At 68.8% G+C, this 56,425-nt stretch carries 50 protein-coding genes, 5 pseudogenes and 1 riboswitch (1 of these 56 running past the window's edge); of the genes and pseudogenes, 27 read left to right on the top strand and 28 right to left on the bottom strand.

All coding sequences use genetic code 11. The annotated features are described in order from the left end of the window. Positions 1–2, top strand: partial view of a PPE family protein gene (locus G6N56_RS20660; RefSeq protein ID WP_085258749.1) — a 2-nt sliver only. It extends 1,417 nt beyond the left edge of the window; just 2 of its 1,419 coding nucleotides fall inside the window; the start codon falls outside the window, past its left edge; its stop codon straddles the left edge of the window (only 2 of its three bases are visible, at positions 1–2). An 18-nt stretch (positions 3–20) separates the two neighbouring features. Next, positions 21–425, top strand: a complete 405-nt coding sequence (locus G6N56_RS20655; RefSeq protein ID WP_085258750.1) for a hypothetical protein — start codon at positions 21–23, stop codon at positions 423–425. Positions 426–470: 45 nt separating this feature from the next. Here G6N56_RS20655 and G6N56_RS29230 read toward each other — a convergent pair whose 3' ends face one another. The 3 genes from G6N56_RS29230 to G6N56_RS20640 all read right to left on the bottom strand — a co-directional run bounded on the left by G6N56_RS29230 (position 471) and on the right by G6N56_RS20640 (position 3,576). After that, positions 471–686, bottom strand: a complete 216-nt coding sequence (locus G6N56_RS29230; protein ID WP_232069105.1) for a DUF559 domain-containing protein — start codon at positions 684–686, stop codon at positions 471–473. Positions 687–1,180: 494 nt separating this feature from the next. Continuing rightward, the gene (gene groL / locus G6N56_RS20645; RefSeq protein WP_077099793.1) at positions 1,181–2,806 is read right to left on the bottom strand and encodes a chaperonin GroEL; all 1,626 of its coding nucleotides are present in this window, start codon (positions 2,804–2,806) and stop codon (positions 1,181–1,183) included. 203 nt (positions 2,807–3,009) lie between these two features. Beyond that, positions 3,010–3,576, bottom strand: a complete 567-nt coding sequence (locus G6N56_RS20640) for a TetR/AcrR family transcriptional regulator (RefSeq protein WP_085258751.1) — start codon at positions 3,574–3,576, stop codon at positions 3,010–3,012. A 97-nt stretch (positions 3,577–3,673) separates the two neighbouring features. Between G6N56_RS20640 and G6N56_RS20635 the strand changes: the two genes are divergently transcribed. Continuing rightward, entirely contained in the window at positions 3,674–4,588 is a 915-nt protein-coding gene (locus tag G6N56_RS20635) for an SDR family NAD(P)-dependent oxidoreductase (RefSeq protein ID WP_085258752.1), read from the top strand. A gap of 10 nt (positions 4,589–4,598) precedes the next feature. Here G6N56_RS20635 and G6N56_RS20630 read toward each other — a convergent pair whose 3' ends face one another. Continuing rightward, entirely contained in the window at positions 4,599–5,300 is a 702-nt protein-coding gene (locus G6N56_RS20630) for a M24 family metallopeptidase (RefSeq protein WP_085258753.1), read from the bottom strand. Positions 5,301–5,330: 30 nt separating this feature from the next. Here G6N56_RS20630 and G6N56_RS20625 point away from each other — a divergent pair, with 30 nt between their 5' ends. Then, the gene (locus G6N56_RS20625) at positions 5,331–5,837 is read left to right on the top strand and encodes a cupin domain-containing protein (protein ID WP_085258754.1); all 507 of its coding nucleotides are present in this window, start codon (positions 5,331–5,333) and stop codon (positions 5,835–5,837) included. A gap of 209 nt (positions 5,838–6,046) precedes the next feature. Here the strand turns inward: G6N56_RS20625 and G6N56_RS20620 are convergent, their stop codons facing one another. After that, entirely contained in the window at positions 6,047–7,483 is a 1,437-nt protein-coding gene (locus G6N56_RS20620; protein ID WP_085258755.1) for a flavin-containing monooxygenase, read from the bottom strand. Then, positions 7,474–7,947, bottom strand: coding sequence for a VOC family protein (locus G6N56_RS20615; RefSeq protein ID WP_085258756.1), 474 nt, complete (start codon positions 7,945–7,947; stop codon positions 7,474–7,476). Before G6N56_RS20615 ends, G6N56_RS20620 begins: the two co-directional genes overlap by 10 nt. 62 nt (positions 7,948–8,009) lie before the next feature. On the opposite strand from G6N56_RS20615, the gene G6N56_RS20610 reads away from it, so the two are divergent. Further along, positions 8,010–8,948, top strand: a complete 939-nt coding sequence (locus G6N56_RS20610; protein ID WP_085258757.1) for an SDR family NAD(P)-dependent oxidoreductase — start codon at positions 8,010–8,012, stop codon at positions 8,946–8,948. A gap of 18 nt (positions 8,949–8,966) precedes the next feature. Then, positions 8,967–10,172: a molybdopterin molybdotransferase MoeA gene (gene moeA / locus G6N56_RS20605; protein ID WP_085258758.1), complete on the top strand. Its 1,206-nt coding sequence runs from the start codon at positions 8,967–8,969 to the stop codon at positions 10,170–10,172. Here moeA and G6N56_RS20600 read toward each other — a convergent pair. Next, entirely contained in the window at positions 10,165–11,328 is a 1,164-nt protein-coding gene (locus tag G6N56_RS20600) for an MFS transporter (protein WP_085258759.1), read from the bottom strand. The two genes, moeA and G6N56_RS20600, sit on opposite strands and share 8 nt — an antisense overlap. 63 nt (positions 11,329–11,391) lie before the next feature. On the opposite strand from G6N56_RS20600, the gene G6N56_RS20595 reads away from it, so the two are divergent. From G6N56_RS20595 to G6N56_RS20565, 7 genes are all read left to right on the top strand, one after another. Beyond that, on the top strand, positions 11,392–12,114 hold the full coding sequence (locus G6N56_RS20595; RefSeq protein ID WP_085258760.1) for a phosphatidylserine decarboxylase: 723 nt from the start codon (positions 11,392–11,394) through the stop codon (positions 12,112–12,114). Then, a complete protein-coding gene (pssA, locus tag G6N56_RS20590; protein ID WP_085258761.1) occupies positions 12,111–12,974 on the top strand; it encodes a CDP-diacylglycerol--serine O-phosphatidyltransferase in 864 nt (287 codons plus the stop codon). The genes G6N56_RS20595 and pssA overlap by 4 nt, the downstream gene beginning before the upstream one ends. Next, a complete protein-coding gene (locus G6N56_RS20585) occupies positions 12,971–15,154 on the top strand; it encodes an AAA family ATPase (RefSeq protein WP_085258762.1) in 2,184 nt (727 codons plus the stop codon). The genes pssA and G6N56_RS20585 overlap by 4 nt, the downstream gene beginning before the upstream one ends. A gap of 134 nt (positions 15,155–15,288) precedes the next feature. Continuing rightward, positions 15,289–16,719 carry a long-chain-fatty-acid--protein ligase gene (locus G6N56_RS20580; RefSeq protein ID WP_085258763.1) on the top strand — a complete coding sequence of 477 codons (1,431 nt, stop codon included), beginning with the start codon at positions 15,289–15,291 and terminating at the stop codon, positions 16,717–16,719. After that, positions 16,716–18,173 carry an acyl-CoA reductase gene (locus G6N56_RS20575; protein WP_085258764.1) on the top strand — a complete coding sequence of 486 codons (1,458 nt, stop codon included), beginning with the start codon at positions 16,716–16,718 and terminating at the stop codon, positions 18,171–18,173. The genes G6N56_RS20580 and G6N56_RS20575 overlap by 4 nt, the downstream gene beginning before the upstream one ends. Beyond that, on the top strand, positions 18,170–19,099 hold the full coding sequence (locus G6N56_RS20570; RefSeq protein ID WP_085258765.1) for an SDR family NAD(P)-dependent oxidoreductase: 930 nt from the start codon (positions 18,170–18,172) through the stop codon (positions 19,097–19,099). The genes G6N56_RS20575 and G6N56_RS20570 overlap by 4 nt, the downstream gene beginning before the upstream one ends. Before the next feature lie 9 nt (positions 19,100–19,108). Beyond that, complete coding sequence (locus G6N56_RS20565) at positions 19,109–19,729, top strand: TetR/AcrR family transcriptional regulator (protein ID WP_085258766.1); 621 nt, start codon at positions 19,109–19,111, stop codon at positions 19,727–19,729. Here the strand turns inward: G6N56_RS20565 and G6N56_RS20560 are convergent. The 6 genes from G6N56_RS20560 to G6N56_RS20535 are packed head-to-tail and all read right to left on the bottom strand — an operon-like array spanning position 19,671 to position 23,745. Further along, positions 19,671–20,501 carry an enoyl-CoA hydratase-related protein gene (locus G6N56_RS20560; RefSeq protein WP_085258767.1) on the bottom strand — a complete coding sequence of 277 codons (831 nt, stop codon included), beginning with the start codon at positions 20,499–20,501 and terminating at the stop codon, positions 19,671–19,673. The two genes, G6N56_RS20565 and G6N56_RS20560, sit on opposite strands and share 59 nt — an antisense overlap. Next, entirely contained in the window at positions 20,498–21,136 is a 639-nt protein-coding gene (locus G6N56_RS20555; protein WP_085258768.1) for an LON peptidase substrate-binding domain-containing protein, read from the bottom strand. Before G6N56_RS20555 ends, G6N56_RS20560 begins: the two co-directional genes overlap by 4 nt. Then, positions 21,136–22,266, bottom strand: coding sequence for a glutamate--cysteine ligase (locus G6N56_RS20550; RefSeq protein WP_142280877.1), 1,131 nt, complete (start codon positions 22,264–22,266; stop codon positions 21,136–21,138). The genes G6N56_RS20555 and G6N56_RS20550 overlap by 1 nt, the downstream gene beginning before the upstream one ends. Further along, positions 22,256–22,915 (bottom strand): superoxide dismutase[Cu-Zn], encoded by a 660-nt coding sequence (sodC, locus tag G6N56_RS20545; RefSeq protein ID WP_085258770.1) that lies wholly within the window; start codon positions 22,913–22,915, stop codon positions 22,256–22,258. The genes G6N56_RS20550 and sodC overlap by 11 nt, the downstream gene beginning before the upstream one ends. Before the next feature lie 28 nt (positions 22,916–22,943). After that, a complete protein-coding gene (locus G6N56_RS20540; protein ID WP_085258771.1) occupies positions 22,944–23,417 on the bottom strand; it encodes a LytR C-terminal domain-containing protein in 474 nt (157 codons plus the stop codon). 19 nt (positions 23,418–23,436) lie between these two features. Further along, the gene (locus G6N56_RS20535) at positions 23,437–23,745 is read right to left on the bottom strand and encodes a nucleoid-associated protein NapA (protein WP_085258772.1); all 309 of its coding nucleotides are present in this window, start codon (positions 23,743–23,745) and stop codon (positions 23,437–23,439) included. A gap of 148 nt (positions 23,746–23,893) precedes the next feature. Between G6N56_RS20535 and G6N56_RS20530 the strand changes: the two genes are divergently transcribed. The 5 genes and pseudogenes from G6N56_RS20530 to G6N56_RS29650 all read left to right on the top strand — a co-directional run. Beyond that, positions 23,894–24,487 (top strand): peptide deformylase, encoded by a 594-nt coding sequence (locus tag G6N56_RS20530; RefSeq protein WP_085258773.1) that lies wholly within the window; start codon positions 23,894–23,896, stop codon positions 24,485–24,487. After that, a complete protein-coding gene (locus tag G6N56_RS20525) occupies positions 24,487–25,326 on the top strand; it encodes a GNAT family N-acetyltransferase, cg3035/Rv0428c family (protein ID WP_085258774.1) in 840 nt (279 codons plus the stop codon). Before G6N56_RS20530 ends, G6N56_RS20525 begins: the two co-directional genes overlap by 1 nt. 2 nt (positions 25,327–25,328) lie before the next feature. Then, entirely contained in the window at positions 25,329–26,156 is an 828-nt protein-coding gene (locus G6N56_RS20520) for an exodeoxyribonuclease III (protein ID WP_085258775.1), read from the top strand. 121 nt (positions 26,157–26,277) lie between these two features. Beyond that, positions 26,278–26,724, top strand: coding sequence for a hypothetical protein (locus G6N56_RS20515; protein ID WP_085258776.1), 447 nt, complete (start codon positions 26,278–26,280; stop codon positions 26,722–26,724). 643 nt (positions 26,725–27,367) lie between these two features. Continuing rightward, a pseudogene (locus G6N56_RS29650) lies at positions 27,368–30,928 on the top strand (cation-translocating P-type ATPase); the annotation flags it as partial. Here G6N56_RS29650 and G6N56_RS29875 read toward each other — a convergent pair. Then, complete coding sequence (locus G6N56_RS29875; RefSeq protein WP_264020610.1) at positions 30,900–31,193, bottom strand: Rv1535 domain-containing protein; 294 nt, start codon at positions 31,191–31,193, stop codon at positions 30,900–30,902. The pseudogene G6N56_RS29650 and the gene G6N56_RS29875 overlap by 29 nt on opposite strands. Positions 31,194–31,256: 63 nt before the next feature. Between G6N56_RS29875 and G6N56_RS20505 the strand changes: the two genes are divergently transcribed. Next, positions 31,257–31,532 (top strand): hypothetical protein, encoded by a 276-nt coding sequence (locus G6N56_RS20505; protein ID WP_142280884.1) that lies wholly within the window; start codon positions 31,257–31,259, stop codon positions 31,530–31,532. Here the strand turns inward: G6N56_RS20505 and G6N56_RS20500 are convergent. The 3 genes from G6N56_RS20500 to G6N56_RS20490 all read right to left on the bottom strand — a co-directional run bounded on the left by G6N56_RS20500 (position 31,529) and on the right by G6N56_RS20490 (position 36,586). Beyond that, complete coding sequence (locus tag G6N56_RS20500) at positions 31,529–35,392, bottom strand: SpoIIE family protein phosphatase (RefSeq protein WP_085258779.1); 3,864 nt, start codon at positions 35,390–35,392, stop codon at positions 31,529–31,531. The genes G6N56_RS20505 and G6N56_RS20500 overlap by 4 nt on opposite strands. Beyond that, positions 35,389–35,745 carry an STAS domain-containing protein gene (locus tag G6N56_RS20495; RefSeq protein ID WP_085258780.1) on the bottom strand — a complete coding sequence of 119 codons (357 nt, stop codon included), beginning with the start codon at positions 35,743–35,745 and terminating at the stop codon, positions 35,389–35,391. Before G6N56_RS20495 ends, G6N56_RS20500 begins: the two co-directional genes overlap by 4 nt. Positions 35,746–35,875: 130 nt before the next feature. Next, positions 35,876–36,586 (bottom strand): PAS and ANTAR domain-containing protein, encoded by a 711-nt coding sequence (locus G6N56_RS20490; RefSeq protein ID WP_085258781.1) that lies wholly within the window; start codon positions 36,584–36,586, stop codon positions 35,876–35,878. Positions 36,587–36,631: 45 nt separating this feature from the next. Continuing rightward, positions 36,632–36,742, top strand: a riboswitch (TPP riboswitch). Here G6N56_RS20490 and thiC point away from each other — a divergent pair. The 3 genes from thiC (at position 36,733) to G6N56_RS20475 (ending at position 39,829) form a co-directional block, all read left to right on the top strand. Continuing rightward, a complete protein-coding gene (gene thiC, locus G6N56_RS20485) occupies positions 36,733–38,364 on the top strand; it encodes a phosphomethylpyrimidine synthase ThiC (protein WP_085258803.1) in 1,632 nt (543 codons plus the stop codon). (Overlaps the previous riboswitch by 10 nt.) Further along, positions 38,361–39,188 carry a bifunctional hydroxymethylpyrimidine kinase/phosphomethylpyrimidine kinase gene (thiD, locus tag G6N56_RS20480; RefSeq protein WP_085258782.1) on the top strand — a complete coding sequence of 276 codons (828 nt, stop codon included), beginning with the start codon at positions 38,361–38,363 and terminating at the stop codon, positions 39,186–39,188. The genes thiC and thiD overlap by 4 nt, the downstream gene beginning before the upstream one ends. Further along, positions 39,185–39,829: an alpha/beta hydrolase family protein gene (locus G6N56_RS20475; protein WP_408632641.1), complete on the top strand. Its 645-nt coding sequence runs from the start codon at positions 39,185–39,187 to the stop codon at positions 39,827–39,829. The genes thiD and G6N56_RS20475 overlap by 4 nt, the downstream gene beginning before the upstream one ends. Here G6N56_RS20475 and G6N56_RS20470 read toward each other — a convergent pair. The 4 genes and pseudogenes from G6N56_RS20470 to G6N56_RS20455 form a co-directional block, all read right to left on the bottom strand. Beyond that, a complete protein-coding gene (locus G6N56_RS20470) occupies positions 39,817–41,274 on the bottom strand; it encodes a neutral zinc metallopeptidase (protein WP_085258783.1) in 1,458 nt (485 codons plus the stop codon). The genes G6N56_RS20475 and G6N56_RS20470 overlap by 13 nt on opposite strands. A 67-nt stretch (positions 41,275–41,341) precedes the next feature. After that, a pseudogene (locus G6N56_RS20465) lies at positions 41,342–41,734 on the bottom strand (HNH endonuclease signature motif containing protein); the annotation flags it as partial. Positions 41,735–41,745: 11 nt separating this feature from the next. Further along, positions 41,746–44,613, bottom strand: a complete 2,868-nt coding sequence (locus G6N56_RS20460) for an MMPL/RND family transporter (protein WP_163645152.1) — start codon at positions 44,611–44,613, stop codon at positions 41,746–41,748. Next, positions 44,610–45,035, bottom strand: a complete 426-nt coding sequence (locus tag G6N56_RS20455; RefSeq protein WP_042909771.1) for an MmpS family transport accessory protein — start codon at positions 45,033–45,035, stop codon at positions 44,610–44,612. Before G6N56_RS20455 ends, G6N56_RS20460 begins: the two co-directional genes overlap by 4 nt. Positions 45,036–45,363: 328 nt before the next feature. Here G6N56_RS20455 and G6N56_RS20450 point away from each other — a divergent pair, with 328 nt between their 5' ends. Beyond that, complete coding sequence (locus G6N56_RS20450) at positions 45,364–46,179, top strand: helix-turn-helix transcriptional regulator (RefSeq protein WP_051472940.1); 816 nt, start codon at positions 45,364–45,366, stop codon at positions 46,177–46,179. A 2-nt stretch (positions 46,180–46,181) separates the two neighbouring features. Here the strand turns inward: G6N56_RS20450 and G6N56_RS20445 are convergent, their stop codons facing one another. Next, positions 46,182–46,388: a hypothetical protein gene (locus tag G6N56_RS20445; protein WP_042792009.1), complete on the bottom strand. Its 207-nt coding sequence runs from the start codon at positions 46,386–46,388 to the stop codon at positions 46,182–46,184. A gap of 171 nt (positions 46,389–46,559) precedes the next feature. On the opposite strand from G6N56_RS20445, the pseudogene G6N56_RS20440 reads away from it, so the two are divergent. Together G6N56_RS20440 and G6N56_RS20435 are read left to right on the top strand one after the other, a co-directional pair. Beyond that, positions 46,560–47,324, top strand: a pseudogene (locus G6N56_RS20440) (ISL3 family transposase); the annotation flags it as partial. Positions 47,325–47,746: 422 nt separating this feature from the next. After that, positions 47,747–49,031, top strand: a pseudogene (locus G6N56_RS20435) (IS3 family transposase). Between the two features lie 237 nt (positions 49,032–49,268). Here the strand turns inward: G6N56_RS20435 and G6N56_RS20430 are convergent. The 3 genes from G6N56_RS20430 to G6N56_RS20420 form a co-directional block, all read right to left on the bottom strand. Further along, entirely contained in the window at positions 49,269–49,931 is a 663-nt protein-coding gene (locus tag G6N56_RS20430) for a TetR/AcrR family transcriptional regulator (protein ID WP_042792008.1), read from the bottom strand. A 172-nt stretch (positions 49,932–50,103) separates the two neighbouring features. After that, positions 50,104–50,256, bottom strand: coding sequence for a hypothetical protein (locus G6N56_RS20425; protein WP_158089969.1), 153 nt, complete (start codon positions 50,254–50,256; stop codon positions 50,104–50,106). Positions 50,257–50,311: 55 nt separating this feature from the next. After that, positions 50,312–51,616: an MCE family protein gene (locus G6N56_RS20420; protein WP_042792071.1), complete on the bottom strand. Its 1,305-nt coding sequence runs from the start codon at positions 51,614–51,616 to the stop codon at positions 50,312–50,314. A 643-nt stretch (positions 51,617–52,259) separates the two neighbouring features. Between G6N56_RS20420 and G6N56_RS20415 the strand changes: the two genes are divergently transcribed. Next, positions 52,260–52,901 (top strand): TetR/AcrR family transcriptional regulator, encoded by a 642-nt coding sequence (locus G6N56_RS20415; RefSeq protein ID WP_038534967.1) that lies wholly within the window; start codon positions 52,260–52,262, stop codon positions 52,899–52,901. A gap of 47 nt (positions 52,902–52,948) precedes the next feature. Here G6N56_RS20415 and G6N56_RS20410 read toward each other — a convergent pair whose 3' ends face one another. Next, the gene (locus tag G6N56_RS20410) at positions 52,949–53,248 is read right to left on the bottom strand and encodes a hypothetical protein (protein WP_042792006.1); all 300 of its coding nucleotides are present in this window, start codon (positions 53,246–53,248) and stop codon (positions 52,949–52,951) included. Between the two features lie 148 nt (positions 53,249–53,396). Here G6N56_RS20410 and G6N56_RS20405 point away from each other — a divergent pair, with 148 nt between their 5' ends. Continuing rightward, positions 53,397–53,573 carry a hypothetical protein gene (locus G6N56_RS20405; RefSeq protein ID WP_158089970.1) on the top strand — a complete coding sequence of 59 codons (177 nt, stop codon included), beginning with the start codon at positions 53,397–53,399 and terminating at the stop codon, positions 53,571–53,573. 481 nt (positions 53,574–54,054) lie between these two features. On the opposite strand, the gene G6N56_RS20400 is transcribed toward G6N56_RS20405, so the two are convergent. Then, positions 54,055–54,651, bottom strand: a complete 597-nt coding sequence (locus G6N56_RS20400) for a TetR/AcrR family transcriptional regulator (RefSeq protein WP_096288364.1) — start codon at positions 54,649–54,651, stop codon at positions 54,055–54,057. 99 nt (positions 54,652–54,750) lie between these two features. Continuing rightward, positions 54,751–55,951, bottom strand: a pseudogene (locus G6N56_RS20395) (IS110 family RNA-guided transposase). Positions 55,952–56,425: the final 474 nt, after the last annotated feature.

Raw genomic sequence — 56,425 nt, 5'->3', positions numbered from 1 at the left:
AGCGGCCTATCCTCGAAGCCATGCGCGCCAAGAAGAAGGTCGACCTGGACCGGTTCGCCGCCGCCCTTACCGACTACCCGTTCGCGTATCTGATCACCGTCGACGACGGCTATCGCGTGCACACCGTAACCGTGGAGCCCCGGCTGCGTGACGGGTCGGTCCTGGACGTCGGGGTCATCGGCGGCCGCACCCGCGAGAATCTGGCACGCCGCCCCGAGGTCACCCTGCTGTGGCCACCGCGCGAGCCGGGCGGGTATTCGCTGATCGTCGACGGTGCGGCCGAAGTGTCCGACGGCACCGGCGAGACCGCCCACTTGGACGTCGTCCCGACCCGCGCGCTGTTGCACCGCGACGCCGACCCGGACTCCCCGGAGGCGGCCAAGGGCTGCCTGCACGATTGTGTGGTGTTCTCGCTGCCCGCCTGACGTGTGCGCCGAGCGTGGGCCCTACGTTCGGCCAGCATCCCGATCTCATCCAAAGGCCCCACGCTGGCGGAGCTTCGTCACCACGCGCTCGATGATCGCCTCCGGCCGACGCGACAGCATCTCGGCGCTGACCCTGACCACCGACCAGCCGGCCGCTTCGAGCAGCGCGATTCGCTCGAAGTCCCACGACCGCTGATAGCGGTCCGCCCAGTGCTGGATGCCGTCGTACTCGACGGCCGCCTGCCACTCGCGCCAGCCCATGTCGACCCGGATCCGCAGCTCTCGGAACTCGATCGGCGTCGCCGCAGCCTGGTCTCTCGCGGCGACTCCGCCCCGCCGTCGTCCACGCCGAGCGCGGCCCGCAGCCGCCGGATGCCGCGCGTCCCCGGGTGCCGGTCAGCCACGGCAGCGGCGGCCACCGGCTCGATGCCCGTCGCATTGAGCAACCCGTCGAGGACCGGTACCGACCTGGCGACGGGCATGCCGCGGCCGATGTCGAACGCGGTCCGGGCCGCGGTCGTCAGGCGCATTCCCCGCCTGATGTGCACCTCGTCATCGGCCAGCCGATCGCTGTGGACGCGACGATCCCGGGCTGAGCGTGCGGTCGGCGCGGGCGTTTTCGGCGGGGCCGGCGCAATGTGTGCGTCGAGTGTGGGCTCTGTGGACGGAATGCGGACCGTGGAGCTACTCATCGCTCACGCTCGGCGCACGAAAAAGCCCGGCCCCCAGGGGGACCGGGCTCTTTCGTTGACTTTCTAGAAGTCCATGCCGCCCATGCCACCGGTCGGGTCGCCCGCGGGAGCGGCCGCCTTTTCCGGCTTGTCGGCGACGACGGCCTCGGTCGTCAGGAACAGCGCCGCGATGGACGCCGCGTTCTGCAGCGCCGAACGCGTCACCTTGACCGGGTCGGCAACGCCGGCCTTCAGCAGGTCCTCGTACTCACCGCTGGCGGCGTTCAGGCCGGTCCCGGCGGGCGAGTTGCGGACCTTCTCGGCGACAACGCCGGGCTCCAGCCCGGAGTTGAAGGCGATCTGCTTCAGCGGAGCCTCGAGCGCCACCTTGACGATGTTGGCGCCGGTCGCCTCGTCGCCGGTGAGCTTCAGCTCGTCCAGCGTGGGAGCCGCCTGCAGCAGGGCCACGCCGCCACCGGCGACGATGCCCTCCTCGACGGCGGCCTTGGCGTTGCGGACCGCGTCCTCGATGCGGTGCTTGCGCTCCTTGAGCTCCACCTCGGTGGCCGCCCCGGCCTTGATCACCGCAACACCGCCGGCCAGCTTGGCCAGGCGCTCCTGCAGCTTCTCGCGGTCGTAGTCGGAGTCGCTGTTCTCGATCTCCTGGCGGATCTGGGCCACGCGCCCGGCGATGGCGTCGGTGTCACCGGCGCCCTCGACGATGGTGGTCTCGTCCTTGGTGACGACGACCTTGCGCGCCTTGCCGAGCAGGGCGACGTCAGCGCTCTCCAGCGAGAGGCCGACCTCCTCGCTGATGACCTGACCACCGGTGAGGATCGCCATGTCCTGCAGCATCGCCTTGCGGCGGTCGCCGAAGCCGGGGGCCTTGACGGCCACCGACTTGAAGGTGCCGCGGATCTTGTTGACGACCAGGGTGCTCAAAGCTTCGCCCTCGACGTCCTCGGCGATGATCAGCAGCGGCTTGCCGGCCTGGATGACCTTCTCCAGCAACGGGAGCAGGTCCTTGACGGTCGACACCTTGGAGCTGACCAGCAGGATGAACGGGTCCTCGAGGACCGCTTCCTGACGCTCGGCGTCGGTGACGAAGTAGCCGGAGATGTAGCCCTTGTCGAACCGCATGCCCTCGGTGAGCTCAAGCTGCAGGCCGAAGGTGTTGGACTCCTCGACGGTGATGACACCCTCGTTGCCGACCTTGTCCATCGCCTCGGCGATCAGGTCGCCGATCGACTGGTCGCCCGCGGAGATCGCGGCGGTCGCGGCGATCTGCTCCTTGGTCTCGACGTCCTTGGCCGACTTGAGCAGGGTCTCGGTGACCTTCTCGACGGCCTTCTCGATGCCGCGCTTGAGCGCCAGCGGGTTGGCGCCGGCCGCGACGTTGCGCAGGCCCTCCTTGACCAGGGCCTGGGCCAGCACCGTGGCCGTCGTCGTGCCGTCACCGGCGACGTCGTCGGTCTTCTTGGCGACTTCCTTGACCAGCTCGGCGCCGATCTTCTCGTACGGGTCCTCCAGCTCGATCTCCTTGGCGATGGACACACCATCGTTGGTGATCGTGGGGGCGCCCCACTTCTTCTCCAGGACGACGTTGCGGCCCTTGGGACCCAACGTCACCTTTACCGCGTCGGCGAGGGCGTTGAGCCCCCGCTCGAGGCCGCGACGGGCCTCTTCGTCGTACGCAATTGTCTTGGCCATTGCGAAGTGATTCCTCCGGATCGGGAATGACACCGGGTGACCACGGGTGGCCACCCCATTACTTACGCTGGCCGGGTGCAGTGCCCGCGACGGACGACCCCAGGTGTCTGCTGGTCTCACCGTCCCGACCTAGCACTCAGCGGTCGCGAGTGCCAACGTCATTCTTAGCACTCGCCTATGCCGAGTGCAAGAAGGTCCACCCCTTATCGCTGCGCGCGTAAACCGTCGATGACGACGTCGGTCACCTGCTCGGCCAGCGCCGGGTTGTAGGCCTCCATCGCCTGGCACCCGACGAGGAGCGCCTTCACCTCGCGCACGCCGACGTCCCGCCGCGCCGTGCCGGCTTCCTGCGCGGCGCGCAGCAGGTCGCCCAAGACGTCCAGAAAGGCCTCTTCGGCGTCGGGCGCGACGGTCTCGATGTCGATGCCCAGGCCCGCCAGCGCGTCCGCCAGGCCGCGGTCGGTCGCACCCCACCGCAAAACGGTGCGGCGCAGGAAGGTGAAGAGCGCTTCGCCGGGCCCCTCGGTGGTCAGCAGGGCTCGCGCCTCGTTGATGAGGTGCCCCATGCGGTCCGCGATGACCGCCGCGAACAGCGATTCCTTCGTCGGGAAGTGCCGGTAGACGGTGCCGGCGCCGACCCCGGCGCGGCGGGCGATCTCGTCGATCGGCACCGACAACCCGTCGGCCGCAAATGTGTCGTACGCGATCTCCAGCACGCGCGCACGGTTGCGCGCCGCGTCGGCGCGCAGCGGTCGGACGGGTTGCGCCATTCTTCTCACCTCGGATTGCAAACGGGGCGTGCGTTCCGTATAGTCCGGATCAACCGGAGCGCTCGCCCCGTTTAGTCTACTAGTTGAGGAGCCTTCCATGGCCAAATGGACCACCGCGGACATTCCCGACCAGACCGGCCGGGTCGCCGTCATCACCGGGGCCAACACCGGCCTCGGCTACGAGACCGCCCTGGCGCTCGCCGCCCACGGAGCGCACGTCGTGCTGGCGGTGCGCAACCTGGACAAGGGCAAGGACGCCGCCGCGCGGATCGCGGCCACCAGCCCCCAGTCCGACGTCGCCCTCCAGGAACTGGACCTGACCTCGCTCGAATCCGTCCGCGCCGCCGCCGAGCAGCTCCGGTCGGCCCATGACCGCATCGACCTCTTGATCAACAACGCCGGCGTGATGTGGACACCGAAGTCGACCACGAAGGACGGCTTCGAGCTGCAGTTCGGCACCAACCACCTCGGGCACTTCGCATTCACCGGTCTACTGCTGGATCGACTCTTGCCGGTCGCGGGATCACGGGTCGTGACCGTCAGCAGCCTCGGCCACCGCATCCTCGCCGACATCCACTTCGACGACCTGCAGTGGGAACGCAGCTACAACCGCGTCGCCGCCTACGGGCAGGCCAAGCTGGCCAACCTGCTCTTCACCTACGAGCTGCAGCGCCGCCTCGCCCCGCGCGGGACGACGATCGCGGCGGCCGCCCACCCCGGCGGTTCGCGCACCGAGCTGACGCGCAACCTTCCCCCGCTCGTCGAGCGGTTCGCGACTCCGTTGTTCGGCCTGATCTCGCAGGACGCGGCAACGGGCGCCCTTCCGACGCTGCGCGCCGCCACCGACCCGGGCGTGCTCGGCGGCCAGTACTACGGGCCCGACGGCTTCGGCGAGATGCGCGGTCACCCGAAGCTGGTGGGCTCCAGCGACAAGTCCCACGACGCCGACCTACAGCGGCGGCTGTGGGAGGTCTCCGAGGAGCTCACGGGAGTCACCTACCCCGTCGACTGAGCGGGCCGGGTCAGGGCAGGTCGAGCAGCTGCTCGTAGAAGCCACCGAAGCCGCGGGCGCGATCGACCAGATGGATCTCCAGGATCCAGTGGCAGACGCGGCCGGTGGGATCGGTGCGCCGCATCGGCCTGCCCGACCCGGGCATGATGTACCACTGCCGGCCGGGACCGGCGATCCTGCGGTGCGGGAATTCGCCCACCAGGTGACCGGCAATCGGGCTGCCCCACTCGAAGCCCTCGGCGTGGGCCACACCGACCACGAAGTCGAACAATTCGGCGCCGGTCACACCCTCGTGGTCATCGAAGTATTCGCGCCCGGCCCGCCACACCCGTGGAAGTGCGTCGCGGAGGGCCGTTTTGGCCGGATCGCCGCCGAGCACGAAGGTGCGGCCGAAGTCGGCCTCCCACTCCTCGAAGATCGGGCCCAGGTCCAGAAAGACCATGTCGTCCGCGGCGATCACCCGGTCCGGCGGGCGCTCGGCGAAGGGCTGCATGGTGTTCTCGCCGGCCCGCACGATCCGCCGGTGCCAGTGCCGGGTCACGCCGAACAGGTCGGCCGCGAGGCGTCCGATTTCGTCGGACAGCTCCCGCTCGCCGACGCCGGGACGAATCATGGCGCGGCGGTCGATCTCGTCGAACAGTTGCGCCGCCCGGCGTTCGGCGTCGAGGAGCCGCCGCACCCGCACGCTCTCTTCGGTCGCCGGCCCCTCCACACCGGCGATGCTAGCTGGCAGGCTGGGCGCATGTCCCTGGTCGTGCCGCCCTATCCCCCGCCGCGATACACGAAGGATCGGCCGGAGGTCAGCGCCCGGCTCAAGCGGGCCCCGGAAAACGGCGGGGCGCCACCCGATTACGAGACCTCCGGCGTCCGATACCACTACCTGGCCAACCAGCGGGACACCGGCGGCGACTATGGCCTGTACCGGGTCGACCTCCCGCCCAACGGCGGTGGGCCCGGGCCGCATTTTCACCGCGCCATGTCCGAGGCGTTCTTCGTACTCTCGGGCACGATGAAGCTCTACGACGGCACCCGGTGGGCCGACGGCCACCAGGGCGACTTCCTCTACGTGCCGCCCGGCGGAGTGCACGGCTTCCGCAATGGGGCGAACGAGCCGGCGTCGATCCTGATGCTCTTCGCGCCGGGCGCGCCGCGAGAGACCTACTTCGAGGGCTTCGCGGCGCTGGCCGACATGACCGACCACGAACGCCGCGAGTGGTTTGTTCGCCACGATAATTTCTGGTTGCAGTAACCCGGCCACCCCGATCACTGCGTAGGGTGTGGCCGTGCTGGCGAAGAAGCGCTCGAAGCGGGCCGCGGCCAACGCGCGGCAGAAAATCGAAATGGCGATGAGCGCCCCGATCCGGGCGGGTGAACGCCTCAAGGGAGAACCGCGCTTCCCCCGGCGGCGCGCGGGATATTTCGCGAGGGCCGCGCAGCAGCCGGCCCGCCCGGCGACTGCTACCGCGCGAAGCGGTAGTCGCCGTCGACCGGCTCGCGAGTGCGCTCGAAGAATGTCCGTCCGCTGTAAGGCAATTGGGTGACGACCTTGCCGCTGGGGTGGCGGAAGTAGTTCGCGCACGCGAGCCACACCTTGCCCGACATGGCCGCCTGGATCTCGTCGTTGTAGCGCCGCTGCGCCGCCGCGGTGACCTCGACGGTGCGCGCGCCACGAGCGTCCATCACCTCGAGGATGCGCCGGACGAACGTCGTCTGCGCCTCGTGGATGTAGATGATCGAGTTGACGCCGTTGGTGTTGGGGCCGTAGAGCGTGAACAGGTTCGGATAGCCGGCCACCAGAGTGCCGAGGTAGGCCTCGGCGCCGTCGCGCCACTCCTCGCGCAGGTGCCGGCCGCCGGCGCCGTACACGTCGATGCTGGCCAGGTAGTCGGCCGCGGTGAACCCGGTGCCGTAGACGATGGTGTCGACGCGGTGCTCGACGCCGTCCGCGGTGCGCACGCCGCGCTCGGTCAGCTCGGCGATGGCGGTGGTCTCAAGGCTGACGTTGGGCAGCGACAGTGTGGGATACCAGTCGCGGGACATCAGCGGGCGCTTGCAGCCGACGGGGTAGTCGGGCGTCAGCTTCGCCCGCAGTTCGGGGTCGGCCACCTTGCGCATCAGGTAGCTGCGGGCCAACTCGGTCGCCTCGCGGGTCTGCGCGTCGCCGACGTCGAAGCTCGCCGACTCGTAGGCGTCGAAGGCCTCGTCGCGCAGCCTGCGCGCCGCGGCGGGATCGCGTTCGAACAGGTCCTGCTGTTCGGGGGTGAACGGGAAGTCGAACCGCGGCGCGATCCAGATCGGGGTGCGCTGAAACACCGTCAGGTGTGCGGTCTTGGGCGCGATCGCCGGCACGTACTGGACGGCGCTGGCGCCGGTGCCGATCGACGCCACCCGCTCGCCGTCGGTCGACTTGCCGTGGTCCCAGCGCGCCGAGTGGAATTGGCGGCCGCGGAACCGCCGCGCCCCGGGGATCTCGGGGACGTGGGGCACGTCGAGCATCCCGACGGCGCAGACGACGGCGTCGAAGTGGTGCTCGCGCCCGTCGTCCGCCGTCAGCGTCCAGCGCCGCCGCGCGTCCGACCAGCGCGCGCACGCGATCGCGGTGCCGGGCCGCAGGCGGGGGCCCAGCCCAAACCGGGCGGCGACCCCCTCGAGGTAGGCGAGGATCTCGGGCTGGTTCGCGTAGGTCTTGCTCCACCGCGGGTTGGGCGCGAACGAATACGAGTACAGGTGGGACGGGACGTCGCAGGCCGCGCCGGGAAAGGTGTTGTGGCGCCAGGTGCCGCCAAACCCGTCGGCCCGGTCGAAGATGGTGAACTCGTGCCCCGCCTCCGCGAGCTGGATGCCCATCGCGATGCCGCCGGCGCCGGCGCCGATGATGCCGACCGTCAGTCCCATTGGGCGAAGTAGGGTCGCTGCGGCCGGCTCTTTTCCACCAGGATGAACACCACGCCCCACGGGTCGGCAAACCAGGTGGTGCGCACCCGCGCGACCTCCGCGATGCCACTGACCAGGAACCGCACCCCTTTACGCTCCAGCTCCGCCCGGGTGGCGTCGATGTCCTCGCAGATCAGCCCGACATGCGACAGCCCGTGCTCGGTGAGGGCCGCGCACCGAGCGGTGCCGTCGGCGCCGAGGTACTCGATGACTTCGAGCACCCGGTCGCCGTCGCCGGGAAAGCCGACGATTGCCGCCTTCATGCTGGGGTCGGACACCAACTCCCCCATGTCGTTGCGAATGGCGTTACCGGCCATGACGTACGGCGGCGAGAGCACACGCAGGCCCAACACGTCGCGGTAGAAGGCGACCGCGGCCTCACAGTCGGGGACGCACACCCCGGAATGGGCGAGCCCGGTAATCACGTTCTCGACTCTACCCATGCCGCCCGGGGCACACGGCTGAGTATTTTTGGGCCATGGCTGCCATGGCTTCCCACGACCAAGAGACCCGCGACTGGTCGCAGGCCGACGTGCCGGACCAGAGCGGCCGCATCGCCGTCGTCACGGGCGCGAACACCGGCATCGGTTATCACACGGCGGCGGTACTCGCCTTCCGCGGCGCGCACGTCGTGCTGGCGGTGCGCGACCTGGAGAAGGGCAACGCCGCACTGTCGCGCATCGTGGCGGCCAGTCCGCGCGCCGACGTCACGCTGCAGCGGCTCGACCTGTCCTCGCTGGACTCGGTGCGGTCCGCCGCCGCCGCGCTGGGCGAGGCCTACCCGCGCATCGACCTGCTGATCAACAACGCGGGCGTGATGTGGACGCCGAAGTCCACCACCGAAGACGGCTTCGAGCTGCAGTTCGGGACCAACCACCTCGGCCACTTCGCGCTGACCGGCCTGCTGCTCGACCACCTGCTGCCGGTGCGCGATTCCCGGGTGGTGACGGTCAGCAGCCTCGGCCACCGGCTGCGGGCCGCGATCCACTTCGACGACCTGCAGTGGGAACGCCGCTACGACCGGATCGCGGCCTACGGGCAGTCCAAGCTCGCCAACCTGCTGTTCACCTACGAGCTGCAGCGCCGGCTGGCGGCCCGCCCCGACGCGAAGACCATCGCCGTGGCCGCCCACCCCGGCGGCTCCAACACCGACCTGGCCCGCAACCTGCCCGGCGTGTTCCAGCCGCTCAAGGCGGTGCTCGGTCCGGTGCTGTTCCAGAGCCCCGCGATGGGAGCGCTGCCGACGCTGCGGGCGGCCACCGATCCCGCCGTTCAGGGCGGGCAGTACTACGGCCCCGGCGGCTTCCTCGAGCAGCGCGGCCGGCCCAAGCTCGTCGAATCCAGCGCGCAGTCGCACGACGAGGAGCTGCAGGGCCGGCTCTGGGCGGTTTCCGAAGAACTCACCGGCGTCCGGTTCGGAATTTGACGGGCGAATAATGGCCGCGTGCGCTCAGTCGACGAACATCAGCGTGTCGTATCCGGATTGATCGGCCCCCGGCCGCCCGTCGCGGTCCCGCTGGCCGACGCCCTGGGCCTCGTTCTGGCCGACGACGTGGTGGCACCGCTGGCGCTGCCCGTGTTCGACAACTCCGCGATGGACGGCTACGCGGTCCGCGCCGAGGACACGTCGGGCGCGACGCCGGAGCGGCCGGTGGTGCTGCCGGTGCCCGAGGACATCCCCGCCGGGCGCACCGACGAACTGACCCTGCGGCCCGGGACCGCGCACCGGATCATGACCGGCGCGCCGGTGCCCGCCGGGGCAACGGCTATCGTGCCGGTCGAGGACACCGACGGCGGCGTGGACACGGTCGCGATCCGGCAGCCGCGAGAGGCCGGCAAGCACATCCGGCAGGCCGGCGAGGACGTCGCGGCCGGCACCACAGTGTTGCGCCGGGGCCAGGTCGTGACGCCGGCGGCGCTGGGCCTGGCGTCGGCGCTCGGCCTGGCGGAGCTGCCGGTGACTCCCCGCCAACGGGTGCTCGTGCTGTCCACCGGGTCCGAGCTGGTCACGCCGGGCAACCCACTGCGGGCGGGCCAGATCTACGAGTCCAACTCGATCATGCTGGCGGCCGCCGTCCGCGACGCCGGCGCGGAGGTGGCGGCCGTGGCCACCGCCGAGGACGACGTCGCGCAGTTCAGCGCGCTGCTCGACCGCTACGCCGCCGACGCGGACCTCATCATCACCAGCGGCGGGGTGAGCGCCGGCGCCTACGAGGTGGTCAAGGACGCCTTCGGGCGGGAGGGCGACCAGGGCGTCGAATTCGTCAAGGTCGCCATGCAGCCCGGGATGCCGCAGGGCATCGGCCGCGTGGCGGGCACCACGATCGTGACCCTGCCCGGCAACCCGGTCAGCGCGCTGGTCTCCTTCGAGGTGTTCATCCGGCCCGCGCTGCGCCGGGCGATGGGCCTGCCCGACCCCGAGCGGCCACGCCGGGACGCCGTCCTGGCCGAGTCGCTGACCTCGCCGCGCGGCAAGCGCCAGTTCCGCCGGGCGATCCTCGACCGCGAGGCCGGCACCGTGATCAGCTACGGCCCGCCGGCATCGCATCACCTGCGGTGGCTGGCGTCGGCCAACGGGCTGCTGGACATCCCGGAGGACGTCGTGGAGGTGGCCGCCGGGGCGCGGCTGCCGGTGTGGGACCTCACCTAGGCGCGGCCAGCCGGTCGAAGGCGGGGCTGCAGCGGATGGCGATCGCCACGATCGTCATCATCACCGGAATCGTCACCAGCGCGGCCGACAGGCCGAACAGCCGGGCCAGATGCCCGATCAGCGGCGGTCCCAACAGGTAGCCGACCCATCCCGTGGCGGCCACGACAGCGATCGATGATCCGGCCGCGCCGGCCGAGTAGGCGGCGCTGAAGGCGCTCGGCACCAGCAGCGCCACGCCGGCGCCCAGGCAGGCGAAGCCGACGACGGCGGCGCCCGCGGCGCCCGCCGCCAGCGCCACGCTCATGCCCGCCGCGGCGACCAGCGCGAGGGCCGGCAGCAGTCGACGGCTCGGCACCCGCGCGTGCAGGCGCAGCGCGCCGAACCGGGTGACGACCATCGTGCACGTGTACGCCGCGTAGCTCAGCGCGGAGACACCCGCGCCGGCGCCGATGACGTCGCGCACATAAGTGGCCGACCAGTCGGTGGCGGCGCCCTCGCACAGGAAGGACACGAACGCCACCGCCGCGAGGATCGCCACGGCCGGCGTGAACCAGCCCCGGCCTGTCCGCACCGTCTCCGGCGAGCCGGGTTCCGTGTCGGCGGTCAGGTGGCGGGTGAGCGCCTCCCCGCCGATGAGGACCAGGACGCCGAGGACGGCCAGCTGGGGCGCCAGGCCGATGCCCGCGCCGACGCACGCGGCCCCGAGCAACGCGCCGAGCAGCGCGCCGACGCTCCACATGCCGTGGAAACGCGCCATGATCGGCGCGCGCGCCAACCGCTCGACCGCGGCGGCCTGGGTGTTCATCGCGACGTCGAGCGCCCCCTGGAAGAAGCCCCACAGCGCGAGCGCGCCGAACAGCGCCGCGCCGGAACCAACCAGCCCCACCGCGGTCCCGGCGGCGGCGTACCCCGCGAGCGTGAGGCGGACCAGCCGGCGACTGCCCCAACGAGGCAGCGCCCAGTGGCAGAGGACCGTCGCGGCGACCGAGCCGAGCGGCGACCCGAACAGCGCGGTACCCAGTGCCACGTCGGACAACCCGAATTCGGCCTTCATCCGGGGGATATGGGCGGCCCACGACGAGAACAACACGGCGTGGACGAGGAACGCTGCGGTGACGCCGACCTTCGCGCGGCGCAGCTCCGTCCCCGATCGCATGTCGAAGTATGGCGTTCCCGCTGCGGCCCGCGGCGAATCCCGCGCCTTTCGTAAGATGGCCGCGTGGCACGACGCCCCCGCACGATCGGTCCGACCGCGCAGGACCCGGCTTTCAGCCCGCAGCACGTGCTGGAGCTGGTGCGCTCCGCCGTCCCGCCGGTCCACCCGGCCGGGCGGCCGTTCGTCGCCGCCGGCCTGGGGGTGGCCCTGGCCGGGCACCGCCACCGGTGGGTGCGCCGCGCCGGCCTGCTGGCCGCCGGCGCCTGCGCCGGTTTCTTCCGTCATCCTCCGCGGGTGCCGCCGTCGCGGCCCGGCGTCGTGGTGGCGCCGGCCGACGGCGTGGTGTGCGTGATCGACACGGCCGCCCCGCCCGGCGAACTCGGCATGCCGGACACGCCGCTGCCGCGCGTCAGCATCTTCCTTTCACTGCTGGACGCCCACGTGCAGCGGGCGCCGGTGAGCGGCGAGGTGATCGACGTGCAGCACCGGCCCGGCCGGTTCGGGTCGGCCGACCTCGCCGCCGCCAGCACCGACAACGAGCGCACCAGCCTGCGGATCCGGGCCGTGAACGGCGCCGAGGTGGTGGCGGTGCAGATCGCGGGGTTGCTGGCCCGCCGCATCGTGTGCGACGCGCGGCGGGGGGACAAACTGTCGATCGGCGACACCTACGGCCTGATCCGGTTCGGCTCCCGGCTGGACACGTACCTGCCGGCCGGCGCCGAACCGGTGGTGCAGGTGGGGCAGCGCACGCTCGCGGGCGAGACCGTGCTGGCCGTCCTGCCATGATCAGCAAGCCCCGCGCCAGGCGGTCGGTCAACCTGCAGATCCTGCCCAGCGCGATGACCGTGCTGTCCATCTGCGCGGGCCTGACGTCGATCAAGTTCGCGCTCGAGCATCAGCCCAAGGCCGCGATGGCGCTGATCGCCGCCGCCGCCATCCTCGACGGCCTCGACGGCCGGGTGGCCCGGATCCTGGACGCGCAGTCCCGGATGGGCGAGGAGATCGACTCGCTGGCCGATGCGGTGAACTTCGGCGTGACGCCCGCGATCGTGCTGTACCTGACGCTGTTCGCCCAGTCGCCGGCCGGGTGGATCGTGGTGCTGCTGTACGCGGTGTGCGTGGTCCTGCGGCTGGCCCGCTTCAACGCGCTGCAGGACGACGGCAGGCAGCCCGCCTACACGCACGAGTTCTTCGTCGGGATGCCCGCGCCGGCGGGCGCGGTGTCGATGATCGGCCTCATCGGCCTCAAGCTGCAGTTCGGGCCGGGCTGGTGGACGTCGACGACGTTCCTGTGCATCTGGATCACCGGGACGTCGATGCTGATGATCAGCAAGATCCCGATGCGCAAGATGCACGCCGCCGCGGTGCCGCCGAACTGGGCCGCCCCGCTGCTGGCGCTGCTGGCGATCGCGGCGGCGGCCGCGGTGCTGGCCCCCTACCTGTTGATCTGGGTGATCATCGTCGCCTACCTGTGCCACGTGCCGTTCGCGGTCCGCAACCAGCGCTGGCTCGCCGCCCACCCGGAGTCCTGGACGGACAAACCGGAGCAGCGCCGCGCGGCGCGGCGCGCCAACCGCCGGGCGCACCCCAACCGCCGATCGGTGACCCGGCTGGGGCTGCGCAAACCGGGCGGGCGCGTGCCATGACGCCCGGCGCGGCCCGGCAACTGACCTTGACCGCACGGCTGAACACGTCCGCCGTCGACTCCCGCCGCGGCGTCGTCCGCCTCCATCCCAACGTCGTCGCCGCCCTCGGCATCCGGGAGTGGGACGCCGTGTCGCTGACCGGGTCGCGCACCACCGCCGCCGTGGTCGGGCTGACCGGCCCCGAGTCCCCGGTCGGCACCGCGCTGCTCGACGACGTGACGCTGTCCAACGCCGGGCTGCGCGAGGATATGCCGGTGCTCGTCGGCCCGGTCACGGTGTACGGCGCGCGGTCGGTGACGTTGTCTGGATCGTCGCTGGCCGCCAGGTCGATCTCGCCGATGACCCTGCGGCAAGCCCTGCTGGGCAAGGTGCTCACCGTCGGCGACGCCGTGTCGCTGCTCCCCCGCGACCTCGGCCCGGGCACGTCGACATCTCCTGGCGGCCGGACGGCCGCCGCTGCGCTGGCCGCCTCGGTGGGCATCAGCTGGACCTCGGAACTGCTGACGGTCACCGGCGTCGACCCCACAGGGCCGGTCAGCGTGCAGCCGAACTCGCTGGTCACGTGGGGTGCGGGCGTGCCGGTCGGCGCCCCGGCGCCGTCGCAGGAGCTGGTCGACACCGCGAGCCCGGAAACCGTCGTCGAGGAGCTCAAGGGCTCCCAGCCGCAGGCCGCCAAGCTCGCCGAATGGCTGAAGCTCGCGCTTGACGAACCGCACCTGCTCAGAACGCTGGGCGCCGGCGCGAACCTCGGGGTGCTGGTATCGGGCCCTGCCGGGGTGGGCAAGGTGACGCTGGTGCGCGCGGTGTGCGACGGCCGCAGGCTCGTCAAGGTCGACGGGCCGGAGGTCGGCGCCCTGAACGCCGAGGAGCGGTTGCGCGCCGTGGCCGCGGCGGTCGCGGCGGTGCGCAGCGGTGGCGGCGTGCTGTTGATCACCGACGTCGACGCCCTGTTGCCGGCCACCCCCGAACCGGTGGCCGCCCTGATCCTGGGCGAGCTGCGCACCGCCGTGGCCACGGAGGGCGTCGCGCTGATCGCCACCTCGGCCCGCCCCGACCAGCTCGACGCCCGCCTACGCGCCCCCGACCTGTGCGACCGGGAGCTGAGCCTGCCGCTGCCCGACGCCGGCACACGCAAGGCGCTGCTGGAGTCGCTGCTGAAGCCGGTGCCGGTCGGCGACCTGGACCTCGCCGAGATCGCCAGTCGCACACCGGGTTTCGTCGTCGCCGACCTGGCGGCCCTGATCCGGGAGGCCGCGCTGCGGGCGGCGTCGCGGGCCAGCGCCGACGGCAGACCGCCCGAGCTGAGCCAGGAGGACCTGCTCGGCGCGCTGACCGTGATCCGCCCGCTGTCCCGCTCCGCGAGCGCGGAGGTGACGGTCGGCAACGTGACGCTCGCCGATGTCGGTGACATGGTCGAGGCGCGGCAGGCGCTGACCGAGGCGGTGCTGTGGCCGCTGCAGCATCCCGACACGTTCGCCCGGCTGGGTGTCGAGCCGCCGCGCGGCGTGCTGCTCTACGGGCCGCCGGGCTGCGGGAAGACGTTCGTGGTCCGCGCCCTGGCCAGCACGGGGCAGCTCAGCGTGCACGCCGTCAAGGGCTCGGAGCTGATGGACAAGTGGGTGGGCAGCAGCGAGCGCGCCGTGCGCGAGCTGTTCCGGCGCGCAAGGGATTCCGCTCCTTCGCTGGTGTTTCTCGACGAGGTGGACGCGCTGGCGCCGCGCCGCGGCCAGAGCTTCGACTCCGGCGTGAGCGACCGGGTGGTGGCCTCGCTGTTGACCGAGCTCGACGGCGTCAACCCGCTGCGCGACGTGGTCGTGCTGGGCGCGACCAACCGGCCCGACCTGATCGATCCCGCGCTGCTGCGCCCCGGTCGGCTGGAGCGGCTGGTGTTCGTCGAGCCGCCCGACGCCGCGGCGCGCCGCGAAATCCTGCGCACCGCGGGCAAATCCGTCCCGCTGAGCGCCGACGTCGACCTCGACGAGGTGGCCGCCGAGCTGGACGGCTACAGCGCCGCCGACTGCGTGGCGCTGCTGCGCGAGGCCGCCCTGACCGCGATGCGCCGGTCGATCGACGCCACCGACGTGACGGCCGCCGACCTCGCGTCCGCGCGCAAAGTCGTTCGGCCCTCGCTCGATCCGGGGCAGGTGGACTCGCTGCGCGCGTTCGCCAAAGCTCTGTAGCACCGCCCGCGCCGACGCGCCGATCCGGGACGTCCACTCGCGTCTCCGTCCTTGCAGTTGACTGCACTATTGCCTGTGACTGCACTGACCGCTATCGTGAGGCGGACCGGCCCGGCGATGAAGCGAGGCATCCGATGACAGTCACGGCAGCGCGGCCGGTGAGTGAGTTCATGAACGACCCGATCGGCTTCTTCGCACAGTCCTATACGCGGATGCACAGCATCGACCGCGGGGAGCTCGAAGAACTGCAGCGCGAGGCGATGGGCATCCGTTTCCGGGAGCACTACGACAGCATCGAGATGCTGCGCAAGCTGGCCGACAGGCTTGGCGTCAAGGCGCTCGTAGAATTCAACGACGTTGCGCCGCTGCTCTTTTCACATACAGCTTTCAAGTCGTATCCGCCGGTACTCATCGACAGGAAGCGCTTCGATCTGATGACCAGGTGGCTCGACAAGCTCACCAGCTACGACCTGTCCCACGTGGACACCGCCGGGTGCACCGGGATCGACGACTGGATCGACCGGCTCGACGCGCAGACCCCGCTGGAGGTGATCACCTCCAGCGGTACCACCGGCACCATCTCGATCCTGCCCAAGGACAAACGCGGCGCCGAACAAGGCATGACGCTGTGGAAGATCTGCCTATTCCAGACATTCGGCCACGAACCGACCGATGCCGAACTCAACCCGGTGGTGGACGTGGTGTGGCCGAATTTCGCCAGCGGCAAGCTGGGCCACCTGCGCATCGCCAACATGCTCAAGCGCGGCTTCACCGGCGGCGACGAAAGCAGGTTTCACGCGCTCTACCCGGGCGCGGTCGATACCGACCTGATGTTTCTCGCCTCCAAGATGCGCGCCGCGGCGTCGCGCGGCGAGCTGGACCGGCTGGAGATCGACCCCGCGCTGGCCGCCCGCAAGGACGAGTTCATCGCCATGCAGGCGCGCCAGGCCCAGGACGTCGAGGAGTTCTTCACCCGGCTTTCCGAGCAGCTGCGCGGCAAGCGGGTGTTCATGACCAGCGCCTTCGGCCAGATGTACGACATCGCCAGGGCCGGCCTGGACCGCGGCGTGCGCGACGTCTTTGCCCCCGACTCGGCGATCCTCACCGGCGGTGGCATGAAAGGCGTTGTGCTGCCTGACGATTTCATGGATGTCATCAAGGAATTCCTCGGGGTCGACCGCATCCAGGTCGGCTACGGCTTCTCCGAGTCGAGCACGTTTCACTGGGGGTGCAGCGAGGGCCGCTACCACGTCGCGCCGTGGGTCATACCGTTCGTGCTCGATCCCGACACCAGCGAGCCGCTTCCGCGCACCGGTGTGCAGACGGGCCGCGCGGCCGTCTACGACATCCTGCTGCGCGCGCACTGGGGCGGCGTCATCTCCGGCGACGAGGTGACGATCGACTGGGACCTGCAGTGCCCGTGCGGGCAGGCCAGCGTCGCCTTCGAGCACGACATCATGCGCTACAGCGAGAAGCGGGGTGTGGAGGACGACCGGATCACCTGCGCCGCAACACATGAGGTGCACAACGAGGCGGTGAACTTCATGAAGGGCGTCGACCTGTGATCGCATACACCGTCCCGCTGTTCCTGCGGGGCGAGGTCATCACCGACGACCTGGTGCCGTTCGACACCCGCATCGGCGCTTCACAATTCGCCGCGCCCGACATGGCCAAGTATGTCGATCGGCTGCCGTTGCGCAGCCCGGCGCAGCTGAGCGACCTCTACGAGCTGAGCTTCGACGACATCCTCGACGTGCTCGAAGCCCTCGGTGACGCACTGGATTTCGAGACGAACCGGCACCTGCAGGAGGCCTACGAGGCCTCGATGATTGCCAACGTGCTGCCCGCGGAGATGATGCGCAACAGTTATCTGGTGCTGCGGCCGCTGTTCTCCCGCAACAACGTCCTCGAAATCGCCGAAACCCAGGTCGGGCTCGACTACCTCAACGGCTGGGTGCCGCACACGTTGCACGACGGACGCGAACTGCGGGTGCGCGCGTTCGGGTCCCGGGTGCTGCACATCCCGGCGGGCAACGGCGGCCTCGTCTCGGCGGTGACGATCCTGCGATCGGTGATCACCCGATCCGACGTCATCATCAAGGCACCGTCCAACGATCCGCTCACCGCGATCGCCATCGCCCGCACCCTGGCCGACGTGGCGCCGAACCACCCGATCACCAAGCATCTGGCCGTCGGGTACTGGAAGGGCGGCGACCTCGAAGTCGAAGAGAAGCTCTACCAGCCCCAGCACATCGAGAAGATCGTGGCGTGGGGCGGACTGGCGTCGGTCAAGCACGTCACCCGCTACATCCAGCCGGGCCTGGAACTCATCGCTCTCGACCCGAAGCGCAGCGCGACGATCATCGGCGCCGAGGCGTTCGCCGACTCCGACACCATGCGCGAGGTGGCCCGCCGCGCCGCCGTCGACATCGGTGTGGCCAACCAGGAGGGGTGCGCCAACGCCCGGGTCATCTACGTACTCAGCGGGACCGACCCCGCGGGTGTGGCCAACGCGAATCGCCTGGGCGAAATGATCTACCAGGAGCTGGTGTCGCTGCCCACGTTCATCAGCACCCCGGCGCGGTACCCCAACCGCGAGCTGCTCGACCACGTCGAGTCGTCGCGGATGGCCGACGACTTCTACCGCGTGATCGGCGGAGAGCGCCGCGAGGGCGCCATCGTCGTCTCGCAAATCGATGAGCCGGTTGACTATTCGCCGATGCTCTCGGGACGGGTCGCTAACATCGTGCCGGTGGACAACATCGACAAGGTGACCGCCGCGGTCAACGCCTACACGCAGACCATCGGCATCTACCCCGAGTCCCTCAAGCGTCAGCTGCGAAACACGTTGCCGCTCTTCGGCGCCCAGCGGCTTACCAGCCTGGGCTATGCGTGCAGCGTGGCCATCGCGATGCCGCAGGACGCCATCGAGCCGATCCGTCGGATGTGCAAGTGGATCGTCGACGAGGAATGCGACCCCGACGTCGTCGTTCCGCTGTGGCAGCTCGCACGGGCATGACCGGACCCCGCAGCGCGTTGCAGGTCGTCGAGGGAATCGACCTGTCCGGCAAGACATGTGTGATCACCGGCGCCTCGTCCGGGCTGGGCCGCGAGTCGGCCCGCGCCCTGGCTGCCGCGGGCGCACACGTCATCCTGGCGGCCCGCAATCGCGACGCCCTGGCCGAGGCGGCCCAGTGGGTAGCCGACGAAGTTCCCGGCGCCCGCACCTCGACGGTGCCACTCGACCTCACCGCGCTGTCCAGCGTGCGCGCGGCGGCCGCCGCGATCGCCGGCATGGCACCGGTGATCCACGTGCTGATGAACAACGCCGGCGTCATGTTCACCCCGTTCAGCCGCACCCGCGACGGATTCGAAATACAAATCGGAACAAATCATTTCGGCCACTTCGAACTCACCCGGCTGCTCATCCCGCAGCTGACCGCCGCCCACGGTGCCCGGCTGGTCATCCTGTCCTCCGGCGGCCACATCATGGGCGACGTCGATTTCGCCGATCCCAACTGGGAGCGCCGCGACTACGACAAGTTCGTCGCCTACGGCGCGTCCAAGACGGCGAACATCCTGCACGCGGTGGAAGCCGACCGGCGCCTGCGCGACGTGGGGGTGCGCGCCTTCGCCGTGCACCCCGGCACCGTGGCGACATCGCTGGCCCGCTACATGTCCCGCGAGGACTTTTCGCAGCTGCGCAAGCTCGTCGTCGCCAGCGGGACCACACGCGGCGAGCGGACCGACGGACATCTCGACTTCGTCATGCCCGAACACGGCGCGGCCACCCAGGTGTGGGCCGCGGTCAGCCCGGAGCTGGACGGCCGGGGCGGGTTGTACCTGCAGGACTGCGCGGTCGACGACGCGGTCGCGCCGTATGCCCGCGACGAGCAACGCGCAACGGAGTTCTGGACGCTCTGCGAGCAGTTGTGCGCGCAATAGACTGCTGACGTGAACAGGGTCGAACGGCGCAAGCTGGAGATGCGGGAGAAAATCCTCGTCGCCGCCTTCGACCTGTTTCTGAGCAAGGGCGTCGCGGCCACTACCATCGAGGAAATCTGCGAACAAGCCGACGTGGCGAACCGGACGTTCTTCAACCACTTCGCCACCCGCGGCGACATGATCCGCGCGCTTGCCGAGCGGCGGCTGGTCAATCTGCACGACGTCGTGTTCGACCGCGCCGGCGAGCCGATCCCGGCGCGGCTGATCGGGGTCTTCGACGACATCGGCACCACGCTGGTCTCCTCCGGTGACACGTACCGCGAGCTGATCGGCGAGATGATGGCCACCACCGGCTACGGCATTCAGCGCGGATTCAACCTGCACGAGACGTTCGCCGAACTCATCAAAGAGGGCGTCTCGCGCGGCGAAGTCACCGCGGGCCACGACCCGGAAACGTTGGCCGACATCATCGTTGGCGCACTCTCCGGCGGCATCCTCAACTGGACGCTCGACGGGACCTACTCGCTGCCGACCAACCTGCACAACCTCGGGGTCGCGCTCGCCGAGCTGCTCACGGTTCCGGCTGAGGATCCGGTAAAGCCGTCCAGTCGCTCGAAACGCGCCCGCTGAACCGCGGGGCCCGCTTGTCGACGAACGCGGCCACACCTTCGCGCGCATCCTCGCTGCCCATTACCCGGTGGTGCAGCTGCGTCTCCAGCCCGGCGACCTGTCGCGGGGTGTAGCCGTGAATTGCGCTGTCCCACAACAGCCGCTTGCACAACGCCGCCGACATCGGCGCCACGTTGACGGCGATGTCGCGGGCCGTGTCCAGCGCGTGGGCGAGCACCTGGTCGGCGGGCAGTGCCCGGTTGGCGATCCCCAGCGCGGCGGCCTCGGCCCCGGTGAACGTCCGTCCGGTCAGCAGCACGTCGGCGGCCACGCCAAGGTTGGTCAGGTGCGTCAGGGTCCAGTGCGACATGCAGTCGGGGATCACGCCGCGACGCACCTGCACCACACCGTATTTGGCGTCCACGGCGACGATGCGAATGTCGGCCTGCAGTGCGATGGTCAGGCCGATCCCGATGGCGTGGCCGTTGAGCGCGGCGATCACCGGTTTGCGCAGTTCGAAGGCGGCCGGGTCAATCGGCGAGGCCGAGAACGCGTCGCCGTCCTCCGGGGCGTCGAACGGTGCGGCACCGCCGGAGAAGTCGGCGCCGACGCAGAAGGCGGAGCCCGAGCCCGTGACCACGATGGCGCGGACGTCGTCGTCATCGTCGCACTCGCGGTAGGCGCGGCCGAGCAGCGCGCCCATGTCGGCGGTGTAGGCGTTGCGCTGCTCGGGGCGGTTGAGGGTGAGCACGGCGACACCCTCGTCGACTTCCACCGTCACGTCAGTGCTCATTCGGACAGCTGAAACTCCACGATGTCGGCCACCGCGTTCACGGCCTCGCTGAGCGCGGCCAGCCGGCCGGCGGCCGTCGGGGCCGCCAGCACCGAATAGCGGTCGGCGGTGCCGATCGGGATCCGGGAGGCAAGCTCGAAGAGGCGTTGGCCGGCATCCCGGCCAAGGTCGCGGCCCAGCAGCACGTCCCGGTCGGGCAGCACCGCGCCGCGCGCCTGCGCGATCCGCTCGAACAGGGCCATCACCCGATCCTGGACGTCGCGCAGCTGCGCCCGGCTCACCGCCCCGCCCGGCTCGTCGGGCCACAGCGACACCAGTGCCCGCGGGTAGGGATCGTCGGGCAGCCATTCCGCCACCCGGATCCGCTCCCCGGTCCGGCAGCGCAACGTGTACCGGCCACCGCCCTGGTCGACCGACTCGACGATCCGCGAGACGACGCCGACGTCGCAGCGCGAATCGCCGCCGCCGACCTCGCGGCCGCTGGCGATCAGCACCACGCCGAACGGGTCGCCGTTCTCGGTGCAGTGCCGCACCAGCGCGCCGTAGCGTGGCTCGAAGATCCGCAACGGCAGGTCCTCGTCGGGCAGCATCGCCGTCTCCAGCGGAAACATCGGCAGCTCAATGGGATTCAGCATCAGATCTCCAACTCACCCACCAGCGCGTCGACCACCGCGCGCAGGTCGCCGTCGTGCTCCTCGGCCACCCGCCGCTGCCGCTGGTAGGACGCGCCGGCGCGCGGGATGTCGGCCACCGCGGCGAGCTCGTCGACGCAGTCGAGGGACTTGGCAACCGGCTCCAACCGGGTCAGCACGTCGGCGAGGTCCTCGGTCACCAGTCGCTCGTTGCTGTCGGCGTCCAGGATGATCACCGCGTCGAGCCCGTAGCGCGCGGCGCGCCACTTGTTCTCCTGAACGTGCCACGGCGGCATGGTCGGCAGCGTCTCGCCGGCGTCGAGCCGGTGGTCCAGGTCGACCACCAGGCAGTGCGTCAACGCGACCAGCGCCCCGAGCTCGCGCAGGTTGGACACCCCGTCGCAGACCCGCACCTCGAGCGTGCCCAGATGCGGCGATGGCCGGATGTCCCAACGGATTTCGTTCATGTGATCGATGATGCCGGTCTTCTTCTGGTCGTATACGAAGCCCTCGAACTCCGTCCAGGTCTCGAACTGGAACGGCAGCCCCGCGGTGGGCAGCTGCTGGAACATCATCGCCCGGTTGCTGGCGTAGCCGGTGTCCTCACCGCCCCACCACGGCGACGACGCCGACAGCGCCAACAGGTGCGGGTAGTACTTCAGCAGCGACGACATGATCGGCATCACCTTGTTCGCCGAGGAGATCCCGACATGCACATGCACGCCCCAGATCAGCATCTGGCGGCCCCACCACTGGGTCCGCTTGATCAGCTCGGCGTAGCGGGGCGCGTCGGTGAGTTTCTGCGTGGACCACCGCGCGAAGGGGTGGGTGCCCGCCGAGAACAACTCCATGCCGCGGTCGCGGACGATGCGCCGGGCCGGCCCCAGCGTGCCGCGCAGGTCCTCGATCGCCTCCCCTGCGCTATTACAGACGCCGGTGACGATCTCGACGGTGTTGCGCAGCAATTCCTTGTGCACGTGCGGGCTTTCGCCGATCTCGGCGATCACCGCGGTGGCCTCGTTGCTCAGGTCGCGGGTATGCGCGTCGACGAGCGCGAACTCCCACTCGACACCGATGGTCGGCCGCGGGGAGGGCGCGAAATCGATCCGGGTGCCGCGGCCGCTAGCCCGCACCGATAACACCGCACGCCACCCGCTTGCCGGGGTCACCGGTGGTCATGGTCATCCCGTCGGGTGTCGGCGCGGCGTTGTCGGCGCCGGCGTGGATGATGATCGCGGTCTTCTCGCCGGTGAGCAGGTCTTCCATCGCGAACGCGTCGGTGCTGGTGACCAGCTCGCCCGTGCCGTCCTTGCGAACCTGCAGGGAGCTCAGGTCACCGCTGGCCGGCTCGCCCGTGTGCCCCGACGCCTGGAAATGGTCGCCGGCGGAAAGGAAATCGCCGGGAGCGCCGCCGGTGGGGCCGACCGAATTGGCCTCGCACTTGCCGACCTTGTGGATGTGCACGCCGTGCAACCCGGGCCCGAGGCGGCCGGGGCCGCTCGTCGCGATCGTGATGGTGGCATAACCGTTGCCGAAGTCGAACTTGGCGGCGGCGACCTCGACCCCGTCGGGGCCTCGCAGCCGCGCCATCAGGCCCTGCGCGGCGGGCTGGGCGGCCTCGGGCCCCACGGCCGCCGACGGGGCGGCCGAGCCCGTCCACACCGCCGGCGTGGTGCCGGGGCTCGTCGACGCGTGCTGGGGCGACGAGCATGCGGCTACCGCCGCGACGCAGGTGGCCGCGGAGAGTGCGAGCAGGATGTGACGACCGTCGGGCCTAGGCATAGCGGAAGCCTAACGCGCGGGGCGAGCCTCAGCCGGCAACCAGGACGATGACGCCGGGCGGCTGGTTGTTCAGTGCCGGGATGCGCGGCTGGACGGGCGCCTGCAGCAGCTGGCCGACGGCGTCGGCGGTGGCGTGTTCACCCTCGGCGTCGGTGAAGTACACCGTGGTGGTCGAGACGTCGGACAGCGACAGGTTCCCGACGTCGGTGACCTTGAAGCCCGCCGACGTGAGCTGGTCCTTGGTGCGCGCGGCCACCCCCTCCTTCGAGGAGATGTTGTAGACGCGCACCTCGGCCTGGTTGGCGGCCGCCGGCTTGGCGCTGGTCGACGTTTGCGACGAGCTGGGGCTGACGCTGGACGCGGACGACGAATCGTCGTCAGACTTCCCCGACGAGCTCAGGGCCTGCCACCCGAGCAGCAGGAAGATGACGCCCAAAAACAGCAGCACCATCACCATCGCCCGCAGCGGAAGACCCGTGGAGTCGGGAACTCGCTCTTTCATCGAGCCCCACTGTAGCTAGTCAGGTGACCTCGAAGCCGAGCCGGCGGGCCGCCCGCGCCTTCTGGCGGCTCGCACGCAGCCGCCGCAAGCGCTTCACCAGCATGGGATCGGCCGCCAGCGCCTCGGGCCGATCCACGAGCGCGTTCAGCACCTGGTAGTAGCGCGTCGCCGACATCGAGAACAGCTCTTTGATGGCGTCTTCCTTGACCCCGGCGTACTTCCACCACTGCCGCTCGAACGCCAGGATGTCGTGTTCGCGGCGGGTGAGCCCATCGGCGATCTCAGCGTCGTCCCCCGCTCGATTTACCCGCGCCATGGCGCTGTCCATATCGCTTCCCCTGGACCCTTCCGGAGATTCTCGAACTGCTCGACTTGATTTGACTTACCTAGGGGCATGTTTCGGCGCTTATTGAATCACGCCGCGAACCCTCAAGCCGTCATCAAGACCCGCGCGTCGTGCGGTACCTTAGCCGACCATGGCAGTCGTACCCATCCGCATCGTGGGCGATCCGGTGTTGCACACCCCGACGACGCCGGTGCCGGTCGGCGCCGACGGATCGCTGCCGGCAGGCCTGGCCGAGCTGATCGAAACCATGTACGACACCATGGATGCCGCGCACGGCGTCGGGTTGGCCGCCAACCAGATCGGCCACGGGGTGCGGGTGTTCGTCTACGACTGCGCCGACGACCGCGGGATGGCCAACCGCCGCCGCGGTGTCGTCATCAACCCGGTCCTCGAGACCTCCGAGATCCCCGAGACCATGCCCGACCCGGGCGTCGACGAGGAGGGCTGCCTGTCGGTTCCGGGCGAGTCGTTCCCCACCGGGCGGGCGCAGTGGGCGCGGGTCACCGGGCTCGACGCCGAGGGCAAGCCGGTCGACATCGAGGGGACCGGCCTGTTCGCGCGGATGCTGCAGCACGAGACCGGGCACCTGGACGGCTTCCTCTACCTCGACCGCCTCATCGGCCGGTACGCGCGCAGCGCGAAACGTGCGGTCAAAGGGCACGGCTGGGGCGTTCCCGGCCTGTCCTGGTTGCCGGGCGAGGACCCGGACCCGTTCGGGCACTGATGATTGCGTGGCCGCCGCTTGGCACGCGGGTGGCGGTGCGCTACCGCCGCCCGGCGGGATCGGTTCCGCCGCTCACCGACGCGGTCGGGCACCTGCTGGAGGTCGGCCCCGTTGTGCGGGTGGGGACCAAGACGGGCGCCGTCGTCGAGTTCGCGCCCGCGGACGCGGCGGCCCTTCGGGTGCTGACCGACGCGCCGGTGCGCACCTCCGACATCCGTGCCCTCGAGCACGCGGCCGCGGCGGCCTCCCCCGGTGCCGAGCGGGCCTGGCTGGACGGCTGGCTGCTACGCGCCGCGCCCGGAGCGGGGTTGGCGACGAATTCCGCCCTGCCGCTTGAGATCTCCGCTTCGCTCGGCTCGATGCCGGCGATCGTCGCGTGGTACGACCGGCGCGGCCTGACGCCGCGGCTGGCCGTTCCCGACCGCCTCTTGCCCGTATCGCCCGGGGCGGCGAGCGAGCGCACCGAACGCGTGCTGGTGCGTGACGTGGGGACCGTAGGCCGGACGGACGCCGCCGTCGCACTGTCGGCCCGGCCGGGTGACGCCTGCGACGGCGAGGCGGTGTCCGGCGCGCATCCGGACGGGGCGTCCGCGCGGGCGGCGGTGACCGAGGCGACCGACGGCACCCGCTGGGTCGGACTCTCGGGGCTGCGGGCCACCGACGACGGGGCCGCGTCCGCGTTGTGCGCGGCCCTGCTGGCCTGGGGCGCGGAGCGTGGGGCCACGCGGGGTTACCTCGTTGTCGACGGCGATGACGCGCCCACCCCGGCGCTGGGCTTCCGGCCGCACCACCGCCGCCGTTACTTCCCGGCCAGGCCCGGTGGCTGGGATACCGTCTAGCCATGGCCGACGCCGCCCCCAAGCTCCGCCTGGCCACCTGGAACGTCAACTCGATCCGCACCCGGCTGCCCCGCGTCGTCGACTGGCTGTCCCGCGCCGACGTGGACGTGCTCGCCATGCAGGAGACCAAGTGTTCCGACGGCCAGTTCCCCACCCTGCCCCTGTTCGAGCTCGGCTACGAGGTGGCCCACGTCGGGTTCAACCAGTGGAACGGCGTCGCGATCGCCTCGCGGGTCGGGCTCGAGGACGTGCAGATCGGCTTCGAGGGGCAGCCCACCTGGAGCAGCAAGCCGGACGTGGCCGCCACGGCCGAGGCGCGCGCGCTGGGCGCCACCTGCGCCGGCATCCGGGTGTGGAGCCTGTACGTGCCCAACGGCCGGGCGCTCGGTGACCCGCATTACACCTACAAGCTCGAATGGCTTGCGGCACTGCGTGATACCGCCTCCGGTTGGCTGCGCGACGATCCCGCGGCACAGATCGCGCTGGTCGGCGACTGGAACATCGCCCCGACGGACGAGGACGTCTGGAGCCCCGAGTTCTATGCCGGCGCCACCCACGTCTCGGCACCGGAGCGCCGCGCGTTCAACGACATCGTCGACGCCCAATTCGCGGATGTGGTAAGGCCTTTCGCGCCCGGTCCGGGGGTTTACACGTATTGGGATTACACGCAGCTACGGTTCCCGAAGAGGCAGGGCATGCGGATCGACTTCATCCTCGCCTCGCCGGCCCTGGCCGGGCGGGTGACCGACGCGCAGATCATCCGCGACGAACGCAAGGGCAAGGCGCCCAGCGATCACGCGCCCGTGTTCGTCGACATCCGGCGCGAATAGGGCCTGTGCGGGTTAACGCAGGGGAAATAAGATGCGTACTCGCGTTGTCTGCGGGTACACAACGTGGCAGGCTTTCACATTATTCACGTGCCGCAAGAGCATCAATAGCCAGGGAGTCATCATGAGTGTCATCGGCGGGGCGGTCCGGGGAGTTGGTCAGGCGGTGAACCGGGCGGCGACCGCGACCACCGCGGCGGCCGGCGCGGCGGGTGGCGCGGCCGTGAACGGAGTCGTCGGCGGCGTGACCGGGGCGGCGGAGGGCGTCAAGCGCGGGATCAGCAGCGGCAGCCACTCGGCGCCCGCGGCCGCCGTGGCGTTCGGCGCGCTCGGCGTGGCCGGCCTGGTGGAGTGGCCGATACTGCTGGCAGTCGGCGGCGGCGCGCTCTTGCTGCAACGGCTCACCCGCAAGGCGCAGCCGCCCGCGAAAGCAAACCTCAAGCCCGTGCCCGTGGCGGCGGCGCCCGACAAGCCGGCCCAACCGAAGGCCGCCGCGAAGCCGGCGCCCGCGAAGAAGACGGCCCGACGTCGCGCCGCCGGTAGCACGACCGAACTGCGCAGCACCAACTAGAAGGGCCCGCAGAGCCAGCTTGAGCATTGCCACCTCAATACGACGAACGCTGCCCGTACGTGCCGTCGCGACCGGCGTCAACGCGGCCACCACCCTGGTCGGCATCGCCGCCATCCCGGTCCGCGAGGGCGCCCGGGCGATCGCGGGGGACCTTTCCTACGAGACCACGCTGAGCCGGCGCTGCTGGCGCGGCGAGGACCGCGCCTGGATCGAGGTGCGCGGCCTCGACGACGACCGGCTCGGCCGCCGCGTGCTCGACGCGATCGACGCGCACCCCGGCACCACGTCGGCAAGCCTGAACTATCCCCTGTCGCGCGTGATCGTCGGCCTCGCCGGCGCGGACACCTCGCTGCGCGACCTGTGCCGCATCGTCGATCGTGCCGAAAGGGACTGCGCGGCGGACGAACTCACGCCCGTGACGGTTCCCGCGGCGAGCCTGCCGGGCGACGGCGTGGTGTTGGCGACCAGGGCGGTGACGGTGGCCGCCACCGCCACCGGACTGGGCATCGCGCTCACCGGCCGGGCGCTGCGGTGGCCGCGCGTGCCGGTCGCCGCCCTGGCGGGCGTCGTCGCGGTGGACTACCAGCCCTGGCTGCGCCGACTGATCGAGGACCGCATCGGCCGGCCGGCGACCGACACCCTGATGACGCTGGCCGTGACGGCCGCGGAAACGGTGACGCAATCTCCGGCCTCCCTGTCGGTGGGGCTGTTGATGCAGTCGCTGAAAGCGGCCGAGGCGCGCGCCGAGGCGCGCGCGTGGCAACGGTACGAGCCGGACCTGGCCAGATACGCCGACCAGCCCCGCGCCGGCGAGCTCACCCGGCTCAAGCCGCCGCGCGGCCGCCCCCGGGAACGCCACGCCAGTCGCTTCGCGCTGGCCCAGGCCCTCAGCGCCGCGGTGGTCGGCGCCACCAGCCGCAACCCGTTGACGGCCGCGACCGCGCTCCTGGTGACCACGCCGGCGGCCAACCGCACCACGCCGGAGGCCTTCGCCGCCGGGCTCGGACAGGGCCTCTCCGCCCGCCACGGGGTGCTGCCGCTGCGGCCCGAGGCGCTGCGCCACCTGCATCGGGTGGACGCGATCGTCATCGACCCGCGCGTGTTGTGCAGCGACACGCTGCGGGTAGCGCGCATCCGCGGCGCCCACGAGCGCGACCTGCCGGCGGCGTGGAACCGCGCCCAGTTGATGCTGGAGAACAGCGGCCTGAAGCCGGGCTGGCGCCCGGTCCCCGGGATATCGGCAAGCGGGCCGGACGTGACGGTGGAGGCACTCTTCGCCCTCGCCCACGACCCGTTGGCGTCGGCCGTGGTCGCCGAGGCGCGCCACACCCAAGCCGAGCTGGTGTCCGTGGAAGCGGATTCGCTCGGCGAGCTGCGGGCCGCGTTCGACGACATCCGGCCGGCCGGCCGGTCCGTCGACGGCGCCCTCGCCCAGGCGGTCGCCGAGCTGCGCGAGGCCGGCCGCGTCGTGGCGGTGCTGTCATCGGCTGCGGCGCAGGCGATCTGGTCGGCTGACGTCGCGCTCGGCGTGCTGCCGCAGCCCGGTTCCGGGCCGCCGCTGTGGTCCGCGGACCTGCTCCTGCCCGATCTGGCGGCGGCCTGGCGGGTGTTGCACGCGCTGCCGGCGGCCAGGGCCGCCGCGCGGCGCGGCGTCGAGATATCCGCCGGCGCAACGGCCATGGGTTCACTGCTGATGATCCCCGGTGTCCGCGGCGTCGGGCGCGGCCCGGTCACCACCGGCGCGGCCGCGGGCCTGTTCTCGGGTTACCTGTTGGCGCGCGGCATCGTCGGCGCGGACTCGCCGCGGCCCGCCGCCGTGCACGAATGGCACGCCATGTCACCCGACCAGGTGCAGAGAACGCTCGCGACGGGCGCGCGGCTGCCGGCGACCCGGGAGACCGCGCAGTTCGGCCAACCGGCCGAGAATGCGTTGTGGCAGTTCGTCAAGGCCGTCGGCGCGGAGCTGAGCGACCCGCTGACGCCCGTGCTGGCGCTGGGGTCGGCGGCCAGCGCGGTGCTGGGCTCGCCCGTCGACGCGGTGCTGGTCTTCTCGGTGCTGGCCGGGAACTCGATGCTGGCGGCCAGCCAGCGGCTGCGCGCCGAGAACCGACTGAACATCCTTCTCGCGCAACAGATCCCGCCCGCCCGGAAGGTGACCTCCGGCACCGACGGGGAGCGGGTCTATACCGACGTCCTGGCCGCGCAGCTCGAGCCCGGCGACATCATCGAGGTGCGGACCCACGAGGTGGTGCCGGCCGACGCCCGCATCCTCGAGGAGGTCGACGTCGAGGTCGACGAGTCCACGCTGACCGGCGAGTCGCTGTCGGTGGAGAAGCAGGTCGAGGCCACGCCCGGCGCCGACCTCGCCGAGCGCCGGTGCATGGTTTATGCGGGCACCACCCTGGTGGCGGGCACCGCGCTGGCGGTGGTGACCGCCGTCGGCGCCGACACGCAGGAACGCCGGGCCGCCGAACTGGTGTCGGCCGACAGCTCCTCGGACATCGGCCTGCAGCACCAGCTCAGCCAGCTCACGAACCGGGCCTTTCCCGTCAGCATGACCGGCGGGGGCCTCGTCGGCGCGCTAGGACTGCTGCGCGGCTCGACCCTGCGCCAGGCGGTGGCCAGCGGCATCGCGATCGCCGTCGCCGCGGTGCCCGAGGGCATGCCGCTGGTGGCGACGCTGGCGCAGGCGGCGTCGGCGCGCCGGCTGACGAAATTCGGCGCCCTGGTCCGCGTCCCACGTTCGGTGGAGGCGCTCGGCCGCATCGACGTGGTGTGCTTCGACAAGACCGGAACCCTCAGCCAGAACCGCCTGCGGGTGGCGCAGGTCCACCCGGCTTCCGGCCATTCCCGCGACGAGGTGCTGCGCTGCGCCGCCCACGCCGCGCCGGCGTCGAACGGCGACCCGCACGTGCATGCCACCGACGCCGCGATCGTCGAGGCCGCCCGGGCCGTGGCACCGGAACCGGTCCCGGAGACCGGGCAGGTCAGGGCCCACCTGCCCTTCCGGTCCGGCAGGTCGTTCTCCGCCTCGGTCACCGATCGCGAGCTGACCGTCAAAGGGGCGCCCGAGGTGGTGCTGGCCGCCTGCGCGGACGCCGACCCGACGATGGACGAGACCGTCGGCGGGCTCGCCGCCGACGGGCTGCGCGTGATCGCGGTGGCGCGGCGCGAGCTCAGCCCGCAGGAGGCGCGGGCCATCGGCGACGACCCCGACGCCATCGCGGAGTTCGCCGGCGACGGGCTGACCCTGGCCGGGTTCCTCGGTTTGTCCGACACCCCCCGGCCCGAGGCCGCCGAGCTGCTCGCGAACCTTCGGGAACAGGGCGTGGGAGTCAAGCTGATCACCGGCGACCACCCGATCACCGCGAAGGCCATCGCCGGCGAGCTGGGCCTGTCGGTGACCGCCGAGCAGGTGATCAGTGGCGCCGAGTGGGACGCCCTGTCGCGTAAGGACCAGGAACGCGTCGTGACCGAGCGGGTCATCTTCGCCCGCATGACGCCCGAGAACAAGGTCCAGGTCGTACAGACGCTCGAGGCCGCCGGCGTGCTGTGCGCGATGGTCGGCGACGGCTCCAACGACGCCGCCGCCATCCGGGCCGCCACCGTCGGCATCGGCGTCGTCGCCGGCGGCAGCGACCCGGCCCACATGGCGGCCGACGTGGTGCTGGTCGACGCCCGCATCGAGGGCCTGCTGCACGCCATCATCGAAGGGCGTCAGCTGTGGCAGCGGGTGCAGTCCGCGGTGTCGGTGCTGCTCGGCGGCAACGCCGGCGAGGTGTTGTTCGCGATCATCGGCAGCGCTGTCACCGGCACGTCACCGCTGAACACGCGGCAGCTGCTGCTCGTCAACATGATGACCGACGCGCTGCCCGCCGCCGCCCTGGCGGTGAGCAAGCCCAGCGGCCCGGTCGACCCCGCCAAGCGCGGCCCGGACCAGCCGGAGCTGTGGCGCGCCGTGGCGATCCGGGGCGTTACCACCGCCGCCGCGACGACCGCGGCCTGGACGATGGCGAGCGTCACCGGGCGCCCGCAGCGCGCCTCCACGGTGGCGCTGGTCGCGCTGGTCGGCGCCGAGCTGGGTCAGACGCTGCTGGAGTCGCGCGCCCCGCTGGTGGTGCTCACCGCCGGGGGCTCGCTCGCGGCGATGGGGACGATCATCAGCATCCCGGTGGTCAGCCAGTTGCTCGGCTGTACGCCGCTCGGTCCGGTCGGGTGGGCGCAGGCCCTGGGGACCGCGGCTGCGGCGACGGTCGCGATCGGCGTTGCGAACCGGGTGTCGGAACGGATGAGCAGTTCGGACACGCCGCGACGGCTGCCGGACGCGCCCGACCGTCCCGCCGAACATCCACGACGCCGACCCGCCACAACAGCGCATAAAGTTCCACCAGGGGCACCCTCAGCACGGAAGCAATCGACGACGCCAGCGGATCGGTCACGGAGTCGATCCCGGAGTCGGTCTTAGCCATAGGTCCGACGGTGGTTGCGGCACTCGGCGACGGGGCAAATCCTTCGTTACGGAAAGGCAAATGATGGCGGAAAAGAAGGCGCGGCGGGGGACGTCACAGCGCGACGCGGTGGAGAAGATCCGTGAGGGTGAGACGTTCGTGGTGAACCTGCCGGTGCTCGGCTCGGTCGAGATACCGCGGCCCGAGCAGCTGGCCTACTTCGGGGGCCTGGCCGCCCTGGCCGCGTTCGAGCTCATCGACTGGCCGGTGGCCGTGGTGATCGCGGCCGGGCACCTGCTGGCGGCCAACCACCACAACAAGATCCTCGAGGAACTCGGCGACGCGATGGAGGAGGCCTAACCGATCGGGTTCGTCGCGACCGCGTGGTCGAACTCCAGGGTCACCTGGGTGCCGGCCGGGGTGCGTACCGTGTCGACGCGGTCGGCCAAGCCGCTCATCAGCGTGAGGCCGCGTCCGCGGCGCCGGCTGCGCAGGCTGGCCGACGAGTCGCCGAGCCACCGGCCGGTGTCGCTGACGGTGACCGAGACGGTCCCCTCCCGCAGGAACGCCTCGACGGACACCGTCTTGCGCGGCTCGCTGCGGCTGCCGTGCTCGATCGCGTTGGTCACGGCCTCGCCGATCGCCAGCAGGATGTCCATTTCGCGTTGCGGCGGGACGGCGATGCCGGCCAGCCAGTCCCGCAGCCGCCCGCGCCCGACGGGGATCTGGGCGGGCACCGCGGGGAGCACGGTGGCGAAGCTGCGGGCGGCGGTGTGGCTCGGCCGCAGCGCGAGCACCACCACGTCGTCGCGGTAACCACCCGGCGGGGCCATCCGGCTCAGCACCTCGGCGCAGACGGACTCCACGGGACGGTCGGCGCAGTCGGCGACCGCGGAACGCAGCCGCGCGAATCCCTCGTCCAGGGTCTCGCCGACCCGCTCGATGAGCCCGTCGGTGTAGAGCACGACCAGGCTGCCCGGCGGCAGGTCGACCTCCGCGGTCGGGCCGCGGGCGCCGTCGCCTGGTGTTTCCCGGACCGCGACCGGCGGGCGCCGGCCGGATTCCAGGAACACCGGCGGGCCGTCCGGGGTGGCCAGCAGGGGATAGGGATGGCCCGCGCAGCTGTAGCCGAGGCGGGCGGCGCGTTCGGGGTCGGAGGTGTCGACGACGGCGTAGGCCACCGTCGCGCAGCGCGCCCCGGTGACGCTGGTCGCGTATTTGTCCAGGGCGCCGAGCACCGCGGCCGGTTCCGCGGCCGTGAGGGCGGAGGCCGCTACCGCGGCGCGCAGCCGGCTCATCACGATCGCGGCGGACAGGCCGTGCCCGACGACGTCGCCGACCGATATCGCGATCCTGCTCGATCGGTCCAACGGGGTGACCGAATACCAGTCGCCGCCGACCCGCATGGCCTCCCCGGCCGGTTGGTAGACGGCGGCGACCACCGCGGCGGTCGAGCTGTGGTCCAGGTCGAGCAGGTGCTCCTGGAAGTCGATGGCGATGCGGTGCTCGTGCGCCATGACGCGGATCCGGTCCAGGGCCGAGGACGTCAGCTCCGCCATCCGGGCGAAGGTCTCGCGTTCGGCGGGCTCGAACTGGCGCGGCGCCGGCCACAGCAGGAGCAGCACGCCGACGACGCGATCGGCGCCGTCGCGCAGGGGATGCGCGACGCACGCGCGGACGCTGTCGGCGGTGTCCTGCGCGGCGTGCTGGTAGCGGGGCGGCAGGTCGAGCGTGTCGGGGACGATCATCGGCTCACCGCCACGCACGACGTCGGACCCCACCAGCGGCGAGTCCAGCGCGGTCACGTGATAGCGGTCGCGCAGCTCGACGGGAACGTCACCGGCGTATTCGAACCGGATGTGTCGCTCGTCATCGAGCACCCCGATCGCCGCGGCGGCGGCACCGCCCGAACCGAACGGCGAACGCAGCAGGGCGTCGAGTATGCCCGCGACCGAGTCGCTGGCCTGCAGCGCGGAGTCGAGCTGCACCAGGTCCGACGCGAGCCGCAGCTGCGTCTCGCGGCGCTGCCGATCACGCTCCCGGGCGACCGCGGATAGCCTCGACGCCACCCGCTCGACCAGCTCCTGGGACCGGAACGGCTTCGGCAGATAGTCGTCGGCCCCGCCGGCGAAACCCTCCGTCACGGCCTCGGCTCCGGCCCGGGCGGACAGCATCAGCACCGGCGTGGCCGCCAGCGTGGCGTCGGCGCGGATGCCCGCGAGGACCTCGAAGCCGTCCAGGCCCGGCATCATGACGTCGGTGACGATCGCGTCCGGGCGCAGCCTGCGGGCCGCGGCCAGCGCCGACTCCCCGTCGGCGACGAGCACGGTGTCCCAGTGGGCGGACAGCACGCGGTCCAGGTGCGCCCGCATGTCGGCGTTGTCGTCGGCGATCAGCACCAGTTGCCGCGAACGGCGGGGCGCCTCGGACGCGCGGTCGGGCTCCGAGATCGAGGTCAGCCACTGGCGCGCCTCGGCCAGGTACGGATTGGTCTCGTCCGGCGCGATCGCGGGGTTCTGTCCGGCTGCGGCGCCCGCCGATTGTGGCAGCCGGATGGTGACGGTCGTCCCACGGTCCAGTTCGCTGTCGATCTGCACGGTGCCGTTTTGCAGCTCGACCAGCCCGCGGACCAGGGACAGCCCGATGCCGGTGCCCTCCACGCTGCGGCCGCGTGCGTTCTCGGCCCGGTAGAACCGCTCGAACAGGCGGCCCAGGTCGTCGGCCGCGATCCCCACCCCGGTATCGCGGACGGTGACCAGGCAGTGCGTGGCGTCGGTGCTCGCCGCTACCGAGATCGCGCCCCGCAGTGTGTATTTCACCGCATTGGAAAGCAGGTTCAGGACGATCGTCTCCCACATCCCCGGGTCGATGTCCGCAGGCGCCGGGTCGCAGTCGATCGTCAGCTCCAGTCCCGCCCGGTGACACAGCTCCGAGAACGACGACGCGATGTGCGCGGTGAGCGCTCCGACGTCCGTGCACACCAGTTGCGCGTTGGCCCGGCCGGCCTCGATGCGGGAGAAGTCGAGCAGTGAGTCGACCAGGCGCTGCAGCCGCCGCGCGTTGCGCCCCGCGGTGCCCAGCCGATCGGCCAGCGCGCTGCCCGGCGGGGCGTCGGACAGCGCGTCGTCGATCGCGCCGAGCAGCAGCGCGAGTGGCGTGCGGAACTCGTGGCTGACGTTGGTCAGGAACGCCGTCTTCGCGCGGTCGAGTTCCGCGAGCGCGTCGGCGCGTTCGCGTTCCCGTTCGTAGGAGTCGATCGACGTGAAGGCCGACGACAGCTGGTCGGCCAGCAGTTGGCAGAAGCCGCGGTACTGGTCGTCGAGGGGACGGCGTGCGCTGGTGCCGACCACCAGCGCCCCGGCGGTCGGTCCCTCGCCCAGCGGCAGCACCACCGCCTGCTCGCAGCAACCGTCCCCCAGGACCTCCGCGATGCCGGGGATCGCGTCGGCCACCCCGTCGACGAGCCGCAGCTCCGTCCGCGGGCGTGACGCCGCGTCCCAGACGGTGAGCTGGCCGAGTTCCCGCGGCAGGAGCGGCAGCACGGAAGCCGTCGCTCCGCGCAGGGTGATCTCGCCGGCCTCCGCGTCCTGGACGTAGACGGCCATGAACGGCAGGTCGGCGGGCTGGGCCGCGCAGGCGGTGACGGCCGCGCTGACGGCCTCGTTGACGGTTCGGGCCTCCATGGTCGCCGCGGCGACGGCGTTGAGCAGATGCAGGCGCCGCTGGCTGAGCACCCGTTCGGTCGTTTCGATCACGGCGCAGAAGATGGCCGAGACGCCGCCATCGCCGCTCAGGATCGGGCTGTAGGTGAACGTGAAATACCGCTCGAGTGGGAGGCCCCCGGTGACCAGCGGCAGCATCAGGTCGTCCGACCAGGTGGCGTTGCCGGTCGCGAAAACGCCGGCGAGCATGGGGCCGATCTCCTCCCAGATCTCCGACCACACCTGCCTCGCGGGGCAGCCGAGGGCGGCGGGGTGCTTGTCGCCGAGAATCTGGGCGTAGCCGTCGTTGTACACCAGGAACAGGTCCGTCCGGCCCAGCCAGAGCACAATGGGAAACCGGGACGTCAGCGTCATCGCCACGGCCGCGCGGACCTCGCTGGACCACTCGTCCGGTGAGCCCAATGCGTGTGTCGTCCAGTCGAATTCGGCGAAGCGACGGCCCATCTCCCCGCCTAGACTGACCGCGACCGCCAAGTCGCCCGGCAGGCGGGCGTTCATCGCTGTTGCTTGCGATGAAGGGCTTCGGTGAGCGTGGGGTAGATGTCGAGGATCCGGTCGAGCTCCGTCACCTGGATGGGGCGGAGCACGTTGTCGCCGTCGGCTACCAGGCGCACCGCCGTGCCGGCCTCCTTGCCCGCCTCATGGCAATCGAGGACGGCGTTCAGCGCCGCGCTGCCGAAGAACGTCACGGGCAGCAGGTCCAGGACCACCAGCCGGGCGGGGTGGGTCGCGGCCAGTTCCAGGGCGGTGGTCAGGTGGGGGGTCAGTTCGTCGACGGTGCTCGAGTCGACGTCACCCTTGACCCGTACCACCACAGCGTCCTCCCGGGCCTCGTGATCGACCGCCAACATTCCCCGTGCCTCTCGCCGCCTCGAAGCTTCGTTCGTTGCACCCTCGCGGCACGGATGCTCGGCGTGCGCCATCGACGGTGCTTAGAGCCTATCCGGTTGCTGGGCTGGGTTATTCCCGAAATTCCGGTCTTCAATCACCGGATTCGTCGGCGACCCGTTCGTGCACCGTGAGCAGCACGTGGTCGAACTCACTCTGCACCAGGGCGGTGGGACCCGGCAGCGCCGTGATCTCGGCGAGAAGTTGCTTGGCCAGCGACCGCAGCTTCACGTTGGTCTCCTGAGACCGCCACTGCAGCACCCGGAAGGCCTGCTCGGCGCTGACCCGGTAGACGTACATCAACACGCCCTTGGCCTGCTCGATCGCCGCACGGTTCTCGAAGAGGTCGGGAAGGGCCGCGTCGAGCACCTCCCTGCGGGTCTCGTGCCGCGTTTCGTCGAAGGTGTCGGTGAGGTCGATGTAGTAACCGGCGCTGCCCACCACCTTCCCGGTGTCGTCGAGCATGCGATCGGCGACCAAAATGGCGTCGTGCTCCCTGCCCGCGGTGTCGACGAACCGGTGCCGGCTCGAGAAGGTTCCCTCGGATTGCAGCGCGTAGTCGAGCAGTTCCTGCACGTGCGGCCGGTCCTCGGGATGCCGGTGCGCGAGCATGAGCTTCGTCGTGGGCTGCACGGTGCCGGGTTCGTAGCCGTGCATCCGGGCCACCTCGTCGGACCATTCCCAGCGCTGACCGACAAACCAGAAGCGGATGGTGCCGACGTTCAGGTGTCCCGTGCTGGCAGCCTCGACCGGATCGGTCCTTCGCGTGGGCTGCTGCACGTTTGTATCTTTCCACCCAGGCATTTGAGCGGCTACCGCGCTGTAGGGAGTAACGTCGCGTGCGGACCATCCACCAGACGCGGGAGCGCACGCCGAGTGCGCTGAGAGGACGGCTTGGGGCCGTCGACCGTACGAACCTGACCGGGTAATGCCGGCGTAGGGAGATGAAAATGACCGACACCCTTTCCACCACCGCTCCTTCGGTTACCACCGGCCCGATCGCCGGCAGCACCAAGGCTTACCGCGAAATCGAGGGCGTGCCCGGAGCGCGGGTCCCCGTCCGGCGGGTAAACCTGTCGACCGGGGAACACTTCGACCTCTACGACACTTCCGGGCCCTACACCGATCCACACGCGGTGATCGACCTGGCAGTGGGCCTGCCCGCCCGGCCGGGAGTGGTCCGCGACCGCGGCACCCAGCTGCAGCGCGCCCGCGCCGGCGAGATCACCGCCGAGATGGCGTTCATCGCGGCCCGCGAGGGAGTGGCCGCCGAACTGGTGCGCGACGAGGTCGCGCGCGGCCGCGCGGTGATCCCGGCCAACCACAACCACCCCGAGATCGAGCCGATGATCATCGGCAAGGCCTTTGCGGTCAAGGTGAACGCGAACATCGGCAACTCGGCGGTGACGTCGTCGATCGCCGAGGAGGTCGACAAGATGGTGTGGGCCACCCGGTGGGGCGCCGACACCATCATGGACCTGTCCACCGGCAAGAACATTCACGAGACCCGCGAATGGATCCTGCGCAACTCGCCGGTGCCGGTCGGCACCGTGCCGATCTATCAGGCGCTGGAGAAGGTCAACGGTGATCCGACGCTGCTGACCTGGGAGATCTACCGCGACACCGTGATCGAGCAGTGCGAGCAGGGTGTGGACTACATGACCGTGCACGCCGGCGTGCTGCTGCGCTACGTGCCGCTGACCGCCAAGCGGGTCACCGGCATCGTCAGCCGCGGCGGGTCGATCATGGCGGCCTGGTGCCTGGCGCATCACCGGGAGTCGTTCCTCTACACCAACTTCGAGGAGCTCTGCGACATCTTCGCGCGCTACGACGTGACGTTCTCGCTCGGCGACGGGCTGCGGCCCGGGTCGATCGCCGACGCCAACGACGCCGCGCAGTTTTCCGAACTGCGCACGCTCGGTGAACTCACCAAGATCGCCAAAGCCCATGGCGCGCAGGTGATGATCGAGGGCCCCGGCCACATCCCGATGCACAAGATCGTCGAGAACGTGCGGCTGGAAGAGGAGCTGTGCGAGGAGGCGCCCTTCTACACGCTGGGCCCGCTGGCCACCGACATCGCGCCGGCCTACGACCACATCACCTCGGCGATCGGCGCGGCCATCATCGCCCAGGCGGGCACCGCGATGCTGTGCTACGTGACCCCGAAGGAACACCTGGGGCTGCCCGACCGCAAGGACGTCAAAGACGGCGTGATCGCCTACAAGATCGCGGCGCACTCCGCCGACCTGGGCAAGGGCCATCCGCACGCCCAGGAGCGCGACGACGCATTGAGCAAGGCGCGCTTCGAGTTCCGCTGGAGGGACCAGTTCGCGCTGTCCCTGGATCCCGACACCGCGCGGGAGTACCACGACGAGACGCTGCCGGCGGAACCCGCCAAGAGTGCCCACTTCTGCTCGATGTGCGGGCCGAAGTTCTGCTCGATGCGCATCACCCAGGACGTCCGCGACTACGCCGCCGCGCACGGCCTCGACAGCGAAGAGGCGATCGAGGCCGCGATGAACGAGAAGTCACGGGAGTTCGCCGAGCACGGCAACCGGGTGTACCTGCCGATCACCCAGTGAGCTACCTGCCGCTCGCGCCGCCGGGCACCACGCCGCTGCGCGTGCTGACCATCGCCGGATCGGACTCCGGGGGCGGCGCGGGCATCCAGGCCGACATGCGCACGATGGCGCTGCTGGGCGTGCACGCCTGCGTCGCCGTCACCGCCGTTACCGTGCAGAACACGTTGGGCGTCAAAGGATTTCACGAGGTTCCCGACGACGTGGTGGCCGCCCAGATCGACGCCGTGGTCGGTGACATCGGCATCCAGTCGGCGAAGACCGGGATGCTCGCGTCGTCGGTCATCGTCACCTCGGTCGCCGACACCTGGCGCCGGCTCGCGCCGGGCGTTCCGCTCGTCGTCGACCCCGTCTGCGCCTCTATGCACGGGGATGCCCTCCTGGCACGAGAGGCGCTGGATACCCTCCGCGGCCAACTCTTTCCGCTGGCCACCCTGGTGACGCCGAACCTGGACGAGGTGCGGCTGCTGGTGGACGTCGACGTCGTGGACTCGGCCTCGCAGCGGGCGGCGGCGAAGGCGCTGCACGCGCTGGGCCCCCGCTGGGCGCTGGTCAAGGGCGGGCACCTGCGGTCGTCGGAACGCAGTTGCGACCTGCTCTACGACGGCGCCGACTTCTACGAGTACGAGGCCCCGCGGGTGCCCACCGGCAACGACCACGGCGGCGGGGACACGCTGGCGTCCGCGGTCGCCTGCGCGCTGGCGCACGGGTTCACCGTGCCGGACGCCGTCGGCTTCGGAAAGCGTTGGGTCACCGAGTCCCTGCGGGCCGCCTACCCGCTGGGCCACGGCCACGGTCCGGTCTCTCCCCTGTTCCGGCTGTCATGATTGCCCTCGATCAGATCGCGGGTGTGGCACACCGACCCGAGGACGATCCGCACGGCGTCGTGGTGCTCACCCACGGCGCGGGCGGCAACAGGGAATCCCCGCTACTCCAACAGATCTGCGACGAATGGGCGCGGCGGGGCTGGCTCGCGATCCGGTACAACCTGCCCTTCCGGCGCCGCCGCCCCACCGGTCCGCCGTCGGGCTCGGCGGCGACCGACCGGGCCGGCATCGCGGAGGCGATTACCCTGTGCCGGGGCCTCGCCGGCGGCCCGCTGCTCGCCGGCGGCCATTCCTATGGCGGCCGGCAGACGTCCATGGCGGTCGCCTCGGGCGACGCGGTCGTGGACGCACTGACGTTGTTCTCGTATCCGGTTCACCCCCCGGGCAAGCCGGAACGCCCCCGCACCGAGCACCTGCCCGACATCCGGGTGCCCACCGTGTTCACGCACGGCACTTCGGATCCCTTCGGGAGCACGGCCGAAGTGCGCGCCGCCGCCGCGCTGATCGCCGCCCCGGCCGAGGTCGTCGAGATCGCCGGAGCCCGGCACGACCTGCGCTCGAAGACCCTCGACGTGCCGGCGCTGGCCGTCGACGCCGCGCTGCACCTGCTGGCGCCCGGCCTACCCCGTCACCCGGGATAGCGCGAGTAGCACGCGTCCGTCTTGCCCCCGACGCCGCCGCGGAACGCGGCGATGCGGGTGAAGCCCGCCGGGACCGAGGTACCGTCGGCGTCGCTGGCCACAAGGTGATTGGTGAGCAGACCGGCGACCGCCTCGTCGAGATCGCCGGCCGTCAGGACCAACTGTTTATGGGACGGCAGGTCGATCGGTTCGGCCATCTTGCGGTGCACCACCCCGGTCAGGCACGCGGTGCGCAGCGCGGTCCACGGGCTCTGCATCGCCAGGCCGCGTTCGTGCTGGACCGCGAGCGCGTACCTCGACATCACGACCGAGAGGGCGGTGTCGTCGCCCTGCGGCAGCGTCTGTTCCTTCTCGTCGGCGACCTTGCCCAGCGCCGCCAGCGCCGGCAGGTCCACCACGATGGTGTTGGTGGCCGGGCAGTAAGACGCCGGCGGGCTGGGTTTGGCGTCGGGGCAGTCGGCCGGCCGATAAGACAGCGTCGGCGGGGTGTTCGGGGTGAGGATCTGTCCGAGCAGTTCCATCAGGGTCGTCAGGGTGTCTTCATTGATCGGGACCTCGCCCGTCTCCGGGTCCCCGCCGGGGTCGACCCGCAGCGCGTTCGGCAGGTCGCCGCGGCGCTGCTCGATCTCCTTCTTGTTGATGCTCGCGCACGCCGAGGCGCCGTTGATGAAACCCATCTGGAAGGCGCTCACCCGGTCCAGCGCGGAACCGTGCTCGTCGTCGTTCTCCGTGTCGGTGTCCATCACCGGGTCGCGGGTGGTGATGATGCCCGCCAGCACGTGGTCCAGCCCGTCGGCGGTGCTCAGCGTGAAGCGCGGTGACTTGCCGTCCGCGACCCAGAACAGGTAGACGCCGGCGAAGCAGTCGGCCTGTTGCTCGCGGACGATGGTGGGGTCCCTGCGCGTCACGAGTTTCGCCATCTGCTGCAATGCGTGGCCGAACTCGTGCGCGAGCACCGCGTTGACGGACATGTCACCGAAATAGCGTTCCGCGACGGGCATGAATACGCCGCGGTCCCAGGCGATCAGGTTGCAGCGCGAGGTGTAGAAGGCATTGACAAGCTTGTAGGTGTCGTTGTGGCAGACGATCGGGCTGTCGGGGTCTTTCGAGTTGTAGGACACCAGCTTGCCGACGGGGACGAAGGTCCCCTTCAATGACTGGCTGTACACCGATTTCCAGTAGTCCTCGATGTCGTTGACCGACAGCAACGACAGCTTGTCGATCGGACCGTTGTCGGTGTTGACCACCGTGCCGTTCGGGCTCGGCGCGTTGGTACGAATCCCGCTCGGCCCGTTGGTGGCGGGCAGGCCCGCGACGCGGAACGGGTCGTTGAGCATCGACAGAGCCTGCCCGTCGACGAAGGTGGCGCATCCCGCCACCACGAGTGCGCTCGCGGCCCCGGCGAAGGCGGCCTTCAAACGTCGACTGGGCCCGCGCTCATTCATGACCTACCTCGTCCCGGCCGGGCTGCACGGCAGCATCAAAGGGCGCTTCATTCTAGATCCGGGCGCCTCAGAAGGGTGGTGGGTCGTCGTCGTCGGGTGGGGCGGGCCCGGCTTGGGTTGGTTGCTGACCGCGGTCGACCGCCGGGTATCGGGCCTGGCGGTTGCGGTGGCGTTCTGCGGCGACCTGGTGCGCGCGGTTCTGGCTCCGGGTGCGCTGCCGCCGGGGCATCATCGCGGTGCGCTCCCCGCAGCGCTCGTCGGCGACGACCGCGCGTCGGGGCGGGGTGCCGGTGGGCGCACACAGGCTGGGGAACAGCAGCGCGCTGCCCGGGGTCGTGACGTACGTGTGCCCGTCGGGCAGCCGCCAGATGACCGTGCCGTCGGGCAGCTGCTCGTCGCGCCAGCCCCAGAACGTCTTCAGCAAATGATGCGTCCGGCACAAGGTTTTGAGGTTAGTGGCAAGTCGGGAAACTACCCCCTCAGGAGCAGGGCGCGCACCAGTGGACGGGGGCCCACAGATCGGAGCAGTTCGCTGGCTGGGCGGGAGCGTACCCGTAGCGGCCACCAGAACCAGCGCCCCAACAGGGTAGCGGTGGATGGGATCATCAGCGAGCGCACGATCAGCGTGTCGATGAGCAGGCCCAGCCCGATGGTGGTGCCGCCCTGTTTGAGCGTGTACAGCTCGTTGACCGCCAAAGAGGCCATGGTGAAGGCGAACACCAAGCCGGTCGTGGTCACGACTCCGCCGGTGCCGCCTACGGACCGGATGATGCCGGTCTTCAGTCCTGCGCCGATTTCTTCCTTGAACCGCGAGACCAGCAACAGGTTGTAGTCAGATCCCACGGCCAGCAAAATGGTGACTGCGAAAGGCAAGGTGATCCAGTGCAGTTCCAAGCCATAGATGTGTTGCCAAAACAGCACCGACAGGCCGAAGCCGGTCGCTAGCGAGAGCACGACTGTGCCGACGATGACCATCGAGGCGACTAGCGCGCGGGTGATGACCAGCATGACGATGAAGATCAGGATGAGCGCGGCGATGGCCTCGGTCATGACGTCGTATTTGGTGGATTCTTGGATATCTCGGTAAGTAGCCGCCGTGCCACCCAGGTATAACTTCGCACTGGCCAAGGGGGTTTCTTTGACCGCCTCGCGTGCGGCCTTGAGTTCTGCGTCGACGTGGGAGATCGCCTCGGGGCTGGCGGGGTCGATGTTGTGGGTGATGATCATACGGGTGGATTTGCCGTCGGGGGAAACCAGCAGCCTGAGGCCGGTCTTAAAGTCAGGGCTGTCGAACACTTCTGGCGCGATGTAGAAGAGGCCGTCAATTTTTGCTTTGTCGAAGAATTCGCCCATGAGTGTGCTGGTGTCGGTCATGCGGTCCATTTGAGTGATCAGCCCCGAAAAACTGCTGTAGAGCGTGAAGAAGGTAGTCTGCATAGACTTTGCAACGTCGATGATCGGCGGTATCAACGTCACCATCTCTTGTGTTGCGTCAGCGCTTTGTTGGAGGTCCTTGGCCAGCTTGTGGAAATTCTCGGCGAGTTTGTCGAAGCCATCCAACGCGTCGAAGACGGAGCGCAGTGACCAACATATCGGAACGTCGAAGCAGTGCTTTTCCCAGTAGAAGTAACTGCGAAGTGGCCGCCAGAAATCGTCAAAATCTGCGAGATGGTCACGTATTCCATCCGTGATTGCAGCGGTGTCAGTTGTGACGCGAGCGCTGTCGCTAATCGACCCGGATAGTTCCTTTTCCACGGTGTACATGCGCTCTAACGTCGCGATCTGGACGCCGAGGTCATCTCGAGTCAGCCGCAGGATATCGGCCAAGCGGTCCTTCAGATACTGCAGGTTCTCCCGGATCGGGACGGGCTGCATGCCGATCGCGAACGGTATGGTGCCGTGCTCGATGTTGTATCCCAGCGGCCTGGTGATGCTTTGCACCCGCGCGATGCCCGGCACCCGGAAGATACTCGCCGCAATCCTATCCAGGTCGAGCATGTCCACCGGGTTACGCAGGTCGTGGTCGGCTTCGACCAGCAACAGGTCCGGATTCAGCCGGGCATGGGTGAAATGCTGGATGGCGGCACGGTCGCCGACGTTGGACGCTAGGCTCGCGGGAACGTAATAGCGGTCGTCGTAGTTTGTGTGATACCCCGGCAGGGTCAGCCCCCCGACTATTGAGACAACCACAGCGCTGGCAAGGATCGGGGCGGGCCAGCGCACCGTGGCCGTCGCTAGTCGCCGCCACCGGTAAATATTGGTCTTTCGCTTCGCGTCGAGTAAGCCGAACCGCGCGTCGATGGCCAGCAGAGCCGGCATCAACGTCAGCGAGGCCGCGATCACGATGACCAGTGCCACCGCGCACGGAATCGCCAACGTATTGAGGTAGGGCAGCCGGACCAACCGCAGACACAGCATCGCGCCGGCGATCGTTAGCCCGGAACCCAACACGACATGGGCAACTCCACGGTATGTCGTGTAGTAAGCGGTTTCACGGTCTTCGCCGCTTTGACGGGCTTCGTGATAGCGGCCGAGAAAAAAGATCGCGTAGTCCGTGCCGGCCGCGATGGCCAGCGCCATGAGCAGACTGACCGCGAACGTGGTGAAGCCGATCACGTGAAAGTTGCCGATGAATGCCACGATTCCCCGCGCGGTGGCCAGTTCGACAAAAATCACCACCAGCACGATCAGCAAGGTGGCTATCGACCGGTAAGCGATGAGCAACATCAGCGCGGCCACGGCGATCGTGATCGCCGTGCGCTTGGCCAGACCCCGGTCGCCGGCTTCAGTCAAGTCTGTGGTCAGCGGCGCCTGACCGGTCACATATGCTTTGATACCCGGCGGCGGATGAGAGTGCGCCACGATCTGCTCGACTGAGTGCACCGACTCATCCGCCCGCGAGGAGCCTTGGTCGCCGGCGAGGTTGAGCTGCACGTAAGCGGCCTTACTATCGGCGCTCTGCTCGCCGCCCGCCGTGACCAATTCCCCCCAATAGTTCTGCACTTTCTCGACATGCGCGGTGTCGCGCTCGAGCCGGCGCACCAGATCGTCGTAGAAGCGACGCGCCTCGTCGCCCAGCGGTTTGTCGCCCACCAGCACCACCATCGCGACGCTGTCGGAGTCGAACTCGTGAAAAACTTTGCCCATGCGCTTCATCGCGATCAGCGACGGAGCATCCTTAGGCAACAGGCCGACCGAGTTCTGCCGTTCCACCAGATCCAGTCGAGGCACGAAGACGCTGACGACGACGGCGAACACCAGCCAACCCAACACGATCGGCACCGCCAACCGCCGCAACATCCGCGCCGCAAGAGGCCGCTCGGCGTGGCCGCCGCTCATGCGGCTTTATCCAAGCAGAAAACCTGTGCGTCGAAACGGGCTACGGACTGCTGGTCGCGCACCACACCGTTGACCAGAATCCGGCAACCGAGCATGTTGCTGTCCCCTTGTGCCACCACGTTGGCGAACATTCCCGGCATGGTCGTGGTCACGGTGTATGACCACGGCAAGGTGGTGAAACTTGCGCGCTGAGGCTGAGCGTTCTCGTCCAGGTAATTGACCACACCCGCCGTGCCCGGGGGCCCGGTAACCTCGTAAACCACGCGCTTGACGTTGATCGGCACAATCTGCTCGACCGGGCCCACCTCCGCGACTCGGTGCGAGCCGAACACACCCTGCAATCGGTAAGCCACGAAGCCCCCGACGGCCGCAACCGCGACGATCACCAGCGGAATCCACGCCCGCTTGAGAATGCCCAGCAAAGTCGTTGTCCTTCCGGTTCGGGTTGCTGTCACTCCAGGCTGCTACGTTTGGGGCGTTGACCCGAGTACGTCGTCGGTGTGGTCGCGACCAGGCAACGAACCGACCCTTCGCCGTACCGCCGTATCCGCGCTGGGTAGCCCCGCCCATGCTCAGGCCCATCCTCCGCCCGTGTCGATATCAGCAAGCGGCCTAAAACCCTGTTCCCTTCGGCCAAGCGGTCGATTGATGCCACGAGTACATATGGTGGCGAGGAACCGCAGGTCGCGGAAGGGGGAGCTTAACCTAGGAATTTGACACCCAGGACGCCGCGCTGGCTAGCATCGCTTCGTGACCAAGACACTGGGAGAATTTCTTCGGGCGCGCCGCGAGGCGATCACACCCAACCAGCAGCGCCACGGCGATCTTGCGAGACGGCGGCGCACCCCTGGGCTGCGCCGCGAGGAGGTGGCCGTGCGGGCCGGCATCAGTGCCGACTACTACGCGCGGTTGGAACAAGGACGAGAAAACCACCCGTCCGCGCGGATATTGGACGCCTTGGTGATCGCGCTCGGCCTGTCTCCCAGTGAGGCGACCTATCTGTATGACCTCGCGACCCCGCGACACCGCTGGCGGCAGAAGGCCAGTTCGCAGCAAAACCCGGCTGAGTATTTGCTTCTCATCATGCAAGCCTGGACACTCGGTCCGGCCTACATAGTCAACCGCCGGTGCGATGTGCTGGCCGAAAACCCGCAAGCCTCAGAGCTCTTCTCCCAATTCACGATCACAGGGAACGTTTTGCGCTTACTGTTCCTGGATCCCGAGGCGAAAACCCTCTGGGTGAACTGGGAATCATACGTCAAAACCGCCATCGCCACCGTGCACCGCACCGCAGGTATCGATATTGATCAGCCAGATATCACCGATATCGTCCTCGAACTTTCCAAAAAGAGCAGCGACTTCGTCCAGATGTGGAACAGCCACGATGTCAATGTCTCCGACGGCAAGGTCAAGCAGCTCCGACATAGAGACTTCGGTGAGCTTGAGCTTGACTACGAGCTACTTTCAGTTGCGAGCGCGCCAGGACAATTTCTTGTAATCCACAGAAGCATTAAGAACGGCTCTTTCTTCTCGATGGCAGCGTCGCCGAATACGGTGGACAAATAGTCCTAGCGACAAAGGGGCTCATTGATGATGGCGGTCATCATGGTCTTGCCGCGCCGCCGGTCGGGGTGGCTGTAGGCCGCGATGATGCGCTGGTAGACGCCCCAGGTGAGCTGCACGGGGAGGTGGTTGTCGTCGGCGAACACCGCCTCCAGGCGGGTGCGTTGGCGGGCGGTGAGCAGCGGGAATCGGGTGCGCAGGGTGCGGCGCACGCCGTAGAGCGGATCCCTGGTGCGGCCGCGATGTCGCAGGTGGCCTGTTGGACGCGTTGACGGCTCTTCGCAGTTGAGGGTGTAGAGGTGGTCGGCGCGTCGCTGCCGGGATAGGGGTCGAGGTCTTCCGATGATGGGAGTTCTCACACCGCCCATCTGAAAGACCTCGACGTGCCTGACGCTACCTTCGCGTGCCCTGATCTGAGCACATTCTGCCGCCTTGACGAGCTCGGGTTGGAGGTGACCGGACAACGCCTGGAGCCGGACCGGGCGGTGTTGGCTTGCCGGATTATCGACGACGACTCGTGGTGTCGCCGCTGCGGCGAGCAGGGCGCGGTGCGTGACACCGTGACCCGGCAACTGGCTCATGAGCCGTTCGGGTGGCGGCCCACATGCTTGCTGGTCACGATCCGCCGGTATCGGTGCGCCGGCTGCGCTCATGTGTGGCGCCAAGACACCAGCAAGGCCGCCGAGCCGCGGGCCAAGCTGTCCCGCCGGGGCCTGCGGTGGGCACTGGAAGCCCTGGTCTGCCAACATCTGTCGGTGGCCCGAGTCGCCGAAGCGCTCGCGGTGTCGTGGAACACCGCTAACAACGCGGTGTTGGCCGAAGGCCGCCGGGTGCTCATCGCCGATGCGGCCCGCTTCGACGGGGTCGCGGTGATCGGCGTCGACGAGCATGTGTGGCGGCACACCCGTCGCGCCGACAAGTACGTCACCGTCATCATCGACTTGACCCCCGTGCGCGACAAGACCGGTCCGGCGCGGTTGCTCGACATGGTCGAAGGACGCTCCAAACGAGCATTCGCCGACTGGCTGGCCGACCGGCCACAGGACTGGCGCGATGGTGTGGACGTCGTTGCCATGGACGGATTCTCCGGATTCAAGACCGCCACCACCACCGAACTGCCCGAGGCGGCGGTGATGGATCCCTTTTATGACGACGTCTGGGTTCTGCCGACATGGTCGGTGTTGCGCCTGGTGGAGGCGGTGCCCGCAGCCGTGAGGTCGGCATAATCAGAGGGCTTGGAGGAAGGCAAGGAGAGTGTCGTCGGCTGTTTCGTATCGTCCGGCCCGGATTCCGGTGGGTGTCGTCCTCTCGAGCGCGGTCTGCTTGGTCGTCATGTCGGAAAAACGTATCCGCGCTTGACGGCACCAGTGACGACCCAGCATCCAAGCTGTCCCTTCAGAGACTCTTATAACGCATGAGGACGAGCCGACCGTAGTTTGACAGGCCAGTCCTGCAGGCCTTCAGGGGGCGGGGCGCTGCGCCCCGTGCGATGTCGATGAACCAGCCAAAGAAACCAGTCTGAGCCGTCCCGGCGTTTCCGGAGACTCCCGATCTTGGGAGGATCTGGGTTATGGGACGTGTCAGCAAGTACCCCGACGAGCTTCGTGAACGTGCGGTGCGCATGGTCGCTGAGGTGCGCCCGCAGTACCCGTCGCAGTGGGCGGCGATCACGGCGGTCACGGGCATGTTGGGGATCGGCACACCGGAGACGTTGCGGACCTGGATCCGCCGCTCGGAGGTCGATACCGGCCAGCGGCCGGGTGTGACCTCCGCGATGGCCGAGGAGAACAAGGCGCTGCGCAAGGAGATTGCCGAGCTGCGCCGGGCCAACGAGATCTTGAAAGCAGCGGCGATTTTCTTCGGGGCCGAGCTCGACCGGCCCGGGAGACGGTGATCCGGTTCATCGCCGAACACAAGGACCACCAGGTGGCCGGTTCCAACGGCGGGGCCGGGCTGCGCTGGGGTGTCGAGCCCATGTGTGCGGTGCTGTCTGAGCATGGCGTGCCGATCAGCCCGTCGACCTACTACGAGTGGATCAACAAGACCCCGACACGACGGCAGATCCATGACGCCGAGCTGGTCGAGATCATCACCGCGGCGCGGGAAGACAAGAAAAGGGCAAGTTCGTCCAGACGCTGGGGTCACGCAAGTTGTGGATCTGGCTACGCAGCCAGGGTCACGATGTCGCCCGGTGCACGGTGGAGCGGATCATGCGCGAGAACGGTTGGGAGGGCGCGCGGTACGGATCCAAGCACAAGACCACCATCGCCGACGACACTCATCGGCGATACCCGGATCTGGTGGACCGCCGCTTTTATGCCGCGGCGCCAAATCGGTTGTGGGTGGCCGACTTTACGTATGTGTCGACCTGGATGGGATTCGTCTACGTCGCATTCGTCATCGACGCCTACAGCCGCCGGATCCTAGGCTGGCGGGCCGCCAGATCCATGACCACCGATCTGGTCCTCGACGCTATCGAGCATGCGTTCTTCACTCGCGCCCAGGACGGCACCACCAGTCTGCACGGGCTGATTGCGCACAGCGACGCGGGCAGTCAATACACCTCGGTGGCCTTCACCCAGCGGCTCATCGATGAGGGCGTGGATCCCTCCGTCGGCTCGGTTGGCGATGCGCTGGACAATGCGCTGGCCGAGACCACCGTCGGCTCGTTCAAGAACGAACTTATCCGCCGGCAAGGCCCGTGGCGCGACGTCAACCAGGTCGAGCTGGCGACCGCTGAATGGGTGGTCTGGTTCAACACCGAACGCCCCCACGAGTACCTCGACGACTTCACTCCCGAGGCCGTCGAGACGCTCTACTACGATCACAAACGCACCCCACCAAAGGCAGGGTGATTCAACGAATGCAGTCTCCGGACTCACCGGGACGGCTCAGTCAGGCGTTCGCGCTGCAAAAGGGTCAGCCTGCCTAGGCGCGGCCGCATGTACCGAATCAGGATCGCTGACCAGGAAGCGGATGAGCGGGACGGCGTCGTTGGGGGCGGTGCCGTCCATCACCGTGGTGGCGTCGGGTGAGTTTTTGGCGATCTTCGACGGGGGATGGTCGGCTTCAGCACGGCTGAGCACAACGGGTCACCACCGTAACGGCCGTCCCGCTAGTCCTCGGGTGGGCGGGCAAAGCGCCCCTTCCACGAGTTGGCGCAGCATTGGGGTCATGGCCACCATCTCTGGGTAAGTCCGGACGTAGCCCGCGTATACCCCCACGCCGCAACCCACGACGAGCAGCGGTTCGACCATTGCCGATGCATCAATATCCGCAGCGAGTTCGCCGCGCTCAATCGCATCGTTGACGAAGCGTGTCAATACTTTCCGAATGATCCAAAGGGGATCGTTTTCGGTGCCAACCAATTCGGGATGGCGCTGCGATTCGAGTACGCCAGTGACCAAAAACGCAGACCCGGCGAAATTTTCCGAACCGGCTCTCATCGCGGAGATGAACGCCATCAGGCGAGCCACCAGCGAATTCTCGATGTCCGCATGTTTAACACCGGCTCCGATGACGCATTCGTTGGTCTCAACCAGCACTTCCTGATACAACGCTCGCTTGCTCGAGAAGTAGTGGTTGATCGCCGGCCGGCTCAGGTCGGCGCGCGCGGCGATGTCTTGGAGCGTCGCGCCGTCGTAGCCGCGTGCGCTAAACACCAAACGAGCAGCTCGGATAATTCGCTCGCGCGCGTCGCCGGCGGTCGCGGCAGGCGGGCGGCCCGGTCTGCGATTACCCTTTTGCGGCGCCACTACAGTGTGTCATTCGCTCCGGTGCGACATTTAGCGGTTTTGGCGGCATGATGCCAAGTGCGGGTCGTCGCCTCGATCATTCCATGCGAATGCTCATCGATTCCACGCGAGTGTTCAACAAAGGCCGCAGTGGAATTCCGGCTCGCGAATCGGCTGCGCCCCGCGAAGCCAATCACCACTGGCCGATATTGCTTGCGCCCTGGATGAGCCTGACTGGGATCTGCACCACGTGATGCTGCATCGCCGGGATCTGCTGGATGACCAGATCGGCGTCGGCGCGGGATTGCGTCGAGAGCTGTCCCGGATGCTGACTGGGCTCGCACACGAAAACCCTCCCACCACAAAAGATCATCGCCCACTCTATGCGGCAATGCCCATTTTTATGGGTTGATTGTGTTATCCCCTACCTGGCGGCCCCAGACGTATTCGATCGCATACGGCGATCCGGTGTCCAGGTGGTTGTACGGCGCAAGGCTGTTGCCGGAGTCCATCACCAACTCCGGTGCGGGCCACAAGTCGTGGGTGATCGGCTGCCAGCACCCCGGCGCACCGCCGGGCCCACCGCGGGCGTTCACCCGCGGCAAATTTTCGGGGTAGATGTAGGGGTTGGGCGCCCCACCGACCACCCCGGCGACACCGCCCACCAGCGAAGCGATGACGGGCGCCGCGGACACCGGGTTCGCGATCAGTCCCAGCCCGGAGAGCACCTCGGTGTCCATGTTCAACGAGTAGCCGTTGAATCCGCCCTCCGAGGCACCGGTGATGGGCACGATGTCGTGGTAGTTGCGCAGGGCGCAGAACAGTTCGGGGCTGTAGGTGTCCAGCAGCTGCGCCGAGGGCACCAGATCGGCGGCACCGCGCGCCAAATACGGCCCGCCCTTGTTGAACAACTCCGCACCGGTGTTGCCGAACCCGGCCGCCGCCAGCAACGCCTGATCCAAATCCTTCTGCTGGGCATTGATGGTGCGCGAGGTGATCACCGCGTCGTCCAAGAAATCCAACAAATCCGGCGACGCGTTCGCATAGGTATCCCCCAGCGCCGCCAACCGCGCAATATCCCTGCGCGCCTGCGGCATCTGCGGATTCACATCATCAAGCAACGCGTTGGCGTTGGTCACCGACTGACCGAACTTCTCCCCCAGCCCCGTCAACGACTGCGCCGCCGCGCTCAACGTCAAATTCAGCTTGACCGGATCCACCTTCTCCGCGATCGAGGTGATCGTCTGAAACAGCGTGTTGATCTCGGTGGTCACCGAGCGGGCATCGATCACCGTGTGCGTCGAGATCTTCTGCGGCGACGGATTGGCCGGCGTCGTCAACGCCACATACTTACCACCGAACACCGTCGTCGCCTTGATATCGGCGTTCACGTTCGATGGAATCAACGCCAAATACCGCGGATACACCTCCAAGGTGAACTTCGCGGCGGGCTTGCCGTCGCGAACGGTTTCCGAAATCGACCCCACCCGGCCGATCTGCACCCCGTTATAGGTCACCTTCGAACCCGGATCCATCAGCAGCCCGGCGCGGGCGGCGATCATGGTCAGCTGCGTCTTTTCGGTGAAGGCACCGCGGAATTGCCCGTACACCGAGGCTAAAATCACCGCGAGTACGAGCAGCGTCGCGACTGCAATCCACTTATACGGCGGCGTCCGCGGGGCGTTGGTCTGAGTCCTAACCAACAGCACGTAACGCCCTTGGCGCGCAGGTGGTTTGACGATCCCGATGCACCATCGTCGAAACCTTGTTAGTTTCATGAGCGGCGTAGGCGAAATGCCAGCCGGGAGGTTAGTCTGATCGGCTCCTCGCGCAAGTGGTCATACATTTCGCGGTTCATTAGGTCGTCGTCGAGGTATGAGCAGCAGCGAGGCGGGTAATGACGTGGACGCACGCGGCCTTGCTCGACCGGCGGCGGTCGGTGCACGCCACTGGTAATCGCGCGGCCGGTGCGCTTGAAAGCCCGAACCGCACGCGTCCACACGTGAGGCTTGGTTGGCGCAAGCAGCACACTCATCGCGGACCATCGCTCTTCGTCTGCGCGATTTCGCTCGCACAACTCGGAAAGTTCGTTCGACAGCCAGACGACATGGCATGTAGTGGCAGCATCGAGGAGCTTGTGAACCAGGGATCGTTCGGCCCGTTGCCTGACATGAATCCTCCCCCGGGCGCAAAGACGGATATGCATAAGTGGACTACTAGTAGCGCTACACTACTACTAGTAGCGCTACACCACTACCAGTAGTGTTAATTGCGTTGCGGACGGGTCAATCGCCCGATGCAGGCACGATTCGGTGCGGGCCAGGTACGGGCGGGGCTTACGGTGACTACATGGAGCGCGACGCCCTTGAATTCCCCGTCGACGACGATGACGACGTCGACCCACGCCGGCTACGCTCACGGACCCGGCTATTGGATGCGGCCACCGAACTCCTCAGCGCCGGCGGCATCGAAGCCGTCACCATCGACGCGGTCACCAAAGCCTCCAAAGTCGCGCGCACGACCCTGTATCGCCACTTCAGCAGCTCCACTCAACTGCTGGCCGCCACATTTGAACGGCTGCTGCCGCAAGTCCACCCTCCGCCGGGGACGGGACCGTTGCGCGACCAACTCATCGAACTGTTGAGCCGACAAGCCACGCTGTTCCAGGAGGCACCGCTGCACGTCACCACACTGGCCTGGGTCGCGCTTGGCCCAACACCGAACAGCACCCAGGAAACCTACGATCGGCACGCGCTGCGGACACGAATCGTCGACCAGTATCGCCAGCCGTTCGATCGCCTTTTGCAAAGCCCCAAAGCCCGCGCCGACCTCGATGAATTCGACCCGCAGCTGATCCTGTGTCAACTCGTGGGGCCACTCGCGTTCGCTCGACTCACCGGCCTGCGTGCCATCGATCGTCAAGACTGTGAGCGCATCGTCGATGACTTCCTTGCCGCGCACCGCCGCCATGCCGATGAGCCCGCAACGTAGGCCCCCCTCACCCTCCGCAAACCAGCTTCCCGCAGCAGCCGCTCCGGCTACCCGAGTATGGCCAATTCGCCGACCACGAGATCGGCAACGACAGATAGCCCCGGAGGAGACCTGGACGGGTGGCCGCCACGCACCTGCGTCCCGCCGCTGTGCGGAAACGCGTACTGAACCGCGGGCTGACCGCGAACCAATCCGGTAGCGACTGCCGTTTGCACCAGGCGCGCGGCGGTCGGGAATTGGGGCCATATCGGCGCCGATGCGGCCAGGATCAGCTGTACGCCGAGCCGCCCGACGCCGGCGATCTCGTCGAGACACTCGATCGCCGCAAGCGTCTGTCGGGCAGCCATGGTGTCGTCGACGATGATCTGGCCTGGCCCGCCGCCGGCCGCGCTCGCGTTGGTGTCGCCGCTGTGGCTGCCACGTCGATCAGGACGCTCAGTTGGTCGTCGATACGAGTGGTTAGGGTTCGATCCACGCGCTGAGGGTGTCAATCGGGTGAGCAAGCATCCGGCTCCGCTCCGCGTGGTGGTCATCGAAATCGGCCCGTCAAGCCTCGACCAAGGCGCCGTGTTCGACCCGCACCCGGCGGCGGGCCAGATCAGCGAGTTGTCCGGCGTCGCGCTCGCCAGCGATCAACACCTCAAGCATGTCGCGAACCGAGACGGTGTCTAGCTTCTACGCGCCACCGCCGACACTTTAAATCAACGCGTCCTCGAGCAGCTTCTCGAGCCGCTCCCAGTAGCGGGCGCGTTCGCCGGTCAGTCGACCCGTAGCCGGGTGTCATCGTGCAGCCGCCGCGCCGGTGCCGGCACGAACGATGGCCGCAGCACGCCCTTCTGTGAACGTGACCAGCCACACCGCGTCCACCGTGTCGTTGTTCACGTCGCGGACGTTGACCATTTCACTTCGCTTGTCCTCCCATCACATCGATATTTCATGGGGAGGTTGCTGGGGCCTCGGTCGAGGAACCGAAATTCTGACCGGCTGCTCGAAGCAACAGTGCGTGACCCTCCCAGGTCGGGCCCGGCGCCAGGCTAAACCACGGGCCCACAAACCAGAGTGAAAGTCGGCGTCGGTGGGCAACCCGACCACATTTTCACGCCTGCGAGGCGTCGCCGAAGACAACAGGGGCTAAACCGCCCTACCCGGTGGATCAGGTGAGGCTGGGGATGATGAAGTCAAGGACCAGGGCTTGCACGGTGCGACGGGTGGGGGGTCGGCTAGAGATGATGGACCGGAACATTAGGTAGCCGGGAAGTAGGTCCCAAAGTTCGTCGTCGATGGCGGCGCCCGCGATATCACCTCGGTCAACGGCCTGCTTCAGGATGTGCTGGATCAAGGCTTTCCACTGCTCGAGGAACTGATGCCGTATCGCCTCGTTGAGCGCGGCGTTACGCGACACCTCGACAAGCACCGCGCGGATGGTGCTGGCGTGCTGGCGGGCCTGTTGGCTCACCAACTCCCCAAGTTCCAGCAAATCTCCCCGCAGTGTGCCGGTATCGGGCGGGACCACGACCTGGCGGGTCCCCTCGATGAACGCGGCCAATACCAGTTCGGCTTTCGATGGCCATCGCCGGTACACCGTCGCCTTGCTGGCGCGGGCGGTGGCCGCCACCGCGTCCACCGTCAACCGGTCATACCCGTGTTGCTGCAGCAGCCATAATGTCACCGCAAGCAACTCGGCCTCCCGCGGCGACCACGGCGCGGACTCCGCGGGGTGATCGGCAATCCGAGACACAGCGCCCACGATAGAACCGTCGCCGTAGTACAGTCCAGTACCGTACCGTCTAGCGGCTAAAACGTGGTCAGCTGCAGCCTCGTGTGACCCATTCGATTCTCAATGGGTTTGTCAAGCCGCTGCGGCGGTTGGGATTTGGTAGGTGGTGTGGTCGCGCAGCATGGCCCACAGGACGTTGAGGCGTCGGCGGGCCAGGGCTAGGACGGCTTGTCGGTGGTGTTTGCCCTCAGCGCGTTTGCGTTCGTAGTAGGCGCGAGACGCCGGGTCGGTGCGGGCGGCGCTTTGGGCGGCCAGGTAGCAGGTGCGCAGGAGTCGTCGGTGGTAGCGGCGGGGGCGTTTGAGGTTGCCGCTGATGCGCCCGGAGTCGCGCGGTACCGGCGCCAGCCCGCAGATGCCGGCCAGACGATCGGCGGAGTCGAAAGCGCTCATGTCTCCCCTTGTTGCGGCGAGGAATTCGGCGCCGAGGATGACCCCGAAGCCGGGCATGCTCAGGATGATTTCGGCGTGGCGGTGGCGGCGAAATCGTTCCTCGAGCATCGTCTCGGTGTCGGCGATTTCGGTGTTGAGGGTGATCACCTCCTGGGCTAGCCGGGCCACCATGGCGGCGGCCAGGTCTTGTCCGGGCAGCACAGTGTGCTGAGCGTGGGCAGCTTCGAGTGCGGCGGCGGCGACCGCCTCGGCGGTGCGGGCCTTGCGTTTGCGCAGCCAGGCCACCAGCCGCGCGGCGCCCGCGCGACGCAGTGCCTCGGGGGTTTGGTAACCGGTGAGCAAGATCAGCGCAGCCTTGTGTTGACCGTAGTCAAACGCCCGCTCGAGGGCGGGAAAGTACTCCAGCAGCTGAGCGCGCAGCCGGTTTAGCGCTCGGGTGCGATCGGCGACCAGATCAGCGCGCCGAGCGGTCAGGATGCGCAGCTGCACGGTGATCTGATCACCGGAACGCAGCGGCTGTAGATCACGGCGCATCCGGGCTTGATCGGCGATGATCGCCGCGTCTTTGGCGTCGCTTTTCGCGTCGCCGCGATAGGCGCCCGATGCGTAATAGACACTGCGGCCCGGGATGTAGAGCAGCCGCTGGGAGGCGTCCAGCAGCAGCGTGATCAGCAACGCAGCACCACCACCGGCCAGGTCGATCGCCTAGGTGAGGTCGCCCCCATCAGCGAGCGTGGTGACCGCGTTGATCAACTCGTTTAGTGTCGCCATCGTTGGCTACCCGCCGCGAGAGCACCCTCCTGCCATCAACGTCGACGACGACGCAATGGTGCTCTGACTTGCCGGCATCCACACCCGCCCATAGTTGCTGTGGCACAACCACCTCCGTGTTCGTTGTCGGTCTTTGAACCCACCAGACGACCACGCCGACGTGTCCTTACACAGCGATTAGATCGCACCTCTCAATTAGCGGTCGAGTCGTCGCGGGACGCCCGGGCGGCCAATCGATTCGAGCCATCACCAAAGGCAGAATATGGAAAGCCATACCCGACGTCCCTGGGTACTCGAAGCCTACGGCCGACAGCCACGAACACCCTGCAAAAACCGTAAGGAATATGGACCGGATAGAGGCCTCCGTGGTTAGCCCCGGTCATTCATGGGGTGTAGTCGGTTAATACCTTTGAGTGATTCGTCGTTGGTATCGGCGGCAGACATGCTGAGTTACCGGCTGGCGCTGCCTGACACCAGGCACCGGGCTCGGTGATCGACGAGTACAAGCGCGGTCACAACGCGTCCGACACCGGCTTGGGCGAACCGTATTGGCGTCACGCGGCAATCCTTGATGCAGTGACGATCA

Origin of the sequence: Mycobacterium saskatchewanense, from assembly GCF_010729105.1 — a bacterium.
Taxonomy (GTDB): domain Bacteria; phylum Actinomycetota; class Actinomycetes; order Mycobacteriales; family Mycobacteriaceae; genus Mycobacterium; species Mycobacterium saskatchewanense.
The sequence above is the reverse complement of the archived record's forward strand: the minus strand, read 5'-3'. Positions and strand labels throughout refer to the sequence as shown.

What these genes read in the sequence shown, in the direction of transcription:
- thiC (WP_085258803.1), top strand. Translation starts at nt 36,733, where the DNA reads ATGACCGACACCCTTTCCACCACCGCTCCTTCGGTTACCACCGGCCCG.
- G6N56_RS20410 (WP_042792006.1), bottom strand. Translation starts at nt 53,248, where the DNA reads ATGGCTGCCCGACAGACGCTTGCGGCGATCGAGTGTCTCGACGAGATC.
- G6N56_RS20655 (WP_085258750.1), top strand. Translation starts at nt 21, where the DNA reads ATGCGCGCCAAGAAGAAGGTCGACCTGGACCGGTTCGCCGCCGCCCTT.
- G6N56_RS29230 (WP_232069105.1), bottom strand. Translation starts at nt 686, where the DNA reads ATGGGCTGGCGCGAGTGGCAGGCGGCCGTCGAGTACGACGGCATCCAG.
- G6N56_RS20570 (WP_085258765.1), top strand. Translation starts at nt 18,170, where the DNA reads ATGACCGGACCCCGCAGCGCGTTGCAGGTCGTCGAGGGAATCGACCTG.
- G6N56_RS20505 (WP_142280884.1), top strand. Translation starts at nt 31,257, where the DNA reads ATGGCGGAAAAGAAGGCGCGGCGGGGGACGTCACAGCGCGACGCGGTG.
- G6N56_RS20610 (WP_085258757.1), top strand. Translation starts at nt 8,010, where the DNA reads ATGGCTTCCCACGACCAAGAGACCCGCGACTGGTCGCAGGCCGACGTG.
- G6N56_RS20555 (WP_085258768.1), bottom strand. Translation starts at nt 21,136, where the DNA reads ATGCTGAATCCCATTGAGCTGCCGATGTTTCCGCTGGAGACGGCGATG.
- sodC (WP_085258770.1), bottom strand. Translation starts at nt 22,915, where the DNA reads ATGCCTAGGCCCGACGGTCGTCACATCCTGCTCGCACTCTCCGCGGCC.
- G6N56_RS20460 (WP_163645152.1), bottom strand. Translation starts at nt 44,613, where the DNA reads ATGAGCGGCGGCCACGCCGAGCGGCCTCTTGCGGCGCGGATGTTGCGG.
- G6N56_RS20535 (WP_085258772.1), bottom strand. Translation starts at nt 23,745, where the DNA reads ATGGACAGCGCCATGGCGCGGGTAAATCGAGCGGGGGACGACGCTGAG.
- G6N56_RS20620 (WP_085258755.1), bottom strand. Translation starts at nt 7,483, where the DNA reads ATGGGACTGACGGTCGGCATCATCGGCGCCGGCGCCGGCGGCATCGCG.
- G6N56_RS20490 (WP_085258781.1), bottom strand. Translation starts at nt 36,586, where the DNA reads ATGCCTGGGTGGAAAGATACAAACGTGCAGCAGCCCACGCGAAGGACC.
- pssA (WP_085258761.1), top strand. Translation starts at nt 12,111, where the DNA reads ATGATCAGCAAGCCCCGCGCCAGGCGGTCGGTCAACCTGCAGATCCTG.
- G6N56_RS20600 (WP_085258759.1), bottom strand. Translation starts at nt 11,328, where the DNA reads ATGCGATCGGGGACGGAGCTGCGCCGCGCGAAGGTCGGCGTCACCGCA.
- G6N56_RS20495 (WP_085258780.1), bottom strand. Translation starts at nt 35,745, where the DNA reads ATGTTGGCGGTCGATCACGAGGCCCGGGAGGACGCTGTGGTGGTACGG.
- G6N56_RS20640 (WP_085258751.1), bottom strand. Translation starts at nt 3,576, where the DNA reads ATGGCGCAACCCGTCCGACCGCTGCGCGCCGACGCGGCGCGCAACCGT.
- G6N56_RS20515 (WP_085258776.1), top strand. Translation starts at nt 26,278, where the DNA reads ATGAGTGTCATCGGCGGGGCGGTCCGGGGAGTTGGTCAGGCGGTGAAC.
- G6N56_RS29875 (WP_264020610.1), bottom strand. Translation starts at nt 31,193, where the DNA reads ATGGCTAAGACCGACTCCGGGATCGACTCCGTGACCGATCCGCTGGCG.
- G6N56_RS20470 (WP_085258783.1), bottom strand. Translation starts at nt 41,274, where the DNA reads ATGAATGAGCGCGGGCCCAGTCGACGTTTGAAGGCCGCCTTCGCCGGG.
- G6N56_RS20635 (WP_085258752.1), top strand. Translation starts at nt 3,674, where the DNA reads ATGGCCAAATGGACCACCGCGGACATTCCCGACCAGACCGGCCGGGTC.
- G6N56_RS20625 (WP_085258754.1), top strand. Translation starts at nt 5,331, where the DNA reads ATGTCCCTGGTCGTGCCGCCCTATCCCCCGCCGCGATACACGAAGGAT.
- G6N56_RS20525 (WP_085258774.1), top strand. Translation starts at nt 24,487, where the DNA reads ATGATTGCGTGGCCGCCGCTTGGCACGCGGGTGGCGGTGCGCTACCGC.
- G6N56_RS20580 (WP_085258763.1), top strand. Translation starts at nt 15,289, where the DNA reads ATGACAGTCACGGCAGCGCGGCCGGTGAGTGAGTTCATGAACGACCCG.
- G6N56_RS20530 (WP_085258773.1), top strand. Translation starts at nt 23,894, where the DNA reads ATGGCAGTCGTACCCATCCGCATCGTGGGCGATCCGGTGTTGCACACC.
- G6N56_RS20500 (WP_085258779.1), bottom strand. Translation starts at nt 35,392, where the DNA reads ATGAACGCCCGCCTGCCGGGCGACTTGGCGGTCGCGGTCAGTCTAGGC.
- G6N56_RS20585 (WP_085258762.1), top strand. Translation starts at nt 12,971, where the DNA reads ATGACGCCCGGCGCGGCCCGGCAACTGACCTTGACCGCACGGCTGAAC.
- G6N56_RS20475 (WP_408632641.1), top strand. Translation starts at nt 39,185, where the DNA reads ATGATTGCCCTCGATCAGATCGCGGGTGTGGCACACCGACCCGAGGAC.
- G6N56_RS20415 (WP_038534967.1), top strand. Translation starts at nt 52,260, where the DNA reads ATGGAGCGCGACGCCCTTGAATTCCCCGTCGACGACGATGACGACGTC.
- G6N56_RS20560 (WP_085258767.1), bottom strand. Translation starts at nt 20,501, where the DNA reads ATGAGCACTGACGTGACGGTGGAAGTCGACGAGGGTGTCGCCGTGCTC.
- G6N56_RS20540 (WP_085258771.1), bottom strand. Translation starts at nt 23,417, where the DNA reads ATGAAAGAGCGAGTTCCCGACTCCACGGGTCTTCCGCTGCGGGCGATG.
- G6N56_RS20520 (WP_085258775.1), top strand. Translation starts at nt 25,329, where the DNA reads ATGGCCGACGCCGCCCCCAAGCTCCGCCTGGCCACCTGGAACGTCAAC.
- groL (WP_077099793.1), bottom strand. Translation starts at nt 2,806, where the DNA reads ATGGCCAAGACAATTGCGTACGACGAAGAGGCCCGTCGCGGCCTCGAG.